We start from the raw sequence: 56530 nt of genomic DNA, 5'->3' as shown, positions 1-56530 counted from the left end.
AGATCCTCACCGGCAGCGCCGCCGACACCTTCTGGAAGCAGTTGGTCTGGACGCTCTTCTGGACCGCCGCCTGCGTCGCCCTGCACTACGGCATCGGCCTGGGCCTCGCCGTGCTGCTCAACCGCAAGATGCGCGGGCGCACCCTGTACCGGCTGGCGCTGATCCTGCCGTGGGCGGTGCCGACGTTCGTCACCGTCTTCTCCTGGCGGATGATCCTCGCCGACGGAGGCGTGCTGAACTCCGCGTTCGCCTCCGTCGGGATGCCGGAGCCGGCCTGGCTCAGCGAGCCGTTCTGGCAGCGCACCGCGGCGATCGTCGTCAACACCTGGTGCGGGGTGCCGTTCATGATGGTCTCCCTGCTCGGCGGGCTGCAGTCGATCCCGCACGAGCTGTACGAAGCCGCCGAGACGGACGGCGCGACGCCCTGGCAGCGGTTCCGGTACGTGACGCTGCCCGGGCTGCGCGCGGTGAGCAGCACGGTGATCATGCTGGGCGTGATCTGGACGTTCAACCAGTTCATCGTCATCTTCCTGCTGTTCGGCTCCACCGCGCCCGACACCGAGATCCTGGTCACCTGGGCGTACCGGCTCGGCTTCGGCCAGACGCCGCGGGACTACGCCGGCTCCGCCGCGTACGGCGTGATCATCCTGTCCATGCTCGTCGTGCTGGTGTCGGTCTACCGCCGCTGGTTGAACCGCAACGAGGAGGCGGCCGTCCGATGAGCCGCTCTGCTACCTCCCGCCCGGCTGCCTCCCGCCCGCGCCGCCCGGCTGCTTCCCGCCCGCGCCGCCGCGGCGAGCGCAGCACCGCCGCGTCCGTCGTGCTGCACGGCACGCTGCTCGTGGCGAGCTTCGTCGCGCTCTTCCCCGTCGCCTGGCTCGCGTGGGTCTCGCTCGGCCCCGACAAGACCGACTTCCTGCACGCCGGCGAGATCGCCGGGAAGATCAGCCTGTCGAACTACACCACCGTGCTGTCCGACACCGACTTCCTTGCCTGGGTCGGCAACTCGCTCATCGTCACCCTCGGTACGTGCCTGATCGGCGTCTTCGTCTCCGCCAGCGCCGCATACGCCGTCTCGCGCATGCGCTTCCCCGGCCACCGGCAGCTCATGTGGACGTTCCTGGTCACCCAGATGTTCCCGTTCGCGATCCTCATCGTGCCGCTCTACAACATCATGGCCGGGCTCGACCTGCTGGACACGTACTGGGCGCTGATCGCCGTCAACCTCACCCAGGCCGTGCCGTACTGCGCCTGGCTGCTGAAGGGCTACTTCGACACCATCCCGTACGAGATCGACGAGGCCGGCCGGGTCGACGGGCTCACGCCCTTCGGCACGTTCTGGCGGCTGGTGCTGCCGCTGGCCCGTCCCGGCATGGCGGTCGCGGCGTTCTACACCTTCATCACCGCGTGGGCGGAGTTCGCCTTCGCGTCGGTGTTCATGCTCAGCTCCGACAAGTACACGCTGCCCATCGGCCTGGCCACCTTCGTCAGCCAGCACGACCAGCAGTGGAACCTGATGGCCGCCACCGGCGTGCTCATCGGGATCCCGGCGGCGGCGTTCTTCTACCTCGTCCAGCGCCACCTGGTGACCGGCCTGACGGCCGGCGCCGCCAAGTCGTAAGCGCCCCCGCCCCTTCCGCTCCGCCCTTTCCGTCCCGCCCTCCTCCCGCAAGCCACTGGACGCGGCCCGTGGCCGCCCGCCCACCGACGACCCGGGGAAGACATGACCCAGCACCTCGCCGCCCGTACGGCCCTCGACTCCGCCGACGCCCTCGACTGGTGGCGCGACGCCGTGATCTACCAGGTCTATCCGCGCAGCTTCGCCGACGGCGACGGCGACGGCACCGGCGACCTGCCCGGCATCCGCGCCCGGCTGCCGTATCTCGCGAAGCTCGGCGTCGACGCGGTGTGGCTCAGCCCGTTCTACGCCTCCCCGCAGGCCGACGGCGGCTACGACGTCGCCGACTACCGCGCCATCGACCCCGTCTACGGCACCCTCCACGACGCCGACGCCCTCATCCGCGACGCCCACGAACTGGGTCTGCGGATCATCGTGGACGTCGTACCCAACCACTCCTCCGACCGCCACGAGTGGTTCCGCCGCGCCCTGCGCGAGGGCCCCGGATCCCCGCTGCGCGCCCGCTACCACTTCCGCCCCGGCAAGGGCGCCGACGGCGAACTGCCGCCCAACGACTGGGAGTCCATCTTCGGCGGCCCCGCCTGGACCCGCTGCCCCGACGGCGAGTGGTATCTGCACCTCTTCGCCCCCGAGCAGCCCGACTTCGACTGGGAGCACCCGGCCGTCGCCGACGAGTTCCGCTCCATCCTGCGCTTCTGGCTCGACATGGGCGTGGACGGCTTCCGCGTCGACGTCGCCCACGGCCTGGTCAAGGCCCCCGGGCTGCCCGACATCGGCGGATCCGACCAGCTCGGCCTGCTCGGCAACGCCGCCATGCCGTTCTTCGACCAGGACGGCGTGCACGACATCTACCGGAGCTGGCGGCGCGTGCTGGAGGAGTACCCGGGCCGGCGCATCGCGGTCGCCGAGGCGTGGACGCCGACCGTGGAGCGCACGGCCCACTACGTCCGCCCCGACGAGCTGCACCAGGCGTTCAACTTCCAGTACCTCGGCACGTACTGGGACGCCGCCGAGCTGCGGCCCGTCATCGACGCCTCGCTGGCGGCCATGCGGCCCGTCGGCGCGCCCGCGACCTGGGTGCTGTCCAACCACGACGTCACCCGGCACACCACCCGCTTCGCCAACCCGGCGGGTCTGGGCACCCAGTTGCGCTCCGCCGGCGACCCGGTCCTCGGCCTGCGCCGCGCCCGCGCCGCGACGCTGCTCATGCTCGCGCTGCCCGGCTCCGCGTACCTCTACCAGGGCGAGGAGCTGGGCCTGCCGGACGTCACCGACCTGCCCGACGAGGTGCGGCAGGACCCGGCGTTCGCGCGCGGGGCGGGGCAGGACGGGTTCCGCGACGGCTGCCGGGTGCCGATCCCGTGGACGGTGGCGGGGAGTTCGTATGGCTTCGGGGACGGCGGGAGCTGGCTGCCGCAGCCGGCCGGGTGGGGCGAGCTGAGCGTCGAGGCGCAGACCGGCGACCCGGGCTCGACGCTGGAGCTGTACCGCAGGGCGCTGGCGGTGCGCCGGGCACACGCCGCGCTGGGCGCGGGGGACGGGGTGGAGTGGCTGGCGGCGCCGGAGGGGGTGCTGCTGTTCCGGCGCGAACCGGCGGGCGGCGGCGCGGCGTTCGTCTGCGCGGCGAACACCACGGACGCGGCGGTGCGGATCACGGTCCCGGCGGGGCGGCTGCTGCTGGCGAGTGCGGAGGCGGCGGGCGCGGACCCGGGCGGCGAGGTGGAGCTGCCGGCGGACACCACGGTGTGGTGGTCGGCCGAGGAGGCGTGAGCGGTACGGACCGGGGGAGCACCCGGCGCGTACGGAGCGGGGCACCGCCCGTGCCGTACGGACCGGGTGCCCGCCCCGCGACGTACCGGAACCACTGCCCGGGTGGCGGGTTCCTCCCGTCCGCCGCGCCCCGGGCCGCCTGTTCCCGATAGCCTCGGTGAGCTGGACTGGGGCGAGCGCGGAGGCAGTTGATGCCGGGTCGGGAGACGGGGACGCCGGATGTCCGGGGCGGCCGGGGCAGACGCCGCGACCTGCGGGGCCGCCCGTTCCCCGGCGTGGCGCTGGAGGAGGCGGGCGGGCAGGCCGAGATCCTGCGGGAACTGCGGACCTGGGCCGAGCACGAGGCCGAGGACGCCATCGAGTGGTATCTGAACGACAAGCGCCTCAAGCGCCGCGGCTCCCGCGTCATCAGCGCGCTGACGATCCTCCTCGCCGTCGCCGGCACGCTGATCCCGCTGGCGAGCGTCATCTCCGGCGGCCCGCCGCAGGGCTGGGGATACGTGCTGCTGGCGCTGGCCGCCGGGTGCAAGGGGTTCGACCACTTCTTCGGCCTGTCGTCGGGCTGGATGCGCGACATCACCGCGGCGCAGGCGCTGCGCGCGGAGCTGAACGACTTCCGGATGGCCTGGGCGGCGGACCAGCTCCGCACGACCGCCCCCGCGTCCGGCCCTCTCGACCCGGCGGCGCTGGAGCGCCGGCTCGCGCTGCTGACGTCGCTGGTGGAGGCCGTACGCCGGCAGGTGGAGTCGGAGACGGCGGAGTGGCTGAGCGAGTTCCGCGCGACGGCGCAGCAGTTGCAGGACAACGCGGGACCGCCGACGGGCGCGGGGGCGTGAGGCGCGGGTGGCCACGGAGCGGATGCTGACGGTCGTCCTGCCGGGAGGCAGGGCGCGGGACGTGGTGCTGGAGGCGCCGGACAATACGTGGCTGCCGCTGGTGGCCAGGAGGCTTGCGGAGTGGTGCGGCCTGCCGCACGGCGCCGACCGGCTGTTCTTTGCCGACGGCACGGAACTGCCGTGCGACGCCACGCTTGCGGACGTGCCCGTACGGCCCGGCACCCGGCTCTGGCTCGGCGAACCTCCCGCCGGCCCGGACACGGGCGGTACCGCCCCCGAGAAGGTCCACCGCGCGCTTCTCCAGTCGGGTCTCGCCGTAGAGGGCGCGGGCGGCACGTTGCTCGTCTCTCGTTCGCGTGGCGGGACGGACGCCGCGGCGCCCGAGCGCGGCGGCTGGCGCCGGCTGCTGCCGGGCGGGCGGCGCGAGCCGGACGCCGGGCAGGGCTTCCTGCCGCCGTGGTACCTGGATCCCCGCCGGTTCGCGGACGCCCGGTGGGCCGCGGCGGAGCTGTGGCACCGCACCCCGGACAGCGCTGGGTTCCTCCGCCTTGAGCTGGGCTCCACCGTCGACCCCTACGGGGTGCGGCTGCCGCTCACGGTGGACCTGCCCACCGTCGGGGTCCTCGGCGCCGGGGCGCGTCAGGGCGTGGAGGGTGTCGGCGCGTGGCTCGTCGCCCAGATCCTGGCCACGCACAGCCCGGCCGACGTCGACGTACGCGTGCTGACCACCAGCCGGCACCACCCCGTCTGGGGCTTTCTCCGCTTGCTTCCCGCCACCGCCGCCGGCCTCCGGATCGCCGAGGCCGGGGCGTCGGCCCTCCATATCGACGACCTGCTCGGCCGCTCCCGCCTCCGGCCGGGGAACCTCCGTACGCCCGCGGCCGTGCTCGTCCTCGACGGAGCCCACCGGCTGAGCGCACTGCCGGGGGTCGCCGAACTGCTCCGGAACGGGCCGGGGTACGGAGTGTTCACCATCTGCCTGGAGTCCGAGGCGCAACTGCTGCCCCCGGAGTGCCGCGCGGTGGCCGAGATCGACGACGGCACCCGGCTGACGCAGGGGGGAGAGCACGTCCGCCAGGGCGGGCATCCGCACCGGCTCGACCCCGCTGCGTCCGACCGCATCGGCCGCATCCTCGCGCCCCTCCGCGACCCCGCCGCCCGCGCCGTGCCGGACAGCCCTCGTCTCCTCGACCTGCTCGGTCTTCCGCCGTTCGACACCAAGGAACTGCGGCGACGCTGGGCGCCCCCCTTCCACGGGCTCTCCGCCCCGATCGGAACGTCCCAGGGCGTTCCGATCGCCATCGACCTCGTACGCGACGGCCCGCACGCCCTCGTCGCCGGCACGACCGGCTCCGGCAAGACGGAGTTCCTGCGCACCTGGATTGCCTCCATGGCCGCCTGCCACCCGCCGGACGTGGTGTCGTTCGTGCTGGTGGACTACAAGGGCGGCAGCGCCTTCGCCGGCTGCGCCGCGCTGCCGCACACCGTGGGGGTGCTCGACGACTTCGACCGCTATCTCGTCGAGCGCACCCTCACCGGCCTGGCAGCCGAGCTGCGCAGGCGCGAGGAAGTGCTGACGGCGGCCGGAGTACCCGACATCGGCGGCTACGGCCTCTTGTTCGCGGCAGAGGACGTGCGTGTCTCCGACCCGCTGCCCCGGCTGGTGATCGTCGTGGACGAGATCGCCTCGCTCGCCCGGGAGTTCCCCGACTTCATCGACGGCCTTGTGGAGATCGCCCGGCGGGGCCGCTCCCTCGGTGTGCACCTCGTGCTCGCCACCCAGCGGCCCGGCGGCGTGGTGACTGCCGACATCCGGGCCAACACCAACCTCCGTATCGCGCTGCGCCTCGCGGACCAGAACGAGAGCACGGACGTCATCGACGCGCCGGACGCGGCCTGGCTCGGCAAATCCGAGCCGGGGGCCGCGTACGTACGTACCGGCGCCGAAACCCTGGTCCGGCTGCGTACCGCGCGCGTCGGTGTCCACCGCACACCCGAACCCGGACAGCGGTCGGACGTGCGGGTGCGCGACGCTCACGACAATCCCGAGGACAGCGGTTCGCTGCGGGTGGAACCCGAGCCCGCCGGACTGACCGACCTCGACGTGCTGGTCACCGCCGTCGAAACCGCCGCCAACCTCAGCGGCATCGCCCGGCCCTCCGCGATCCTCCCGCCCCCGCTCCCCGACGTGGTCAAGCTCGGCGCCCCGCCGGTGGAGCCGGACCTGCCCGTGCGAGGGCGCGACCTCGCGCCCGTCCCCATCGGCCTCGCGGACGTCCCGGAGGACCAATTCCAGACCGCCGCCGTGCTCGACCTCGCCGACAAGCTGCCCCTGCTCGTCTCCGGTGGCCCGCGCAGCGGGCGCTCGCAACTGCTGCGCACGGTCGCGGGCGGGGTCGCCCGTCAGCACAGCGTCGCCGACGTGCACCTCTACGGCATCGACTGCGACTCCGGCGCGCTTCGGGCGCTCACTGCACTGCCGCACTGCGGCGCGGTCGTCTCCCGCAACGAGCCCGACCGGCTGACCCGGCTGCTGGACCGGCTCACCACCACCGTGCGTGTCCGGCAGTCGGAGCTGGGCGCCGAGGCGTTCGCCGACATCGCCGCCCAGCGGCAGGCGGTGGCGGCGCCACGGCGGCTGCCGTACCTGCTGGTGCTGGTAGACGGCTGGGAAGGCTTCGTAGACGCGGTGGCGGCCGTCGACTTCGGTAAACCCGTCGACGACTTCATCCGGCTCTGCCGGGAGGGCCCGCGGGTCGGTGTCTGCCCCGTCGTCGTGGGCGGACGGACCGTGCTCCACGGTCGCATCAGAACGGCGGCCGCGGACGTGCTGGTGCTCCGGCAGGACGACGAGAACGACTACCTGGACGCGGGCATCAGACCCGTGTTCGTACCCGGACGTATGTCGCCGGGCCGCGCGCTCTACGCCGAGGGCCGAGACCGTACCGTCGTGCAGATCGCACTCCTGCCCGGCGGCACCATGACAGTCCGAGGCCAGGCCGAGGCGCTCGCTCGGATCGGCGCCGCCGCGCACGAGCGGGACTCCCATGTGCCGCTAACTCGGCGCCCGTTCCGCGTCGACGCCCTCGACCTCGCCGCCGACCGCTTCCACGTCGGCGGCGGTACGGGCCGGCCGGTGGGCCGCGACGCGGAGCTGGCGTGGCTGCGCGACCGGTACGCCACCGGCACCTCCGTCGCGCTGCTCGGCCCGCGCCGGGCGGGCAAGACGTGGGTGCTCGGCGAGCTGGAGCGCCGCCTCGTCGCGGACGGCGCGCGCCGGGTCCGTAAGCTCACCGTCCCGCACCGCGCCAGCGCCGTCGACAGCCCGGACGAGCTGGCCGCCCTCCTCGACCCCGCCGTGCGCGACGCCGCGAGCCCCGCGGAGGCGCTCCTGAACCGGGCGAACGAGCCCGCGGCGCGCGCCGACCGGGAGGCGTTCCTGCTCGACGAGGTCGGCCGGCTCGCCGAGTACCACCCCGCCGCCGTCTCCTGGCTGCGCGACCTCGGCCAGGCCGGCGCGTGGCTCGTCTACACCGGCACCGAGAAGGACTGGCAGACCGTTGTCCGCTCCGCGCTCACCGCCCCCGGCTCCAGCTTCGGCAACGACGTCGACAAGCGCATCCTCGGCCCCCTCGGCGAACCGCACGCGCTGGCGTTCCTCACCGGCACGGCCGCGAACCTCGGCGTCGACATCGAACCCGACCGCGCGGGCGCGCGGATCCTCGCGCTGGTCGGCACCTGGCCGTTCTACCTCCAGGTGATGGGCGACGCGGTGGTACGGGCCGTCCAGGCGGACGACCGCCGCCCGCTGACGAGCGGCCCGGCACTCGAAGAGCTGCGCAGGCAGGAGCTGCTGATCGGGCGCAGCGAGCAGTTCCAGTCCCGCTGGGCGGAGATCGGCCCCGCGGGCCGCGCCGCGCTGCTGCACACCCCCGGCGAACCCCCGCCGGAGCCGGCGCCGGCGCAGCGGATGGAGCTGCGGGACGTGGGGCTGCTGCGGCCGGGGGACGTGTGGCTGGCCGACCGGCCGTTCTTCGACTGGATCGCGCTGAGCCAGGTGTCGCTGCGGGACGAGTCGTTACGGGGCGGGGTCCGCGGCGACGCCCGCCCGGCCCCCGGTCCCATCCCCGCCCCCGCCGACCCGCCGGCGGACACCCCCCGGGCCGCGGGCCCTCGAACCGATGAGGAGTCATCCCCATGAGCCGCTTCCGGCCGAGCCGGGCCTACCAGCCCGAGCTGGACGTCCGGTTCCCCGGCGACCACGTGCCCGGCTGGGCGCGGCCCCTGGTCGAGGGCCAACTGCCCAACTCCGCCGCGTGGCTGGTGGAGCTGCCCCGCCGGGCGGGCAAGACGTGGCTGGCGCACGCCGTCGAACGGGCCCGGACGGAGCGGCCGTCGCTCCGGGTGGACCTGCGCTCGACGGCCGAGGCGGTACGGCGCCGGGGGCTCGGATGTCTGGCGGGCGGCAAGCAGCCGCCGCGGGTGTCGCCGGGATGCGTGGTGCTGGTCGACGAACCGGCCCTGACGCGGGGCGCGGATGGCGGCGGGGCCCGTACCCACTCCGCCACCGCCGCCGCGCCCGCCGCCCCGGCCGCACCCGGCACCCCCGCACCACCCGCCCTGGCCGGAGTCGACCCCGCGGCGCTGGCCGCCGGTCTGGAGCAGGTACGGGACGCGGGCGCCGTGCCCGTCGTCTTCGCCACCCCCGCCGAGCAGTTGCTCCTCGCCCCGCACCTCGGCGCCGACGCGCCCAAGGACGTGCTGCGCCCCCCGCCGCTCGCCGCCGACGAGTGCGCGCGCATGGCCGCCCGCGACCCCGAGTGGGCCCCGGGCGTCGTCGAACTGCTGCGGGCGGCGGAACCGGCGTGGCTGCAGACGCCGTTCCTCCTCGAACTCGCCCTGCAGACCGCCGAGGAGCACCCCGCGCTCCGCGCCGACGCGGCGCGGCTGGCGACGGCCGCGTACGAGGAGGCGTGCGGGCGGCACCAGTACGTGCCGCAGTGGTTCCACGACGGCCTCGCCCCCGAGCACCGCGCGGCGCTGCGGGCCCGGCGGTGGCACGACGCGGGCGTGGAGATCGCCGTACGGGCCGCGCACACGCCGCCCGCCGACGACCCCGTGCTCGTCCGCCACCTGCCGGAGGTGCTGCGCATCCACCACGTCACCGACCTCCACCACGGCGGCGGGCTGCGCGCCAACGTGGACGCCAAGGACACCTCGCAGGCCGGGCAGCGGCTCGCGGAGCTGGCGGGCGCGGGCTCGCCGCTGGACGCGTACGTGGACCACGTGCGCCAACTCGCCGGCCAGGGCCGGGCGCCGCATCTGATCATCGCCACCGGCGACCTCGTCAACCGCCCCGTCGACGCCGACGGCCGGACGGCGCTCGCCTGGCTGCGCGCGCTGGAGGACCAGCTCGCCGACCACCCCGACCTGCGCCCCGCCGACCCGCGGGTGCTCCTGACGGGCGGCAACCACGACGTGTCCTGGGAGCTGTGCCTGGACGAGGACCCGCAGGCGCGGCACCGCTGGTTCGCCCGGGTCTTCGCCGGCTACCCGCACCCCGACCTGCACGAGCCCGACACCGCGGTCCGCCGCGTCTACGTCACCTATCCGGACGCCGGGCTGCGGGTGGCGCTCCTCGGCACCGCCGAGTCCGGCGGCGAACCGGCGCACGACCGGGACCGCGAGCGGCTGGAGCGGTTCCGCGAGACGTACGTGGCGGCGGCGGACGCGGCGGACGAAGACGCCGTACGCCGGATCGTGCTGGAGTTCGAGCGCCACGACCCCGGCGTCATCGCCCGGGGCGTCCTCGACCGGCTCACCCGCGAACCGGGGTACGTCACCCTGGCGGCCCTGCACCACCCGCTGTCGCCGGTGCCGGCGGTGGAGATCGCCCCGTACTCCGGGGTCGTCAACGCGGGCCAGGCGAAGTGGACCCTGGCGGAGGCCGACACGTCCCTGGTCCTGCACGGCCACACCCATCTGGGCTTCACCGCCGCCGAACGCCTGCTGGGCACCGCCCGCCCCTGGACCACCCGCATCGCGGGCGCCCCGGCGCTGGGCAGCCGCGAGTCGGACGAGCGCAACGGGTACAACGAGGTCTTCGTCGCCCGCGAGGGCGGCGACCACGCGCTCGCACTCCGCACGGTCCGCTACGAGGCGGGCACCTGGGCCCCGGGCCCCACCGTCGGCTTCACCCCGGGCGCCCCGGACGAAACCCTCCTGCCCCTCCTGTGCGGCGACCCCGCCTGAGCCGTTCCGGCGGTGCGTACCGACCGGGACGTTCCGCTCAGCTCTGGGTCACTTCCTGCCCCGCCCGCTGCTCCTGGTCCGGCCCCTGCTCCTCCTGCCCGGGGCCCGGCTCCCCGCCGGCCGCCGTGCCGGCTGCGAGCTCCAGCGCGCCGGGGTGCACCGACTCCCGCACCGCCGCGTACTGCTGCCGTACCGCCTGGCCCAGGGCCAGGTCCTCGTCCGCCTCGAACGTCTCGTGCGGCCCCGTCTCCCACACCGGAGGGGCCTCCGCGCCGAGCCGGCCCTCCGCCACGCCCAGCGCCCACGCCGCCTGCCGGGCCGCGCCGAGGGCCGCGTAGTCCGCGGACGCCGGGACCACGACCTGCGCCTGGAAGACGGCCGGCGCCAGCGCCTGCACCGCCGGGAGGCCCGCCGCGGCGCCGAGGAGGAAGACGCGGCGGACGGTGACGCCCCGGGCGCGCAGCACCTCCAGGGCGTCCGCGAGGCCGCACAGCATGCCCTCGAACGCGGCGCGCGCCAGGTGCTCGGGCCGCATGCTCTCGCGGCGCAGGCCGTGCAGGGAGCCGGCGGTCTGCGGCAGGCTCGGGGTGCGTTCGCCGTCGAGGTACGGCAGGAGGACGAGCCCGTGGGCGCCGGGCGTGGAGCTCAGCGCCAGCTCGGAGAGCCGCTCCAGGTCGGTCGGCGCCAGGCCCAGCAGCTCGGCGGCGCCGCGCAGGGCGCGTACGGCGTTGAGGGTGTGGACGACCGGCAGGTGCATGCCGGTGGCGTCGGCGAGCGCCGTGATCGTGCCGCCGGCGTCGGGCAGCGCCGCGTCGTGGACGGCGTAGACCGCGCCGGAGGCGCCGAGGGTGACGACCGCGTCGCCGGCGCCGAGGCCGAGGCCGAACACGGCGGCCATCGTCTCGCCGGTGCCGGCGGAGATCAGCAGCCCCTCCGGCGTGCGCCCGGCGGCCTCGGCGGGGCCGAGCACCTCCGGCAGCCCGGCCTCGTGGCCGAGGGCCAGCTCGACGAGGTCCCGGCGCCACTCGCCGGCGTGCGCGGACCAGTAGCCGGTGGTGGAGGCGGAGCCGCGGTCGGTGGTGCGGCGGGCCGGCTTGCCGAGCAACTGCCAGACCAGCCAGTCGTGCGGGGTCATGAGCTGCGCGGTGCGCTTGGCGTGGTCGGGCTCGGTGGCGGCGAACCGGCGCAGCTTGGTGACGGGCAGCTTCGCGTCCGGCACGGCGCCGACGGCCTCCGCCCACGCCGCCCGGCCGCCCAGCTCGCCGACGAGGTCGGCGGCGGCGCCCTGGGCCCGCTTGTCGTTGCCGGTGAGCGCGTGGCGTACGGGCGTGCCCGCGGCGTCCAGCGGGATGACCGCGTGCTGCTGGGCGGCGACGCCGATGGCCTGCACGCCCTCCAGCACGCCGCCGTCCGCGGCCTGGCCGAGCGAGAGGAGCCACGTCTGCGGGTCGGCCTCGTAGGCCGCCGCCGACTCCTCGACGGACTCGGACACCGGGTGCGGCGCGTAGCCCTGCTTGAGTACCGCGCCGGTGTCGGCGTCGCAGACGACGATGTTGGTGCCTTCAGGCGAGCTGTCCAGACCGGCGACTATCCCCATGCCGCAGATGATGCCCTATCCGGAGGGCGGCTCGGGCACCGGTGGGGATTCGGCCGGCGGGACGGACGGGATCCGGCCCGCCGGGCGAAGCGGCGGCGCGAACCGCCGCCACGCCCGGCAGCCGGACCTCGGGGTCATGTGTTCGTCGTACCCCAGTCGTCGGACTCCTCACGCCGGCCGCTCTTGCCGTTCGCGTGTCCGTTCCCGAGGAAGTGCACGCGCGAGGCGACGTTCTCCGGCATGACGTCCCCGAACTTCGTGGAGAGCGTGCTCGCCGCCTTGGTCACGGCGTCCCGGCTGGTCAGCGCGGCGGCCTCGGCGGCGTTCCGCACCGCGGGGGACTCGCTGAACTGCTGCGCCGCCTTCCGCAACTGCTCGTAGCGCTCGCGTCCGGCCCGACTGCCCAGGACGTACCCGACGGCGATCCCCGCTACGAAGCTCACCCGGTACCGCATGGTCTCCACCTTCCCTCGGACTGCTTCGACTGGGCTGTTCCGCCCTTCTGTCACCGGTACGCGTACCCGGAAGAGGGGAGGGGTGAATACCGATTTCGGAGCGGACCCAGCCATGCGCTAATGTATGGCGAGCAGCACAGGAGCGCCCCCCGGGAGTCGGAAGGGCCTCCGTGCGGAGCAGTCCTCCGTAGCTCAATCGGCAGAGCAGCCGGCTGTTAACCGGCAGGTTACTGGTTCGAGTCCAGTCGGGGGAGCAGGTAAGCGAAGGCCCCGAGCGGGGCCTTCGCTGCTTTCTGCCTGTACGTCCCTGGCGGCCCACTGCCGCCCCCCCCGGAACCGGACGCGGTCCACCCGCGTCCTTCCGGGCATGCGTAGCGGCCCGGTCCGGCCCCGGGCGACGGGGTCTGCGGGCGACAGATCGTATGAGCGGCTATGCTGCGGCAGACGGCGCGCACATCTGTGCGTGACGCGCCGTACGGGGCGGTAGCTCAGCCGGTTAGAGCAACGGACTCATAATCCGTCGGCCGTGGGTTCGAGTCCCACCCGCCCCACCCAGAGACCTCCGAGAGGGATCGTTTCGACCAGGGATTTCCTGCCGACCGCCCCTCGGCGTCCGTCCCCCGGCAGCCATAGAGATCACGAGCCGGCCCGGCCGTCCCTCCATCGCCTCGGGCGACGGGCTACCGCGCATGTATGCGCCGCCGTAGTCCCCGGCCTCGCTCCGGCGAGGCTCTGCGCCTCAGGGGTGGCGCGGTGTGTACGGCGGGAACGCGACGGGGTCGGTGAGGTCCAGGTCCGCGTCCGGCCAGCGGTGGCGCAGCAGGGCCGCGGTGCGGCGGGCCCAGCCGGCGAGGTGGGGGAAGGCGCGATGGTGCCCGGCCGTACGGGCCGCGGCCTCCAGTGTCTCGATGAGTTGGGGGCGGCTGGGGTCCCCCTGGACGCGGGCGTCGAGTGCGCCGAACCGTTGCAGGCGGGCGATCGCCCAGAACAGGCAGGCCGCCGTCAGCCCGGTTCCGTACCGCCGGTCGTCCTCGGCTTCGGGCACGCCGCGGGCGAGGGCACGGCGGTGGAGGTCGGCGAGTCCGGTGGCGACCGGGTCGCCGACGGTCATCCACGCGGGACCCGGTACGTGGAGGCAGACCACGTCGAGGAGGGCGTGGGTGTAGGCGGCCGACTCGAAGTCGATGAGGCGGGCGTCGGCGGCGCCCGCCTCGTGGACGAGGACGTTGTTGGTCTCCGCGTCGCCGTTGCTGAGCGCGCCGAACGGGCCGGGGCCGCGCAACTCGGTGAGAACGGCGCCGAGTTCGGTCGCGACTCGCCCGGAGAGGGGCACACCGAGCGCCGCGGCTTGCCCGGGTGCCCGGTTCCGGAGCCGGGCGAAGTCGGCCGTGTCGGCCGCCGCCGGGTCCGCCGGCCCGAGGGACGCCCGTCGCAGGAGGTATCGGCCGGCGTGGCCGGCGGTCGCCGCGCCGAGTTCACCGCGAGCGCGGGCGAACGCGGCCAGGCGGTCGGCGTGGGCGGCGGCGCCGTCCCGGCGGAGAAGGAGGTCGAGCGCGGTGCGAGGGGCCAGGTCCTCCAACACGACGAGCCCGCCGGAAAGGTCGGCGGCGAGGACGCGCGGGGCGAGCGCCAGACCGAGGTCGTCGGAGGGATGACGGAGTGCGGCCACCTCGGTAGGCAGGCGCCAGGGCTCGGTGCGAGCCGAGCCCGGCCCGTCACGTACCCACTTGACGACGACGGTCGGCAGAGCGGCGATGCCCCGGAGCGTCACACGCGCGATCGCCCAGGGCTCCAGCCGCTCCCAGGCGACGACGCGGACGGGCGAGGAATGGAGATCCGTCAGGAGTACTTCGACGATGGCGCGTCGCGGAGTCGCGCCGGAGGCAGGCATCGAGGGAGTGTACGGGGCTCGCCGCGGACCGGACCGCACCCCGGCTCCTTCAGCGGACAACGCGACGAAGAAGCCCTGCATATCACCCTGTCGCGAGCATCTCCTCAAGGATGCACTGCAGTTCGGTGCGGTCCTGCGGGGTGATCCTCGCCAGCCTCCGGTCGTACTCCGCCGCCAGAGCCGCGAGTGCCCGGTCTCGCGCCTTTGTGCCCGCAGGGGTCAGGACCAGACGGTGACGCCGCAGGTCCGCGTCGTCGATCTGGCGCCGGATGAACCCCTGGGCGACGAGGTTGCGGACATAGACCCTCACGCTCGCCTTGGGCAGCAGCAGTTCCGCCGCGATCTCTGCCGGGTACGGTGACGCGGCCACCTCCGCCAGGACGAAGAACTCCTTCGTCTCCAGCCCGAGATCGGCCAGTTCCTCCGCACCTCACGATCCCGCGTGGACCGATCGAGCTCGCGGCCGACCTTCACCTGCCCGACAGCGCCGCACCGCCGCGCGCCGTGGTGCTCTCCACGCCCGGCAGCAGCGTGAAGGAGCAGATCGGTGCGAACTATGCGTCCCGCCTCGCCGCCCGCGGCATCGCGGCGCTCGTCTTCGATCCCGCCCACCAAGGGCAGAGCGGAGGCGAGCCCCGCGACCTCGAAGACCCCTATCGCCGCGGCGAGGACATCTCCTACGCCATCGACGCGCTCTCCACGACCCCCGGCATCGACCCTCAGCGCATCGGCGTCCTCGGCATCTGCGCCGGCGGCGGCTACGCCGTGCACACCGCCCGCACGGACCACCGCATCAAAGCGGTCGGCACGGTGGTCCCCGGCGACATGGGCACGTCGTTCCGCAGCTTCCAGCCCGACGGTCCGGCCGCCGCCGCACTCGACACCCTCGCCGACGCGCGCATCGAAGAGGCCCGCTCCGGCGAGACGGCCCGGGTGAACTGGCTGCCCGACACCCTGGAGGACGCCGCGGCATCCGGGCTGACCGACATCGACACCACTCAGGCCATCACCTACTACCGCACCCGGCGGGGCGGCAACGAGCACTCCACGAACCGCCGCCTCTCGCGCGGCGACTCCCTCCTGCTGGGCTACGACGCGTTCCATCTGGCCGACCGGCTCATGACCCAGCCCCTGCAGGTCATCCTCGCCGGACGCATCGGCAACACCGGCTCGTACGAGGCGGGGATGCAGCTTTGGCAGATGGCCCCCCATCCGGTCGACCTCATGGTGATCGAGGGCGCCGGCCACTACGAGATGTACGACGAGCCCGAATACGTCGACGCCGCCGTCGAACGGCTCACCGACTTCTACGTCAGCAACCTGTAGGCAGACTGCCGACTCGGGCCGCCGCGCCCCTGCTTCAGGAGGAATCTCCCGCTCGGTCATGAGGGCGTGCCTCGGTGATGCAGTCGTGCAGTCGTCTGCGCGCGTCCCGGAGCTCCGTCATCTGCCGGTCGAGGCGGTCGCGTTCGCCCGCGAGCAGCTCCAGAAGTTCCGGTGACACCTCACCGGAGTCAGCGAAGGGCAGCACCTCGCGAATCGTTCTGCTGGGCAACCCCATGGCGTAGAGCTGCTGGATCAGCCTGACCCGTTCGACGGCACCGCGCGGATACCGGCGCTGGCCACCCGGGTTCCGGGAGGAGTGGAGCAAGTCCTGCTGCTCGTAGTAGCGCAGCGCCCTGACGCTGACGCCCGCCTGCGCGGCGACTTCTCCGATCCGCATCCCGACCTCCTGACTCGACTCCACGTCCCGCTTGCACCTGACGTTGGCGTCAGGTTTTAGCGTAGCGGACACCGGTACGAACCAGCCCCTCCGAGTCCTGGAGCACATGGCATGACCCACCGCATGACCCGCAGCGGCACAACCGTCGTCGTCCTGGGCGCCACCGGGCAGCAGGGAGGATCGGTCGCCGCGGCGCTGCGGGCCGACGGCTGGGGGGTGCGCGCGGTCGTGAGGGATCCGTCCGGCGACCGGGCCCGGGCCCTCTCCGCCGCCGGCGTGGAAACCGTACGCGGTGACCTCCGCGATCCGGAGTCGCTCCGCGCCGCTTTCTCCGGCGCCCACGGCGTCTTCAGCGTCCAGCCGAACTCCGGCCAGGCCGGGGCCGACGTGACCGACGAGGACGAGGTCCGCTTCGGCGTGGCGGTGGCCGAGATCGCCGAGCGCTGCGGCGTCGCCCACCTCGTCTACAGTTCGGCGGTCACCGCGGGTTCGGCAACCGGCGTGGATCACCTCGACACCAAGAGCCGTATCGAAGCCCATGTCCGGAACCGGGACACCGCCGGCACCATCATTCGGCCGGCCACGTTCATGGAACTCCTGGTGACCCCCGGCATGGGCCTCGACCGGGGACACCTGTCCTTCCTGATGCGTCCGGACCAGGCCATGCAGTTCATCGCCGTACGCGACATCGGCCGCATCGCCGCCGCGGTCTTCGGCGCACCCGATCGCTACGCCGGTCGCACCATGGAGATCGCCGGTGACGCTCTCACCGGCAATGCCCTGGCCGAGGACCTGACCCGGGCCGCGGGCCGGACGATCAGCTACAGCCGCCTGCCGACGACACCGCCGGCCCAGGACGCGGTCCTGGGCAGACTGGCAGCACTTGTGGACGACGGCAGGCTGGCGGGAAACGCGAACCTCGACGCGCTGCGCGCGGAGTTCCCCTTCCTGCTGCGCTTCGACCGCTGGCTGGCAGGCCCTGGCGCGGGCCTCCTCGACAAGGCGCTGCGGCCTCCGAGCGGCTGACCGGGGCGGCCGACGACGGGGTGGAGCCGGCCGCAGCCGGTTCCACCCCGTCTCTCTCTGCCGTGCCGCCCTCACTTCCTGCGATAGGCCGCCGTCACCTCGACCTCGACCAGCCAGCCCGGCACTGCGAGAGAGGCCACTTCCATGGTCGCCCGGGCCGGGCGGGCCCTGTTGACGAGGATCGGCGGCTTCGGCGCCGAGGTGCCCATCGGCGCCGGGACCGTTTCGCCCGAGGCCAGGTCGACGTTGGCGTAGAACTGCCGGTACGCGCGGTTCCAGCCGGCGTAGTCGGCGAGTTCGGCGCGCGGCGGCTTCATCAGATAGCACTTCATCGTGATGACATCGGCCGGAGCCAGTCCGGCCACGGCGAGGTTGTCGGAGATCTTGTGCAGCACCAGCAGCGCCTGCGCCTCGGTCACCGTGACGCCCTCGGCGCCCTCGGTCATCGACGGGTCCGTCCAGTTCTCCGGCGTACCCGCGGGAGCGGCCGGGTTGAGCGCGTCGGGGCCGAGGCCACTGCTGGCGTAGAGAGCGACGGACTCACCGGTCGCCACCCCGGTGGCGATGGCCGGGTTGCTCTGCCCGGTCGGCAGCATGACCTTGACCTGGCGCGGCCCCGGCAGCCAGCCACGTGCGGCCGCGAAGGCGGTGGCGGAGGTGAGCAGTGCGCCCCCGGCGCCGGCGGCGGTCAGCATCACGGCGCGTCGCTTCGGTGCGTTCATCCCAGCATCACCCTCTCGTGCAGTTCGGTGACGACCTTGCGGGCCGAGGTGATGGCTCCGTGCTGCCAGGCGATCGCGTGGCTGAGCCAGTCGCCGGCGAAGTACACGTGGCCCGCGGGCTCGAGCAGCCGCCGGTACTCGGGGCCGGTCTGCGACTCCCAGCCGACCCATCCGCCCTCGATGAAGGGGGTGCGGTGCCAGGCGACGCTGAAGGAGGCGGCGAGTTCGGTGCGGTACTTGTCGCCGTGGATGCGCACACCCTGACTCAATGCCCGCGCCTCCCGCTCGGCGTGCGTGAGCCGGCCGTAGGCGAGGGCGTCCGCCCCGAAGTTGTAGTAGCCGATGAGCGTGCCCCGTCGGCCGTGGTAGCCGTACGAGGGGTACCAGATGGTGGCCAGGTCGGTGTCGGTCGGGGTGATGCCGCCGTAGAGGTGTTCGTCTGTCTCCCACCAGCGGCGGCGATACTCCAGGCCGATCTTGCCCACGGGGAGGGGAGAGGGAGTTCTGAGCGCGGCGGTGACCTCGGCGCCCAGGTTGTGGTCGAGCCGGGCGGCGATCATCGGCGGGATTGCGGAGACGACGAAGTCGGCGCGCTCGGTGTGGTTGCGGCCGCGGACGTCCCGCCAGGTGACCTCCGCGCCGTCGGGGCGGTCGGTGACGGCGGTGGCCTCGGCCCCGTAGACGATCCGCTGGCGGCCGATGGCCTGCGCCAGCGCGTACGGTATCCGGTCCATGCCGCCCTTGGGCTGGAACATCAGCATGGCCTGGTCGTAGCCGAACTCGAAGGTGAAGCGGTGGCCGATACGGCTGGCGAAGACGTCCGAGAGAGAGGGGACGGGGTCGAGAACGGTGCCCGCCTCCAGGCCGGCGCCGGGCTCGACGGAGTAGCCGCGGCGTTCGCTGCCGGAGTACGCCCAGCCGTCCGCGCGCCCTCCTATGCCGCCGAACTCCTCCAGGAACGCCAGCAGCCGCTCCTTGTCGTCGGCGGTCAGCTCCTTGTCCAGGGCGCCCTGGTCGGTGGCGGTGGCCAGCAACTCGGAGACGTAGCCGTAGACGTCGGCCTTGGCGGTGCGCCAGCGCACCGGCTTGCCGGCGAGCGAGCCCGCGGTCTTCTCGTGGTAGATGTAGGCGTTCGCGTTCTGGTTGGTGAAGACCTCGAGCTCCACGCCCAGTTCTCGGCAGTACTCCAGCGTGACGTGGGACTGCGGCAGCCGGGCCGGGCCGGCGTTCATGTACTGGTCCTTCGAGAACGTCGCGTGCTGGGTTCGGCCGTCGAGGTCGGTCTGGGTGGTGCCGCCGCGCACCGTCCAGTTGCGGCCGCCCGGCCGGTTCGCGGCCTCCAGGATCCGCACGTCGTAGCCCGCCTTGCCCAGCTCGTACGCGGTGACCAGCCCCGCGATGCCGGCGCCGAGCACGATGACCGAGCCCGCGGCCCGGCCGGAGAGGGTGAAGTCGCCGCGCCGCGGCGGGCGGAACTCGGTCGCGGCCGCCTCGACGACGGGGGCCAGGCCGAGCGCGCTCATCGTGGAGTACAGCACTCCGGCGCCGCCGGCGGCACCGACGGAGCGCAGGAAGTCCCGGCGGGTTGCTGAACCTGCCAAAGTCTCCTCCTTGCCCGCGGCCGCCCCGAGATACGGCGGCCACGTGTTCGTGGATCGGTCCGGCCCTGGGGGGTGGGGAACCGGCGTGCGAGAGGAGCCTCTCCCCGGCGTGTTTCCCGCATATGCCGACCGCATCAACGGCCGGTTGAAGACTTGACTGCCCCGTGCGGTGGCTCGGTGGGCGGCGTTCGCCGGGGCTGACGAGGCGTTACCGCAGGTCCCGAGGGGGGCCGCGGTGAGGATCACGGTCTTCGACTCCCGCGCGGCGAATCCTGCGGTGCTTCGGTGACCGTCGAACCGGAACGGACGGCACTCCGTGTACTCGCGGTTCTGCGGTTCAGGGCAGGAACGTTTCGTCTGACGCGCGTGCCATGCCGGGTGCCGGCTGGATTCCGTCCGCCGCCGAACGACGGCTGACGGAACTCGTCGACGACGCGGCCGACGCGGGCCCGGCCCGGCCGACGGCGCTCTACGGCCAACTGACGGGCCTCCGCTCACCGCTCTTCCAGCCACGGGGCCGACCGGGGGGCGGAGGGGCGAACCGCGGGCCGCGCTTCTGCCGTCTCTACCGCTCCCCGGCCCCATGCTGAGCGGCTTCTCCGGGGTCAGCCTCCTCTCCCCGGACGCACGAAAGACCGGCCGGATCGTGGCGGAAGAAGCCTTCGGGCGGCCCCCGGGGTCAGAGGCGGTCGTGGAGGAGGCGGGACAGCTCCACGCGGCGGGTCTTGAGGGTCGCGGTGCGGGGGAGTTCGGCGAGCGGAAGGTGGACGGGCGCGCCGAGCTGGGGGTAGTCGGCGGTCGCCGCCCGCCAGCGGGCGGGGGCCAGGGGCTTGTCGTCGCGGGTGCACAGGACGGGGACCGGTTCCGCGTCGGGGCCCTGGACGACGACGAGTTCGACGAGTTCGTCGAGACGGTCCAGGACGGCGTCCTCGATCTCCAGGCTGGAGCCGACGCCGGGGATGGTGTCGATCTCGCGGTCGAGCATGTGCAGGCAGCCGGCGCGGGTGCGGTAGCCGACGTCCCCGGTGCGCCACCAGCCGTCGTGGACGTTCTCGTCGTAGCGCTCCTGTTCGCCGTGGTACGTCTTGGCGATGCCGTCCCAGCGGACCTCGATGAACCCCGGGTTCGCGGGGGAGACCTTCCGGTCGTCGCGGGGGACGACGCGGACCCGGGCGCTGCCCGGCAGCGGGAAGCCGACGCAGCGGCCGTCCATGCGGTGCGTGTCGCGGCGGAAGTAGGGGCGGCCCACGGCGGGGCCGACCTCGGACTGGCCGTAGATCTGGAAGAACTGCGGGGCGCGGCGGCGGGAGGCGTCGAGGAGGCGGCGGACGGTGCGCGGGTGGATGGCGTCGAAGGTGGAGGAGAAGTACTTCACGGACGCCAGCGGCTCGCGCGGGTCGGCGGCCAGACCCTCCCAGGCGAGGAACGAGTTGGGCAGCGCCTCGATGAGGCCGGGCCGGTTCTTCAGGAAGAACGTCGCGACGTCCGCCGGCTCGTGGTTGTTGAGCAGGAGCGTCGGCATGCCCTTCATGAGCACCAGCGACATCGCCGCGAACAGCCGCGAGTGCACGAACGGCACGCTGACCGCGACCGTCTCGCGGCGGCGCAGCAGCGCGAGCATGACGAGCTGCGGGCGCAGCCGGGCGCGCATGGTGCGCGGGGTGTGGACGACCAGCTTCGGTACGCCCGTGGTGCCCGAGGTGTGCGTGATCATCGCCGGTGCGTCCAGCCCCTGGTACACCGGCGGTACGGGCGGGGAGCCGGCGAGCCGGGCCAGCGACGCCACGCCGCGGCCGGCGCCGGCCACGCCGATCACGGAGGTGGCCAGTTCGTCGAGGGGCAGGCCGGCCAGCTCGGCGAGCTTCGGTCCGTCGGTGAGCAGGTGGGGGCGGTGCGGGCCGTGCAGGCGCCTGAGGAGGGCGGCGACCGTGGGCGCGGGCAGGGCGGGGGAGAGCATGACGGGGACCGCGCCGAGCCGGGCGGCGGCGGTGGCGAGCAGCCAGGCGTCGAAGTTGGCCCGCTTGTAGACGACGACGTGCTCCCCGGCCCGTACGCCCGCCGCCGCCAGCCGGTTCGCCAGATCCGCGGCGAAGACCGCCACCTCGGCCACCGTCAGCCTGCGGCCGGCCTCGGGCAGGGCGTCGAGGTCGTGGTCGAGGGTGAGCAGCGTGCCGCCGTGCTTTGCCGCGGCCCGCTCCGGCACCGTACCCAGATACAGGCCGCGCTTGTGGTTCGGAATCTGGCTCATGAGGCCCTCCACCCAGACCGGCGTCACGTTCGGTTACGGCGGGGCGGCGGGGGCCGCCCGGGGTCGCGCGCCGACAGTGTGGGGCGGCGGACTTGGCCGCCAACAGGGGGCAACTTGGCGTCTACTTGTGGATTCGTCACAGGAAAGGCGACATACAAGACACGCCCGACCTCTCGGGCGCCTTGGTCGGGGTGTGAGGACGTGTTTGATTCCTGGTTCGAATCGTGGCGTCCGGCGCGTACGGGCTTCGGAGGCGGCGCCGGAGCCCGCGCGGCCCGTCACGAGGTGACCCAGCGTGACGGGCCCACGGGCCGGCCGGCCGCGTTCAGGTGGGCAGGACGCAGCCGGTGGACGCCGTCACGAACGGCTCGCCCGAGGGCGTGAGCGCGCCGGTTCCGGCGTCCACCGTGAACACGCCGATGGTGCGGCCCCGTTCGTTGGCCGAGTAGAGCAGCGCGCCGTCCGGCGACAGCGTGATGTGCCGCGGCCAGTTGCCGCCGCAGGGCACGGTGTCCACGAGGCTCAGCGCCTCGCCGTCGTCCTCCACGGCGAGGCGCGCGACGCTGTCGTGGCCCCGGTTGGAGAGGTAGACGAAGCGGCCGTCCGCCGACATCGTGATCTCCGCGGGGTAGTTGCCACCGGGGTCCACGTCGTCGGGGAGGGTCGGCAGGCTCGCGAGCCGGGTCAGCCCGCCGGTCGCCGCGTCGTGGGCGTACGCGGTGACGGTGCTGTCCAGCTCGTTGGCCACGTAGGCGTGCGTCCCCCGGGGATGGAAGACCATGTGCCGCGGGCCGGCGCCCGGCACGGACTTCACCTCCGAGACCGGCGACAGCGCGCCGCTGCCGGGGTCGAGGGCGTACGTGTGGACGGAGTCGGTGCCCAGGTCCACGGCGTAGACGAAGCCGCCGGCCGGGTCGGTGACGATCTGGTGCGCGTGCGGGCCCTCCTGGCGGTCGGGGTCGGGTCCCGAGCCGGAGTGCTGGACGAAGCCGGTGCGCTCGCCGACGCTGCCGTCCGCCTCGATGACGTGCGCGGCGACGCTGCCGCTGCTGTAGTTGGCGCTGAGCAGATGCCCGCCGCCGGGGTGCACCGACAGGTGCGTGACCCCGGCGCCGCCGGTGGACTGCACGCCCCCGAGGGCGCTGAGTGCGCCGTCCGCGCCGATGGCGTACGCCCGTACACCGCCCTCGGCGCCGCCGCCGACGGTGGAGTAGAGGACGTCGCCGGCGGGGGAGAGGGCGAGGAAGTCGGGGTTGGTGACGTCGCCGAAGCCGCCGTCGGCCGCGGCGAGGGCGCCGGTGGCGGTGTCGTAGGTGCAGGCGAGGATGCCCTGGCCGTAGGTGCCGAGGTAGAGGGGGCGCCGGGCGAGGGGGCGGGCGGGCCGCGGCGGGCCGGCGTGGGCGGTGCCGATGCCTGCGGTGCCGATGCCGGCGGCGCCGGCTGCGCCTAAGCCGGCGGCGCCGAGGAGGACGGCGCGGCGTGTGGGGCGGGACGGCATGGGAGACCTCCAGTGGGGGATGGAGTGACGTGGGGTGGCATGTCCCGGCCATGAGCATGCCGGGACCCCCGGAGCGGGTCAACGGCGCCCGGGGCCGTGCGCCGTGGTCGACGGCGCACCGGGGGACGCCCGTTCCGTACCCCCGGATCCCCAGGCCGTCACCACCCCTCGGCGCCCGCCGACTCCGCCGCGATCGTGGTCGACTCGCCGTGCCCGGTCCGTACGACCGTCTCCGGCGGCAGCGTCAGCAGCCGCGCGCGGATCGACGCCTCGATCGTCGGGCGGTCGGAGTACGAGCGGCCGGTGGCGCCCGGGCCGCCGTGGAAGAGGGTGTCGCCGGTGAAGACGGTGCCCAGGTCCGGGGCGTACAGGCAGACGGCGCCCGGCGCGTGGCCCGGCGTGTGCAGGACCGTCAGCTCCGTGCCCGCGACCGGCAGCGTCTGGCCGTCGGCGAGGGCGGCGTCCGGGGCGCGGTCGGGGTGGGTCATGTCCCACAGCACCCGGTCGTCGGGGTGGAGCAGGACGGGCGCGCCGGTCTTGGCGGCCAGCGCCGGGGCGGCGTCGATGTGGTCGTCGTGCGCGTGGGTGCAGACGATGGCGGTCACGCGGCGGTCGCCGACGGCGGCGGCGATGGCGTCGGAGTCGTGGGCGGCGTCGACGACCAGGGCCTCGGTGTCGTCGCCGACGATCCACACGTTGTTGTCGACGTCCCAGGTGCCGCCGTCGAGGGAGAACGTGCCGGAGGTGACCAGGTGGTCGATGCGGGCGCGGCTCACAGGATCACCACCGAGCGCAGCACGTCGCCGGCCTGCATCCGGGCGAAGGCGGCCTCCACGCCGTCGAGTTCGATGGTCTCGGAGACGAAGGCGTCGAGGTCGAGGCGGCCCTGCCGGTAGAGGTCGATGAGCATGGGGAAGTCGCGGGACGGCAGGCAGTCGCCGTACCAGGAGGACTTCAGCGCCCCGCCGCGGCCGAAGACGTCGAGCAGCGGCAGCTCCAGCGTCATCTCGGGCGTGGGCACGCCGACGAGGACGACGGTGCCGGCGAGGTCACGGGCGTAGAACGCCTGCTTGTACGTCTCCGGGCGGCCGACCGCCTCGATGACGACGTCGGCGCCGTTGCCGCCGGTGAGGTCCCGTACCGCCTCGACGGGATCGGTCGCGCGGGCGTCGACGGTGTGGGTGGCGCCGAGGCCGGTGGCGGTGGTCAGCTTCCGCTCGTCCACGTCGATCGCGATGATCTTCCCGGCGCCCGCCAGCCGCGCCCCCATGACGGCGGCCCCGCCGACGCCGCCGCAGCCGATGACGGCGACGGAGTCGCCGCGGCCGACGTTGCCGGTGTTCAGCGCGGCGCCCAGACCGGCCATCACCCCGCAGCCGAGCAGCCCGGCCGCGGCGGGGGACGCCTCGGGGTCGACCTTCGTGCACTGGCCGGCGGCGACGAGGGTCTTCTCCGCGAACGCGCCGATGCCCAGCGCGGGCGACAACTCGGTGCCGTCCTGGAGGGTCATCTTCTGCGTGGCGTTGTGGGTGTCGAAGCAGTACCAGGGCCGCCCGCGCTCACACGCCCGGCACCGGCCGCACACGGCACGCCAGTTCAGGATCACGAAGTCACCGGGCGCCACCTCGGTGACGCCGTCGCCGACGGCCTCCACGACACCGGCGGCCTCGTGGCCGAGGAGGAACGGGAAGTCGTCGTTGATGCCGCCCTCGCGGTAGTGCAGGTCGGTGTGGCACACCCCGCACGCCTGCACCGCCACCACCGCCTCCCCGGGCCCGGGGTCGGGCACGACGACGGTGGCGATCTCCACCGGCTCGTTCTTCGCACGCGCGACGACGGCTCGTACTTCCTGGGGCATGGGGCGCTCCATTCCTGGCGGGGGCTCATACAGTACGTCGGCCACTTCCCCCGAGGGGTGAGGCGGGCGGGAGCGGGGCGGGCGGAAGCCGCCGCCTACCGCACGAGCCCGACGAACTCCCCCTGATCCCCGGCCAGCAGCCGGCCCGCCCCCGCCAGGGGGACGAAGAAACACCGGAAGACCATGCCCTGATCCTCATCCCGGCTGACGACCGTGTGCATCCAGTCGTCCCGGGTCTCGGCGGTCTCCGCCCGGAAGTACACGGTGACCTGCGGCTGCCCGGTGTGCGGATGCGGACTCTGCTGCACGGCCAGCGCCGCCCCCGACGTCACCCCCCCCTCGCCCCGGTCTCCTCCGCTATCTCCCGCAGCGCGGCGTCGGCGAGCAACTCCCCGGCCTCCACACCCCGGCCGGCACCTGAGTCCCCGCCTCCGGATGGTCCCGGTGATCGAAGACGAGCAACTCCGGCCCGCCGGCCCGGCCGCGGATCACGTAGGCGGCAGTCCTGACACGCGCGGATGGCATCGGGGGAACCTCCGGCCGGAGCCGTGCGCGCGCCGGTCCTCGCCGCGCCCCGGATGCCGCGGCGTGAAATCGCCCCCCGGCGCGGTGGAAGAGAGCAAGCACCGGATGGTCCCTCCGCACGCGGGCTAGGCTTCGGGCGCGCCAAGTCAACGTCAACTCGTCCGATAGCGCGGGCCAAGCGCCTCGACTGAGAATTCCACGTGCGGACCAGCACTTACTCGTTACGTACAGTGGCCACATTCGAACTTTAGGTGACCTTGGCGTGCGCGGCACGCGGCCCTGGATCTGGAAGCTAAGGGGATACATGCCCGAAACAGCTGAAATCGAGGAACTCTACTCGGTCATCGAGGAGTCGGCCGGGCAGCTGGACGTGCCCTGCGACCGGGGCAAGGTCATGCCCATCCTCACCGCGTACGAGAGCGTGGTCCCCGTCTCCGCGGTCGCCTTCCGGGTCGAGACCAGCGCACGCCGCGGGAACGACCTCAGCTGCCGCCTCACGATGATCCCGCCCGGGGTCGACACCGTCGACATCGCCACGTCGAACGGCCTCATGCCGCGGACCGACCACCCGATCGGCACGCTCAGCTCCGACATCTCCGAGCGCTGTCCCATCGACAACTACGGTGTGGACTTCGGCGTGGTCGGCGGCTTCACCAAGACGTTCCAGTTCTTCCCGCCGGACGACCTCCAGGACATCCGGAAGCTGGTCGACATCCCGACCGCGCCCCGCGCCCTCGGTGAGAACATCGACTTCTTCGTCCGCCACGGCGTGGACGACCAGGTCGCTCTCACCGGCATGGACTACCAGCACAAGACCTTCAACGTCTACCTCAAGACCGCCGACGGCTACCTCGTGCCCGAGAACATCCGGGCGGTCCTCAGCGACCTCGGTCTGCCCGAGCCCAGTGAGGACCTGCTGCGCCTCGGCGGGCAGGCCGGCGGGTTCTACGTGACCTTCCGGTGGGACACGTCGGAGATCCAGCGCATCTCCTTCAGCGCGATGACCCCGGACCCGAAGTCCGTCACCAACAAGCTCGCGCCGAAGATCGATCAGCTCGCGAAGATCGCCCCTTCCGCCGACGCCGGCGCCGCCCGCATGTTCATCTGCTACGTCGCCTCCTCGCCCGACGGCGAGTACTACAAGCTCCTGTCCTTCTACCGGTCGCAGCCGGAAGTCGTGAAGCTCTGGGGCGAGTACGAAGACAACTGACGCTCGGGGCACGGCGAACGGGGAGTGCCGGCCGGTGCCGAACGCGGCCTCGCCGATCCGCCCGCCGTGCGCCCGGCTCATCGGAACCGCCGCCGAACGCGCAGACGGAAGGAAACCGCAGTGACGAATCCGGTGAACATCAGCGTCATCTACTACTCCGCGACCGGCACGGTCACCGAGATGGCCCGCACCCTCGCGGAGGAGGCGGAGAAGGCAGGCGCCGAGGTGCGGCTGCGCCGGGTCCGCGAGTTCGCCGAACTCGCCCCGGGCAACAACAAGCCCGGCTGGCAGGCCAACGTGGACGCCACCCAGGACATCGCCGAGGCCACGCCCGACGACGTGCTGTGGGCGGACGGCGTGCTGTTCGGCAGCCCCACCCGCTGGGGCAACATCTCCGCCCAGCTCAAGTACTTCATCGACACCCTCGCCGGGCCCGGGCTGCGCGGCGAGCTGCAGGACAAGGCGTTCAGCGGCTTCACCGCCAGCGCCTCGGCGCACGGCGGGCAGGAGACCACGCTCGTCTCGCTGTACAACACCGTCCACCACATCGGCGGGATCGTCGTCGCTCCCGGCTACACGGACCCGGCCAAGCACAAGGACGGCAACCCGTACGGCACGAGCCATGTCGCCTCGCCGGGCCACCCCGTCGACGACATCACGCGCGGCGCGGCCGCGGTGCAGGCCAAGCGCCTGATCTCGGTGGCCAGGGCGCTGCGCGACGGCCTGGCGGCCGACTGACCGCAAACGGCCCCCAGCCTGCGCGGAGGACCGCGTCCGAAGCACGGCGTCCGGCGCCGGTCGTCCGGCGCCGGTCGTCCGCCGCGCGTCGTGCGCCGCACGGCGTATGACGAACGAGGCAGGAAGCACGAGCGGTAAGTGGCGTGGAGCCCCGGCGCGGGGCCCACGCCACTTTCGGTCCGCCGGCCGCCGGGTGCGGGCCGCTCTCAGGTTCCGGCGTTCCCCTTGTCCGCCGACGCGTACCCGGGCTCCCTCTGCTCGTGGTGCCTCGCCTTCACGTGCTCCGGCATCACCCCGGGCATCGTGCTGACGACCTCCTCGTCCGCGGCGTCGAGGACCCGGGGGATCAGGCGCGGCGGCTTCGCGCCCGTCCCGCCGGAGTGCGCCAGGCCGTAGTTCTCCCACTGCTCCAGCGTCAACGTCGCGTCGATCTGCGGCAGTTCCCTTGGTTCTCCGCGTGCGTGAGGTGGCCGGCGAGCCGGCCGGCCATGCCCTCGGACGCTCCCGCGGCGGTCTGACCACTGGGGTCCCCTCTCGCCGCCGACGGCCGCTGCCGCCCGCGGGCGCGGAGCGGTGGCCCCGGCGCCCCCTCGACTTCCGGTACGTACCGGGGCGTTGACCCCGGGCGGCATGGGGCTTACGTTGACAGAGCACAGTCAGGAAAGCGCTTTCTTCGCGATCTCAGGAGTACCACTGTGCCCACCCCCCACCGCCGCATCCCCCGCCGGGCCGCCCTCGTCGCAGCCGCCGCCGGCTGCCTCCTCGCCGCCGCCCCCGCCCCCGCACACGCCGCCCCCGCCACCTCCACTCCGCCCACCGCCGCCGAGCGCCTCGTCCTCTTCGACGGCACCGGCACCGAAGGCTGGAGCCAGGCCGGGCCCGGCGGGTTCACGCTCGACGACGGTGCGCTCACCTCGTACGGCGGGCTCGGGCTCCTCTGGTACTCCGGCCGGGAGTTCGGCACCGGCTACCACCTGACCCTCGACTGGCGCATGGCCGGCGACGACAACTCCGGTGTCCACCTCGGCTTCCCGGCCGGCGACGACCCCGCCATCCGCAACGGCGGCTTCGAGGTCCAGATCGACGCCACCGACTCCCCCGACCGCACCACCGGCTCGGTGTACGGGTTCCAGTCGCCCGACATCGCCGCCCGCGACGCCGCGCTGAGGCCGCCCGGCCAGTGGAACACCTACGACCTGCGCGTCGACGGCGACCGGCTCACCGTGGAGCTCAACGGCGTGCGGATCAACGACTACACCGACACCGTCCCCGAACGCCGGCTCGGGCCCGGCCACATCGGGCTGCAGAACCACGGCACCGGGGACGAGGTCTCGTTCCGGAACATCGTGATCGAGGTCTATGGCAAGTGACGAGCAGGCGGGGACCGTCGTCCCGCCGTACCGCCTCCACCGTTGGGAGCCTCATGAGCCGTCCGATCAAACCCCTGTCCCTCGTCGCCGCGCTCACCGTCCTGCCCGCCTTACTGGTGGCGACGCCCTCCGCCGTGGCCGCACCCGAGCCCACCGGCGCGTCCGCCGCGAACGCGGCCGGGTTCACCCGCACCGCGCTGGTCGACTCCGACCTCGCCGACCCGTTCGAGCTGGCCGTCACGCCCGACGGCCGGGTGCTGTGGGCGCAGCGCACCGGTGAGCTGAAGATCGTCGACCAGGAGACGCGGGAGGTCACCACCGCGTACGACTTCGACTATCCGCTGGAGTTCACCACCCAGTCCGACGGGCTGATCGGGCTCGCGCTCGACCCCGCGTTCGCCCAGAACCACCGGCTGTACGTGATGCACTCCGACAAGGCCGAGAAGAAGGTCAACATCTCCCGGTTCACCCTCAAGGGCGACCGGCTCGACCCCACCTCGCAGAAGGTGCTGCTGTCCCTCCCCACCTGGCGCGGCGAGGGCCGCGCCAACGTGCACATGGGCGGCTCCCTGGCCTTCGACAGCAAGGGCAACCTGTACGCCGCCACCGGCGACAACACCGACCCCTTCGAGTCGGACGGCTTCAGCCCGATCGACGAGCGCGCCGGCCGGCACGGCTGGGACGCCCAGGCCACCGCCGCCAACACCAACGACCTGCGGGGCAAGGTGCTGCGCATCAAGCCCACCAAGGGCGGGACCTACACCGTCCCCAAGGGCAACCTCTTCCGCAAGGGTGAGAAGAAGACCCGTCCGGAGATCTACGCGATGGGCTTCCGCAACCCGTTCCGCATCTCCGTGGACCCCGCGACCGACGCGCTGATGGTCGGCGACTACGGTCCCGACGCCCGCACGGCGAACGCGAACCGCGGCCCGGCGGGCATCGTCGAGTACAACCTGATCTCCAGGGCCGGCAACATGGGCTGGCCGTACTGCGTCGGCGACAACATCCCGTTCAACGACTACGACTTCGCCGCCGGCACCTCCGGCGGGAAGTTCGACTGCGCCGCGCCGGTGAACAATTCGCCGAACAACACGGGCAAGACGCAGTTGCCGCCCGCCACCGCCGCGCAGGTCTGGTATTCGTACGCGGCCTCCGCCGAATTCCCGCAGCTCGGTTCCGGCGGCGGCGGCCCGATGGGCGGCCCGGCGTACGACTTCGACCCGGACCTCGACAGCGCGACGAAGTTCCCCGAGTCGTACGACGGCAAGTGGTTCAACTACGAGCTGACCCGCAAGTGGTTCAAGACGTTCTCGTACGCGGACGGCGAGCTGCAGTCGATCGACCCGGTATTCGAGGGCATGAGCTGGATCCAGCCCTTCGACGCCACCTTCGGCCCCGACGGCTCGCTCTACGTCATCGACTTCGGCGCCGGCAGCGGCGTCGGCCGCGGCAGCACCAACACGGACGCTGGGATCTACCGCATCGACTACGTCGCTGACGGAGCCGAATAGGCGCGACCGAACGGGTGTCGTCGCCCACAGTGGTCGACAGGGCGCCGCCGGGCGGTTCTCCCCGCCCGGCGGCGCCCCCGGCCCCGGCTACTCCAGCACCGCGATGTCCAGCTCCTCCAGCCGCCCCGGCTCGCCCACCAGGTCGATCGCTGTGATCCTGCCGTCCTCCAGGGTGAAGCCGAACGCCACGATCGTGCGCGCCTTCGCCCACCACACGGCGCCCACGGCCCCGTCGACCAGCGCGAGTCGCGCCTCCTGCGCACCGCCGGAGAAGATCTTCGCCACCATCTGCGCCCCGTGCGTCGCCTGCGGTGCGCCTATGCCCTCCGCGGTGGCGTCGGCCCGCATCGCGACGTCCGGCGCGAGCAGCTCCAGCAGCCGGTCGAACTCGCCCTTGCGGGCGGCGGTGAGGAAGGCGCTCACGACCTTGTGCTGACGCCGCAGGTCGGGCAGCGGCGACGCGCCCTGGACGCGGCGGCGGGCCCGGCTGGCGAGCTGCCGGGTGGCGGCCGGGCTGCGCTCGATGACCGCGGCGATGTCGGGGAACGGAACGGCGAACATGTCGTGCAGCACGAAGGCCAGCCGCTCGTCCGGCTCCAGCGTGTCCAGCACGACCAGCAGGGCCTCGCCCACCGAGTCGGCCAGCATCGCCGCCTCCTCCGGGTCGGCGGCCTCGTGGGCCGGGGCGGCGGGCGGGGCCTCTGAGTGCTGGTCGAGCAGTTCCTCGAACAGTTCCGCGCGGCGGGTACGGGCCCGCAGGACGTCCAGGCAGACGCGGCCGACGACGGTGGTGAGCCAGGCGTCGAGGTTCTCGACGGACTCCACGTCGGCGCGCTGCAGCCTGATCCACGCCTCCTGCACCGCGTCCTCGGCCTCCTCGGCGGAACCGAGCATGCGGTGGGCGACGGCCTGGAGCCGCGGGCGCTTCTCCTCGAACCTGCCGGCCAGCAGTTCGCTCTCGTACATGCCTACCATCATCCCCTTTGCCTCTGCGGCGGGCCGCTGTCACACCCGCCGGCCGGCAGACGTCGTAGCAGTGTGCATGCCGGAACCGGCGTCACGCAATTTCCATCAGGAGTGATAATCGTGCAAGCGCGAATTCAGAATCCCGCCATGATTCTCGATGCCATGCGGCCCGTCGGGGACATTTACAAGGCGGCCCTTTCCGGCGGGGTACCGAAAACCACGCTCGACCTGGTGCACCTGCGCGCCAGCCAGATCAACGGGTGCAGCTCGTGTGTCGCCTCCGGGGCCCGTGACTCCCGAAAGAGCGGCGAGACCGAGGAGCGGCTCGCATCCGTCGCCGCCTGGCGGGACGCGCCGTATTTCACCGACGAGGAACGCGCCGCGCTGGCGCTGACGGAGGCCACGACGCGGATGGCCGACCGCAGCGACCCGGTGCCCGACGCGGTCTGGGACGAGGCCGCCAGGCACTACGACGAGAAGGGCCTCGCGGCCCTCGTGCTGACGATCGCCGTGACCAACCTGTTCAACCGGCTCAACGCGACCACCAGGCAGGCACCGCAGGACTGGAGCTCCTGACCGGAGGCGCCCCGGGTGCCGGCCCGGTCCGCGGGGCGGCGGACCGGGCCGGCCGCCGTCCACGTCCGGGGACGGCGGGCCCCCTTCCTGCTAGGCCGCCGGCAGGACGGCGGGCGGCTGAGCGCCGATCTCGTCGTCAAAGACCCAGTTGCCGTGGAAGCCGAAGGGGACGCGCCGCGGCAGGTGTACGCGCGCGAGGGGCGCGGCCGCGACGTCGGCGGCGTCGAGCACGACGAGTTCGCTGCGGTCGGTGTTGCCGTCGTAGACGACCGACAGGATCCACCCGTCGTCCTCCGCCGCGGCCCCCGGCCGGGCCACGAACACCGGCTCCTGCGTCACCCGCCCGGCGCCGAAGTGGTGGGCCGCGGACGCACCGGTGACGGTGTCGAACTTGACCAGCGGTCCGGGCTCGAAGCTGCCGCCCCGGTCGCGGTCGACGTCGTCGGACAGCCGCAGGCTCTCCGGACCGACGCCGCCGAACCAGCCGAAGCGGTGGGCGCGCCCGGTCAGTTCCCGGTTGATCCGGGGCCATTCGATGCTGTGGTCGGACATGATCTGCTCGGAGACGGCGCCCCGGTGCGGCGGGACGGTCCAGCGGGCCAGGGCCGGCAGCCCGTCGGCGGGGCCGCGGAACCTGTCGCGGAACACCGTGTCGTAGCGGACGACGTCCATGACGATCGAGCCGTCGGGTGCGTCGTAGGCGTTGAGGACGTGGAAGACGTAGCAGCGCGGCGCGTCGAACCACCTGATCCGTGCCGCCGTACCGCCGCGCGGCAGGACGCCCACCCGGGAGGGGTGCTCGTCGTTCCAGCGCATCGGTAGCGCGTCGCCGCTCTGCGGCGTGCCCGCCGCGAGGCGGCCGGCGGCCTCGGCCGAGAGGGTCACCGGGAGGTCCAGCACGACGACGCGGGTGGCGGTCAGGGCCATGTCGTGGACCATCGGCACGCCCGGTACGGGCAGATCGGCGCTGTGCGTCGTGGTGCCGGTGGCGTCGACGACGACGTAGCGCAGGTGGTCGGAACCGGGATCCAGCAGATAGGTGACGGCGTGCATCTCACCGGTGACCGGGTCGATCTTCGGGTGGGCGGTGAAGCCGGCGCGCAGCGCGCCGTCGGAGTCCCAGGTCCGCATCCGGTTCAGGTCCGGGGCGATCGACACGGGCGCACCGCCGCCTTCGACGAGGGCGAGGAGCCGGCCGCCCTGGGCGAGGACGTTGGTGTTGGGCGAGTCCCCGGGGCTGTCGCCGCGGACGAACCGGTTGCGGTACCACTCGGCGCGCCCCTCGCGCAGCCGCACGCCGTGCACCATGCCGCGGCCGATGAACCAGTGGTGTCCCACGCCGCTTTCGTACGCCGCGGGGTTGGGGCCGATCCGCAGGAAGCGGCCGTTCAGCTCGGGCGGCAGGGTCCCGGTGACCGGGAGGCCGGCGACGCTCAACTCGTCGGCGACGGGGGCGAAGTTACCCTCCAGATAGGGATTGTCGGGGCGGGTGGCGGTTGCCATCACGGACTCCGATCGTCACATTGAAACGTGCAGCTTGTACTGTTTCGATGCTCCGGTTTCGGAGCCGGGTGTGCAACGCCGAGGTTCAGACCGTCCAGACCGGGAGATGTCATGCCGTCGCTCTCCGCCAGCGCCTACGTCGTACTCGGCCTCCTCGACCAGGCGGGCCCCGCCACCCCGTACGCGCTCGATCGCGAGATCCAGCAGAGCGTCGGGCACTTCTGGGACTTCCCGCGCTCGCAGATCTACGCGGAGGCCGCCCGGCTCGTACGCCGCGGGCTGGTGACCGAGGAGCGGGAGGAGAGCGGGCGCAGGCGGCGGACGCTGGTGCTGACGCAGGCCGGGCGGGACACGCTGGCCGCGTGGCTCACGGGCCCGGCCGAGGAGGCGACGGACATCCGCGACGAGGGCCTTCTGCGGCTGTACTTCCAGCGGGGCGGAGGGCCCGACGGGTCCGGCGCGGCCGCGGTGCGGCGGCTGGCAAAGGCGCAACTGGCGGCGCACCGGCGCAAGCTGGCGGCGTACGAGGCGATCCTGGCGGCGATACCCGAACCCTCCGTCTCCGACTGGGCCGGCGCACGGTTCGAGGCTCCGCAGGCCGCGGCCCTGGCATTCGGGCTGCGGTTCGAGGAGTTGGCGGTGGAGTTCTGGGCGGAGATCGCCAAGGAGGGCGCGGGGGTGGTGGATCCGCGTCTGCGGGAGCGCTGAGGCGGTACGCGAACGCGCCGCCCGGGCGCTTCGGCCCGGGCGGCCGTCGGGTGGACGCAACGCGGGTTCGAGGCAGCCCGGTTGGGGACGGGCGCCGCGTCGGCGGAGGGTGCCGGGGTCGGTGTGGTGCGCGGGCGTGGGGCGGTGACGGCCTGACGCTGGAGGCTGTTCGTGGGGCGGCACGGTCGCGGAGTTGGTGACGGCGGTCGGCCGTGGGGGCGGGCGGTTCTGAGGCTGAGTCCCCGGGCGCTTCGTGAGGCCGGACGCGCCGGGGCTGGGCCGCCGCGGGGCTGGGCCCCGGGGGTTCGTGGGGGTGGACGGCATGGGGGCTGAGGCCCCCGGGTGTTCGCGAGGCCGGGCCGCGCCGGGGCTGGGCCCAGGGTGTTCGCGGAGTGGGCGGCGTCGGGGCTGAGGTCCGGGGGTGTTCGTGGGGTGGGCCCGGTACGGGGCCAAGGGAGTGGAGCATTGCAGGGGGGCGGCCCAGGGCCATCCGCAGGTGAAGGCGTCGTACGGGGTCGGCGCGAGGTCCGTGCGCGGGCTGGCCCCGCTTCGGGCGAGCGGTGCCGGGGGCCCGTTGGGGCCGCCGGCACCGTGCGTACGTATGGCGGGACACAGTTCCGCCTCCGGGACCCGGTGCGACCTGGATCGCCGGGGAGTGCCGCGAGTTGAGCCCGGTTTCTCCGCCCCTGCGCCGCGGGCTGCGGTGAACCGATCCGGACGGCGGCTGGGCGCGTGGCGTTGCGTAAAAGTCGGCCTCGCTGGGTGATTTGCCCTGTTTCCCCGGAGCTGTTACCACGAGTTCGTCGCGGTTGTCTTCGCTCGGCGCGGTCCCGATGGCGGTTCGCGTGCCTGAGGCGGGTGCGTGCGCGGCGATGGGCGAAAGTTCGATCCCGTGGGCGTTTTGAGGCGGTTTTGAAGGCGGGTTACCGCGAGTATGTCGCGGTGGCGTGCGCTCTGCCGCCCTGCGGTTTCCGGATCCCGGGGCTGCGGATCGACGTGGAGGAAACTCGGCCGGCCCCTGTGGTCGCTTGGGGCGGTGGCGTCATTCCCGGAGGGCAGGCGGGTGGGTGCACGTGGGTGGGCGAAAGTCCGGCCTCGGGGGCCGAATCGGGTCGGATGGGGGGTGTTACCGCGAGTTACGGCCTGATTTCTCCGCTGGGGTGTGGTGCTCGCCCAGTTGCGCGCGTCGTGCGGTGGTCGTCCGTCCTCCGGGCACGGTTCGGGTGGAGACCGAGGGCCGTCCCGCTGGGTTGTCCCGGAGATCGCCGGTGAATTCGGAGCCCGGTTGTTGTGGGAGGCGGTTGGCCTTCGAGGGGGCCCGATGCTCCAAAACCCACGTCGGCCGGCTCACATGCGAGACCGCCCACCCCGACGCCGCCTCCCTGGAGCCCGGGGAGTTCGCCAACCGGGCCCCCCGCACCGGCTGCCGCTCCCCGTTGCCCAGCACCTGCCGCCCGCCGGGCCAGCCGACTCCGTTCGCCCCCCGGCTCGGGGTCCTCTGCCAACCGGGCACCCGCCCCCCCCGGACTCAGTCCCCGGCACCCCCAAGCTCAAGCCCCGCTACGCCGACTCCCGTATCACCAGCTCCGGTTCGAAGATCACCGACCGCGGCCTCGCCCCCGGTGACTCCAGTGCCGTCAGCAGCAGGCTGACCATCTCGCCCGCCATCTCCTCCACCGGCTGCCGCACCGTCGTCAGCTCCGGGTGCGTCGACGTCGCCGCGCTGCTGTCGTCGAAGCCGATCACCGCCACGTCCTCCGGGACCCTTCTGCCCTGTTCCCGCAGGACCTGCGCTGCCGCTCGCGCCATCAGGTCGTTCGCCGCGAAGACGCCGTCCAGGTCGGGGTGTTCGCGCAGCAGGCGGGTCATGGACTGCTCGCCGCTGGCGGCCGTGAAGTTGCCCTCCGCGCAGGGGACGTACGCGTGTCCGTGGCGGGCCATCGCCTGGTTGAAGCCGTCGAGTCGCTCCTGGCCCGCCAGTACGTCCAGGGGGCCGCATATCGTCACCGGTCGGCGGCAGCCGCGGGACAGCAGGTGTTCGGCGGCCAGGCGGGCGCCGTCGCGGTGGGCCAGGTCGACGTAGCCGGCGGGGACGGGACGGGCCGGGCGGGCGAACAGGACCGTCGGGACGCCTGCGGCGGTGAGCATGCCCGGCAGGGGGTCCTCGCCGTGGGTGGAGACCAGCAGCGCGCCGTCCGCGATGCCCTGGCGCAGGTGGGCGACGACCTGTTCGCGGGCGTCCGCCGTTTCCGCGAGCATCAGCATCGGGTGCATGCCGCGCGGGCGCAGCGCGCCCATCACGCCGTCGACGACGCGGCCGAAGAAGGGGTCGGAGAAGACGTGGCGCCGGTACGCGGACTCGTCGCCGCCCTCGCCGGCGCCGGAGATCACCAGGCCCACCGCGCCGGTGCGCCGGGTGACGAGGGAGCGGGCCGCGCTGTTGGGCGCGTAGCCCGTGGTGCGGACGGCGGCGCGGACGGTCTCCTGGATCGCGGGGTCGACGTTCCGGGTGCCGTTGATCACGCGCGAGACCGTGGCCCGGGACACTCCGGCGACCCGGGCCACGTCCTCAAGCGTCGGCGGTCGGCCCATACGCGCCTTTATAGCACGCGCCGGAAACCGCTCTCCAACGGTTGATCGATCAGCGGTACACGCCGAACTCGTAGAGCGAGTACCCGTATCCGGTGCCCCGCGCGGTGCCGTTCATCCGCACGTAGCGGCCGGTTCCGGAGACCTCCAGGTCGTCGATCCCGCCGTTGCCCGCGGCGGTCTCGTACACCGTCTGCCAGTTCTGCCCGTCGTCCGAGACCTGGATCGTGTACGACCTGGCGAAGGCGGCCTCCCACGCGAGCTGGACGTGCGTGAACGTCGTCCGCTCCCCGAGGTCGACGCGCAGCCACTGCGGGTCTGCCCACGAGCTGGCCCAGCGGGTGGCGTAGCTGCCGTCCGTGGCGTCGCCGGCCTCGCAGGGGCAGCCGCCGTAGGCGTCGGTCTGCTCGGTCGAGGCCGTGGACGGCCTGCCCTGGGCGACGTTGGTGCCGTCGACCGGCGGCGGGACGACCTTCACCGACAGCGTCTCGATGCCGACGTTGCCCCTGCCGTCCGCCGTGCGCAGGTACACCTTCCACACGCCGAGCCGGTCCGGCGCCGTCACCGCGAACGTCCCGTCGCCCGTCCGCCGGAACTGCGCCGGCCGCAGCGCCTTGTCCTGGTCTATGTAGTTGCTGTTGACGAACACCCCGTACGTCAGCGTGTCCCCGTCCGGATCGGCGATGTTCGCGGAGAGCGTGAACTCCCGGCCCGCCGGCACCGCGCCCGGGTCGGCGACGCGCAGTCCGGAGATCACCGGCGGGGTGTTGTCGCCGCTCGTGTCGCGCCCGTACGCCTCCTTGACCGCGTAGTACGACAGCCGCCGCTGCTTGTCCGGGGTGAGGTTGAACCACACGCCGCCGAAGTCGTTCTCGACGCCGTAGTGGAACAGGGTGGCGCCGAGCGCGACGCCGCGGTGGCCCGTGACGCAGTCCCACGCGCGGCCGTAGCCCTCGGCCTTGGCGACGTCGGACGGCTCCGTGGGCACGCCGTTGGCGTCGTCCTCGACCTCCCACTCGCCGGGCGGGCCGCCCTCGGTGACGATGTACGGCTTGTCGTAGCCGCCGGCCTCCCAGGCGGCGCGCACGTCGCAGACGGCGGCGTAGGAGTTGACCGCGTACAGGTCGAGGTCGGGGGCGTTGCGCTTGTAGTAGGGCCAGGCGCCGACCCAGGCGTCCGTGGAGGTCACGGGGTGGTTCGGGTCGACCTGGTGGATGCGCTTGGCGACCTCGTTCACGAAGCCGGTGTACGCGTCACGCTGGCGCTCCAGCTCGGCGCCCTGATAGCAGTTCTGCAGGCCGAGGACCGACTCGTTGCCGACGTTCCACATCAGCACCCCGGGGTGGTCGCGGTACGTCTCGACCCAGCGGGGGAACTCGGCGAGCATGTCGTTCTTGTACGCGGTGTCCGTGACGTAATCGACGCAGCCGCCGCTGCCCGGGCCGCCGCCGGGCTGGAGCCAGAAGCCGGCGATGACCTTGACGCCGTTGGCGGCGGCGGCGTCGAGGAGCGGGCGGGTGGTGGCGTCGGTGCCCCAGGTGCGTACCGTGTTGGCGCCCAGGGACGCGACGTCGGGCATGGAGGCGGCGGCCTCGGCCACGGGCGGGCCCCAGGTCAGGCCCTTGACGGTGTACGGCTGGCCGTCGACGGTGAGCTGCCACGCGCCCTGCGAGCCGGTGACCTTGACGACGCTCGCGGCTGCGGCGTCGGGGTCGGGAGCGGCGGCAGGGGCGGAGGCGGGCGCGGGCTCCGGGGCCGGCTGTGCCGCGGCCGGGAGCGCGGTCGTCGGGCCGGCCAGCAGGGCGCCGGCGGCGAGGACGGCGGGCAGGCCCCCGGCGCGCCGGGGTCTCGCCGCGCCGGGGGGTGCGGGGGGTCGGGGGTGCATGGGAAGGAATCCTCCAGCGGTGGGGGGTCAGGGAAGCTCGTAGTCCTCGTCGAGGGCGGCGCCGGCTTCGGGGTGGGTCTCGTCGTAGCCGCGCGCGTTGCACTGGAGCGCGCCGACGACGCAGTGGTCGACGAGCGCCTTGAGGGTCGCGTCGTCCCAGACGTTGATGAAGTCGTAGTGGAAGGAGTAGCCGCGGCCGCTGGAGAGCGCGACCCGCGACATGTCGCCGTTCACCGGGAACGCCATCTTGAACTCGATCATCGGCAGCGCGACCGGGTGGCTCTGCGGGCAGACGTTGTTGTTCGTACCGGCCTTGACCACGGGATACGCCATGTGGCTCTTGTGGTCGGGGGTGTCCAGATAGCGGCCGTCCCAGCAACTGGGCGCCTGCATGCGGATGTTGAGCTGGGTGTCCCGGGAGCCGGGGCAGGTGGCGGGGATGTCGACGTTGAAGTAGCTCTCGCCGCACTCCCAGCCCTCCACGAAGCCCGGGTGGTTGCGGAACTCCTCGGCGCTCTGCAGCGGGCTGCCGACGACGAAGCGCAGACCCTTGGGGAACGGGCGGACGCTGGTGTAGTCGGTGACGCCGGCCTTGTAGTAGATGACCTGCTCGCCGACCGGCAGCACGGGCTCGCCGCCGTTGAGGACGGTCGGCATCCAGTAGCCGGACTTGTCGCCGGGCGCCTTGCACTCGGTGCCGCCGGCGCCGAGCGAGGCGGTGGTGCTGTGGGCGTCGGTGGAGTCGTTGCCCATGAAGGTGTGGTCGTGGGACCTGCCGGGCTGACCGGGGTAGACGATGGGGTCGTCCGGCTTGGTGTGGGTGACCGAGCAGTTGGCCTGGAACTCGTGGAAGTAGCGGTGGGGCGGCTCCTTGTCGGACGGTACGACGCCGGTGACGGGCGGTTCCGCGGGGATGTAGCCGTCGCCGTCGGGGTCGTCGCCGGAGGCGACGGGGCGGGGCCGGGCATGGCCGGCGTGTGCGGCGTGAGCCGCGTTGCCGGTGTCGGCCGCCGCCGCTGCGCCGGTGCGGGCGCCGGCCGTCTCGCCGGTGACGGCGATGGTGCCGAGTGCGGTGACGCACAGGGCCAGGGCCAGGGCCGGCAGGAGTACGGCGTAGAGGCGCGATCTCCTCATCGAGGGCCTCCTGGGGGTGGGGGAGGAGAGCGGGAGAGCGCTCTCCCATTGGGCTGGATGGTGACGGTCCGGAGAACGGGCGTCAAGAGAGCGGGCACGGACGCGTGCACCGATAAGCGGGAACGCGCCACATGTCCGGGCGCCGTACGGCAGTTGGGCAGGCGCACCGGCCCGGCGGCGGCGTGCCGAGGGTCTCCCACGGCCCGTATGTCCCGCGCACGCCCGCACCCCGCACGCACCCATACGTGCCCGTACGCCGTCGTCCGCCTGCTCTCGCGCCCCCGCGTCCCCCGTCCGTACCATGCACCGATGCCGGACTCCGACCTCACGCCGTACTGGAACACCAACGTCGCCCGCCACCCGGGCATCCTGCGCGCCGTTCCCGAGGGCTGCCGCGACGCGCTCGACGTCGGCTGCGGCGACGGCCTCCTCGTGCGCAAACTCGCCGCGCGGGCGGAGCGCGTCACCGGCGTCGACAACTCCCCCGAGATGATCGCCAGCGCCCGCGAACAGGCCGCCGACCTGCCGGGGACCGGCTTCGTCGCGGGCGACTTCCTCACCGCGGACCTGCCCGCCGCCGGCTACGACTTCATCTGTTCGGTCTCCGCCGTGCACCAGATGGACTTCACCGCCGCCCTCGCCCGCATGCGCGAACTGCTGCGCCCCGGCGGCGTCCTCGTGGTCGTCGGCCTCGCCCGCGAGGCGAGCGTCGGCGACTGGGCCGTCATGGTCGCCGCCGCGCCCGTCGTCCGCACCGCGAAGGTGCTGCGCCGCGCCTCCTTCCCGGCAGGCATGCCGTTCATCAGCCCGCACATGAGCTACGGCGAGGTCCGCGCGGAGGCCCGCCGCGTACTCCCCGGCGTGCGCTACCGCCGCCACGTCCTGCGCCGCTACAGCCTCACCTGGCACGCCCCCTGACCGGCTCTTCGCCCCGCCCGACCTGCGGGCGAGTTCACCTGCTCGTCACCTTGCGCGGTCTACGCCCCCGGCCGCGAGGCTTTTAGGCTGATCAGCATGCCGACCCACCGCATCAGCGCGCCCTTGCCCACCTTCGATCCCGCGCAGGCGGAGGTCGTCATGCTGCCCGAGGCCCCCGAAGCCGGGTACTGGACCGGTTGCCCCGGGGTGCTGTACGAGCCCGAGCACGGACGGTGGCTGATGACGTACCGGAGGCGCCGGCCGCGGGGGCATCCCGGGGGTGAGCGCGGCTGGCGGTGCGCGGTCGCGGTGAGCGAGGACGGGATGGACTTCACCGACGTGTGGAGCGTGGAGAGCCGGGAGTTGGGGACCGACTCGATGGAGCGCTTCAGCCTGCTGCCCACCCCCGGCGGCTATCAGCTCTACCTCAGCTACGTCGACCCCGCCGACTCCCGCTGGCGCATCGACGTCGCCGACGCTGCCGCACCCGACGCCTTCGACCTCGCCGAGGCCCGCCCCGCGCTCACCGCCGCCGGCACCGGCACCGAGGGCGTCAAGGACCCGTACACCCTCCGGCACGGCCCGCTGACCTATCTCTTCGCGAGCTACGCGCGCGCCGGGATCGCCGCCGCCGACGCCGACCGTGCGCACGCCACCGCCGACATCTTCAACACCGGCGTCACCACCCACCCCACCGGCCTCGCCGTCTCCCTCGACGGCGGCGCGACCTTCGCCTGGCAGGGCGAGGCTATGCCCACCGGCAGCGGCTGGGACGCCTACCAGACCCGGCTCAACTCCGCGGTCCCGCTCGGCCCGGGCGCCGGCTGGCTCGGCTTCTACGACGGCATCGCCTCCCACGAGCAGAACTACGAGGAGCACTGCGGCCTCGCGCTCTCGTACGACCTGCGCACCTGGCACCGGCTCAGCACCGAGGGGCCGTGGGCGACCGTCCCGTACGGGACGGGCTCGCTGCGTTACGTCGACGCGGTGGTCGCCGAGGGCACGTGGCACATCTACTTCGAGGCCGCCCGCGCGGACGGCGCGCACGAACTGCGGCTGGCGCGGGTACCGGTGGGCTGAGTGAGGGCCGGTCCACGGCTGGTCCTCGGTCGGCCCTCGGCTGGTCCTCGGCCGGTCCGTGGCCGGGCCCCGGCCGGTCTCCGGCTGAGCCCTCGCCGGTCCGCGGCGCGGAACTGTGACCGTGCTGTGGCACAGGGAGTGACCCCCGTCACGGCCGCGACGCATCCGCCCTGGTCAACTGGGCGGATGCGCCCCGCCACCCGTGCCACCCGGCCGTCCCGCGTACGTCGTGCCGGACCTCTCGCCCTCGGCCTCGCCGCCGTACTGCTGCTCGCCGCCTGCGGCACCGAATCGGCGGACCGGTCCGCGGACGCCGGGGCCCCGACCGCGCCGGGCAACCCGACCCCGGTCGAGGTCGACGGCGTGACCCTCACCCGCGTCCAGACGGAGCCGGAGACCGCGGAGCCGGTGCGGGTGGAGTTCGAGATCGCCAACCGCGGGCCGGAGGCGATGACGTACACCGTCGCCTTCGAGGTCCGTACCGCCTCCGGCGAGGTGCTGGCGACCCCGGAGAAGATCGTGGAGGCGGTCCCCGCGGGCCGTACGGTGCCGGACCAGGCCGACGTCGCCGACCCGATGGCGGGCGGGCGCGCGGCGCAGGTGCAGATCGGCGAGGTGCGGAGCGTCCCGGCGGACGAGGTGCCGTCGATGGGCGGGCCGTGCCCGCCGGCGGGGGTGCGGCTGTACGCGGACGAGGGCAACGCGGCGATGGGGCTGCGGGTCGTCGGGCTGCACCTGGAGAACTGCGGCACGGAGGTCCACCGGCTGGAGGGCTACCCGCGCCTGCAACTCCTCGACGAGGACCACGGGGAGATCACCGGCGTACGCATCCACCGCGGCGGCGCCGCCATCGCCTCCGGCACCGGCGCGGACGGCCCGCCGCGGCCACTGGCGCTGCAGCCGGGGGAGCGGGCGTCGACCCAACTGGTGTGGCGCAACACGGTCGAAGCGGGCGAGCCGGTCGACGTCCCGTACGTACGGGTGTGGGCGAGGCCCGACGCCGCACCGGTGACGGTGACGCCGGAACTGGACCTCGGCACGACGGGCGAACTCGGCGTCGGCGCCTGGCAGAAGTCCGGATGACCCGGATCGGTCACTGTCAGTCCCGCACTCCCGCCCAAGGGTAGCCACGCCCTGTGACATCGTCTGAGGGCCGCAGGACCGCCGACTTCCTGCACCGGTCCCTCGCCCCTCTCGCCATCCTCGCTCTCCTCGAACACCGCTGCCCCGACCGGCGGATCCGCGCCCCGAGCGTCGCGGACCCCGCTCGATGTCAGAGGAGGCGCCTACCCTTGGGCGGGCGTGAGGGGTGCATGTGCGTGGGCTCTGTGTACGTCGGGGCTACGTTCCCGGGATCCGGGTGCGCGGGGTTCGGGGCGGTGGGCCCCGGGAGCGGTGGGCGTACGGTTCGGGCGGTCACCTGGTGAAGGTGCGGATCCGGTAGCGCAGTCCCGCCCCGCTGACCTGCCAGCCGCCGTCCTCCGCGACCCGCCATTCCGGTCCCGGAGCCGGCGCGTACGTGTCGCCGGCCACCTCCGTGTCGACCTCCGTCACCGAGAGCGTCGTGGCGTGCGTCAGCGCGGCCCGGTAGATCTCTCCGCCGCCGATCACCCAGACCGCGGCGGCGTCGGCCGCTTCGCCCCCGGCCAGCTCCAGTGCCCCGTCGACGGACCCGGCGCGTACCGCGCCGTCCGCCGTCCACCGCGGGTCGCGCGTCACCACGACGTTGCGCCTGCCGGGCAGCGGGCGGAACCGCGGCGGGAGTGAGTCCCACGTCCTGCGCCCCATCACGACCGGGTGGCCGAGGGTGGTCGCCTTGAAGTGCGCCATGTCCTCGGGCAGCCGCCAGGGGATCGCGTTCTCCGCGCCGATCACGCCGCCGCGCGCCTGCGCCCAGATCAGCCCTACGTTCACACCGCGACCGGGGCCTTGATGGCCGGGTGGTGCCGGTAGTCGAGCATCTCGACGTCCGCGTAGGCGTAGTCGAAGAGCGAGCCGGCCCGGCGCAGCCGCAGCTCGGGGAACTCGTACGGAGTGCGCGAGAGCTGCTCGGTCACCTGGTCGACGTGGTTGTCGTAGATGTGGCAGTCGCCGCCGGTCCAGATGAAGTCGCCGGGTTCGAGGCCGGTCTGCTGCGCCACCATGTGCGTGAGCAGGGCGTAGCCGGCGATGTTGAACGGGACGCCGAGGAACAGGTCCGCGCTGCGCTGGTAGAGCTGGCAGGAGAGCCTGCCCTCGGCGACGTAGAACTGGAAGAAGGCGTGGCACGGCGGCAGCGCCATGTTCTCCAGCTCGGCGACGTTCCAGGCGGAGACGATCATGCGGCGGGAGTCGGGGTTGCGGCGGAGGGTGTCGAGCACGCCGGTGATCTGGTCGACGTGCCTGCCGTCCGGGGTGGGCCAGGAGCGCCACTGCACGCCGTAGACGGGGCCCAGTTCGCCGTCGGGGCCGGCCCATTCGTCCCAGATGGTGACGCCGTGCTCCTGGAGCCAGCCGACGTTGGAGTCGCCGCGCAGGAACCACAGCAGCTCGTACACGATGGACTTCAGATGCACCTTCTTGGTGGTGATCAGCGGGAATCCCTGCGCGAGGTCGTAGCGCAGTTGGTGTCCGAAGACACTCCGGGTACCGGTGCCCGTCCGGTCGGCCTTGGCCGTCCCGGAGGTGAGCACGGTTCGCAACAGGTCTTCGTACTGGGTGTCCGCCACAGCGGCGAGTGTACTGCCGCCCACCAGGCAGACCGCGAAACGGAACCCCCGCCACCGCCAGGCGGCCGGTCCGGCCCCGGGTGCCGTACGGAACGGGCGCCCGGGGCCGTACGCGGCTACTTGCGGCCGTGCCGCAGTCCGTGCACCGCGGCGATGGCCGCCGCCCCGCCCGCCGCGACGCCGGCGATGACGAAGCACAGGACGTACGCGTCCACGGTCGGCACCTCGGTGCCGTCGATGACCTGCGCCGCCAGCACCGCCGCGGTCGCGGCGCTGGCGATGCTGCCGCCGGCGGTGCGTACGAGGGAGTTGATGCCGCTGGCGATGCCGCTCTGGTCCATGGGCACGTGCTGGACGGCGAGCGTGCCGAGGGCCGCGTAGGCGATGCCGATGCCGAGGCCCTGGACGCCGCTGAAGATCATGATGTCCAGTGCGGAGTCGTGCATGAGCGCGAGCCAGACGTACGCGACGCCCGCGATGACCGAGCCGGTGGCGAGGGTCCAGGCGGCGCCGATCCGGGCCTCGACGCGGCCGGAGAGCGCGGAGAAGACCAGCATGGTGAGGGTGCTGGGCAGCATGTACAGGCCGACGTCCAGCACCGAGCCGGTGAGCCCGTAGCCCACCTCGGCCTCGGGGGTCTGGATGAAGTTCGAGATCAGGGTGAAGGCGGCGAACATCGAGAAGCCGAGGAGCAGCGAGGCGAGGTTGGCCGAGAGCGACTTGGGGCCGACGAGGATCTGCAGCCGTACGAGCGGCTCGCGCAGCTTCAGCTCGACGGCCACCCACACCCCGCACAGCACGACCGCGGCGGCGAACAGGCCGAGGATCCGGCCGTCGGTCCAGCCCCAGGAATTGCCCTGGCTGATGCCGATCAGCAGGCTGACCAGCCAGCCGCCGAGCAGGGCGGCGCCGAGCAGGTCGGGGCGGCCGCCGGCGCGGCGGCCGGAGTCGCGGGTGCAGAACAGCACGAACAGCAGTCCCACGGCCGCCATGGCAGCGGCGATCCAGAAGACCGGGTGGTGGGAGTCGGTGTTGTCGGCGATGAGGCCGGTGACGAGCATGCCCACGGCGCCGCCGACGCCGAGGGTGGCGCTGACGACGCCGATGGCGGTCGTGACCCTCTCGCGCGGGTAGGAGTCGCGGATCATCCCGATGGCCAGCGGGATGACGGCCGCGGCGGTGCCCTGGAGTGCGCGGCCGACGATGAGGACGGCGAGTGAGTCGGCTATCGCGCAGATGACGGAGCCGGCGACGAGCAGGCCCATCGTCACCGAGATCATCTTCTTCTTGCCGTACATGTCGCCGAAGCGGGAGAGCAGCGGGGTGGCGACCGCCCCGGCGAGCAGCGTCGCGGTGAAGACCCACGAGACGGCGGCGACCGAGATGTCGAACGTCTGCATGAGCTGGGGGAGCAGGGGCAGCACCAGCGTCTGCTGCAGCGATACGACGAGCCCGGCGGAGCCCAGCGCGAGCAGCGTCAGGCCGGGTCCTGAGGGCTGTCCTGCCCGGGCGGCGCGGCCGTCCTCGGCCACCGTGGTGGCGGTGTCTGTCATCGGGGTGGACTCCTGCGGCGGGAAGTGGATTACTTGACTTACGCAAGCATGTGATACTTAGTTGAGTCAAGCAAATTAAGGGTAAAGTGATCCCCATGTCTGCCCGGCCACCAGAAGCCACCCACGTCTCCTCGGACGTGGCCGAGATCGAGCGCGCCCTCAGCCGGATCGCGTATCTGAGCAGCCGGGCGCGGCAGCACGACCGGCTGATGGCGCTGGCCGAGGTGCCGCTGGACCGGGCGGCGGTGGCGCTGCTGCGGCAGATCGAGGATTCCGAGCCGATGCGCCTCGGGGAGCTGGCGGACCGGCTGGGGGTGGAGGCGTCGCACGTGACGCGGCAGGTGCAGCAGTTGCAGAAGGCGGCCTACGTGTCCCGCGTCCCGGATCCGGACGACCGCCGGGCGCAGCGCATCCAGCTCACCGAGGCCGGGCGCGAGGCGATCGGGCGCATCCGCGCGGTGGCGTGCCGGGGGATGCAGGGGGCGCTGGCGGAGTGGTCGCCGCAGGATCTGCGGACGCTCGCGGAGCTGTTTCACCGGATGGTCGACGACTTCGTGGCGCATGTCGACGAGTGGGCGGCGGACGTGGAACGGGCCGCCGGGGGCCCTCCGGGCGGGGCTGCCGGACCGGGTGGGCGTGGGCTCGCCGGGTCGGGCAGGGCCCGTGCCGCGGGCCGCTCCGGCGGCGACGACCGCCCGTCGGAGTCGGAGTCGGAGTCGGGGTCGGAGTCGGGGGCCTGACGGGGGGCCGGAGGGATCAGCCCGCGGTGATTCGTGACTTCTTGACCTTGTTGCCGCAGGTGTTCATGGAGCACCAGCGGCGGTTAGCCGCGCGGCTGGTGTCGAGGAACAGCCCCGCGCATCCGGGGCCTTCGCAGTTCTTGATACGGCCGCGGTCGGGGCCCCCGAGGACGCGGATGGCATCAGTGGCCAGGACCCCGAGGGCGTCGCTGACGGGGGTCGTCTTCGTCAGGTGCCACCCTGCGCGTTCGTGTTCCAGCGCAGCCGTTGCCCGCCCGGCGGCAGCGACGGTGTTGAGGGTGCGGACATCTTGGGATTCCGGCCGTACACCGGCGGCGATCGCCGACCCGATCCGGTAGATCGCCTCGCGTAGTACGACGGCGTCTTTCAGGCGGGCCGGCGACACATCTATGACGTCGAGCCCCGTGGCCCCGAGCCACATCTTCAGCCGCGCGGTATCCGTCAGCCGCTCCCTCGGCGTCCGGCTTGCGCGCTCGCTGACGGTGGCGGTGAACCGGAACGCCAGGACCTCGTTGTCCATCCGGAACACCCGACGTACGTCCTCGGTCATGGCAGCCTCCCCGGTGAGTGACGACACGCAGAACTGCTTCAGACGGTTCGTTGCGATCGTAACTCCATGGCATCCTTGAACCGCTTCAGAGGGTTCAACGGGAGAGGTGCTCGGCGTGAGCGGCATTGCGGTCATCGGTCTGGGAGCGATGGGGAGTGCCATGGCGCGCAACCTCGTGCAGGCCGGCCACGACGTCGTGGTGTGGAACCGCTCCGACGGGCCCGCGGCCGAACTGGTCGCGGTGGGTGCCCGTCGGGCCGCCTCGGTGGCCGAGGCCATGCAGGCGCCGGTGGTCTTCTCGGTCCTGTCCGACGACCGGGCCGTCGCCGGGACGTTCATCGACTCCGGTGTCCTCGCTCAGACCCCTGGCGAGACGGTGCACGTCAACCTCGCCACGGTGAGTACCGGCCTGGCTCGCGCGGCCGCCGCAGCGCACGCCGAGCATGGCGTCGGGTATGTCGCGGCACCGGTCTTCGGCCGTGTTCCGGTCGCAGAAGCCGGGGAACTCAACGTCCTTGCGGCCGGTGAGCACGCGCTCCTCGACCGCGTACAGCCGTTCTTCGACGTGATCGGCTCGCGGACCTGGCGACTTGGGGACCGCCCGGAACAGGCCAACATCGTGAAGATCCTCGGGAACTACCTGATCGCCTGCGCGATCCAGTCGCTTGGCGAGGCCATCAGCCTCGCGGAGGGCGCCGGTGTCGACTCCGGGCAATTCGTCGAGTTGCTGACTTCCACGCTCTTCCCGGGAGGCGTCTACGGCGCGTACGGGTCGATGATCGCCGAACGGCGTTACCAGCCGGCCGGGTTCACCACGGTCCTGGGCCGCAAGGACCTCCACCTTGCGCTCGATGCGGCGGCCGACCAGGGCGTTCCTCTCCCGATCGGTCAACTGCTGCGTGCCGTCTTCGACGAGGCTATCGCCAACGGTCGCGGGCCGGACGACTGGGCGGTCATCGCGGAACGGCAGCCGCGGTGATCATTGGACGATGAAGCGGATACAGCGGGCCGCCGGCGTGATCGTCGGCTCAGCGGTGGGCGACGCCCTGGGCGGCCCCTTCGAGTTCGGTCCGAAGGGAGCGTTCTCCGCACGGTTTCCGGAGCCCGGTGCCGGTGGCGAGATGCGCGGTGGTGGTGGCTGGGACCCCGGTGAGGCAACTGACGACACGCAGATGGCCGTGCTGGTCGCAGAATCGCTGCTGGCACGCGCCGGACTCGATCTGCCGGACATCTTCGCCCGCTTCCAGCGCTGGGCGGCATCGGAGCCCAAGGACATCGGCCTGCAGACAGAAGACGTCCTGACCAACGGCAACTCCTGGGACCGCGCCGCTGCGGTCCACTTCCAGATCAACCAACGGGCCGCGGGAAACGGCTCGTTGATGCGGGCCTCGGCCGCCGCGGTGTACTTCGCGGCGGCCGGTCAGGAAGCCACCATGGACGCGGCCCGCCGCATCGCCGCCCTCACCCACGGTGACCGCGCGGCCTGGGAGGGCACCGCGATCTTCCACGAACTCGTCCGCGTCACGTTCGAGGGCGCCGACCCCCTTGCCGCGATCCCGGACACCTGGCTCTCGTCCACCCCGAGCACCGCGACCGCTACGCCACCGTGCTCGCGCCCGACTGGCACCCCGATCAGGCGACCGAGTTCAACGGTGCCGTCTGGCCCTGTCTGGGCTCCGCGGTCTGGGCCCTGCGAACCACCACCGGCTTCGAGGACGCGGTGCGCGCGGCGATCGACCTCGGTGGTGACACGGACACCGTCGCCGCGGTGACCGGGGGCCTCGCGGGTGCGTACTACGGACTGGAGGCGATCCCCGTCCGCTGGATCCAGCCGCTCCATGTCCCTCTGCCGGGCTTCGGCGGGCGGGTGCTGCGCGTGGCCGATCTGGTCCGCCTCGCACAGCGGCTCGGCGGCTGAAACCTGGGCTTGCTCCGCGATGGTCCGCCGGGAACGGCGGGTCTCGGTCGTGTCAGGCGACCCGGTGGGGGTGGGGGGTTGACGGGGTCGGAGGGCTGGGCTTCAATCCGTTGATAGGTCCAGACCAATAGCGCCATACCCCCTCCCTGTACGAGGCGGCCCGATCCCCGGCCGTCGTAGAAATGTCATGCTCACGCCATGCACACGCCCGTGCCGGTGCCGCCCTCGTCCGGTCCGGGTACCCACCCCACCGCACTGGGAGGACCCGTGCGTATCCGAAACCGCTTAGTCGCCTACCTGAGCGCCGTGCTGCTCGCCGGCGCCGGCGCGGTGGCCCTGCCCGCCCCGGCGCAGGCCGCCAACCTGCTGAACGACCCGGGCTTCGAGTCCGGGAGCCTGGCCAACTGGAACTGCGGCGACGGAGCCGGCTCCCTCGTGAGCAGCCCCGTGCACAGCGGCACCAAGGCGCTCGCCGGCGCCGCGAGCGCGAGCAGCAACGCCCGCTGCGCCCAGACCGTCGCCGTCCGGCCCGGCACCACGTACACCCTGTCCGGCTGGGTGCGCGGCGGCTACGTCTATCTCGGCGTGACCGGCGGCAACGCCACCTGGACGGCCTCCGCCGCCAACTACACCGAGCTGACCACGTCGTTCACCACCGGCGCCAACCAGAACAGCGCCGAGGTCTACGTCCACGGCTGGTACGGCCAGGGCACCTACCACGCCGACGACATCAGCCTCGACGGCCCCGGCGGCCAGCCCGACACCGAGGCGCCCGGCGCCCCGGGCACCCCCCGCGTCACCGCCACCAGCGCCACCTCCGTCTCGCTCGCCTGGGACGCCGCCACCGACAACGTCGGCGTCACCGCCTACGACGTCTACCGCGACGGCACCCTGGCCACCACGGTGACCGGCACCAGCGCCACCGTCACCGGCCTCACACCCGGCACCGAGTACGCCTTCACCGTCCGGGCCCGGGACAGGGCCGGCAACGCCTCGCCGCTCACCGCCGCCGTGCGCGCCACGACCGGCAAGGACGGCGGCGGCGGCCCCGGCTTCGTCCAGGCCGCGCCGTACCTCTACCTGGGCTGGGGCAACCCGCCGAGCCCGACCGAGGTGATGAGCGCAACCGGCGTCACGTGGTACACGATGGCGTTCATCCTGGCCCAGAACGGCTGCAACCCGGCGTGGGACAGCCAGCGTCCGCTCACCGGCGGCGTCGACCAGACCAGCATCAACGCCATCCGTGCGGCCGGCGGCGACGTCGTCCCGTCCATCGGCGGCTGGAGCGGCAACAAGCTGGGCCCCAACTGCTCGACGGCCGAGGCGCTGGCCGGCGCCTACCAGAAGGTGATCGACGCCTACGACCTGAAGGCGATCGACGTCGACATCGAGAACACCGACGAGTTCGAGAACCCGGCGGTGCAGGACCGTATCCTGACCGCGCTGAAGATCGTCAAGCAGAACAACCCCGGGCTGCGGACCATCCTCACCTTCCCCACCCTCAACACCGGCCCCAACTCCTGGGGCAACCGCCTGATCGAGCGGGCGCACGCCCTCCAGGCGGACGTCGACAACTTCACGATCATGCCGTTCAACTTCGGCGGCCACGCGGACATGTACGGCAACACCGTCCGGGCCACCGAAGGGCTGAAGGCCAAACTCACCTCCGTCTTCGGCTGGAGCGACGCCGAGGCGTACGCGCACATCGGCATCTCGGGCATGAACAACACCAGTGACGCGGGCGAGGTCACCACGCCGCAGATCTGGACCCAGATCCGCGACTGGGCCAACTCCCACCACATGGGCCGGATGGCCTTCTGGTCGGTCAACCGCGACCGTCCGGACTGGGAGTTCACCCGCATCACCGCCGGCTTCACCGGCTGAACCGCCCGCACGCCGCTACGGGTGCGCCGGCACCCCCGGGGTCCGCTCCGGGGGTGCCGCCGCGTCCGCCCCGCCCCCCGCATCCGCGGGGCGCGCGGCGCGACGGCGCAGGGCGAGGGCGATCAGCAGGGCGAAGGCGGCGACGGCGGTGAGCGTCCGCAGGTCGTTGTAGAGATCCCAGCGCCGGAGTATCTCCGCGTGGTCGGCGGGGGCCGAGGAGACGGCCCATTTCTTGATGTCGGCGTTGATCGGCACGTTGCCGAACCGGGTGATGAGGAACGAGGCCAGCGCCAGCAGCGTGGCGCCGGCGGCGAGCAGCCGCTCGCGGCCGCGGTGCAGCAGGGCGAGGGCGAGCGCGCTGAGCGCGGTGAGCGCCATCGCCGTCTGCATCACGGGCGAGTTCATCTTCATCAGCTCGGCGTGGAACGACAGGCGCGTCTCCAGCGGCACGGCGTCGAACGTCGGGGCGAGGTTCACCGCCCCGTAGCCGAACGCGCCGGAGAGCAGCCCGGCGGAGAGCAGGGCGACGGCGGTGAGGATGCGGATCGGCACGTGCTAACTCCGTGGTGTCGGGGGTGGTCCGGCCCGCGCCGGCCCGGCGTCGGGCGGCGCGGCGGAGGAGAGTCCGGCGGAGGGTTTGGCGTCGGGTGATGCGGTGGAGGGCGGGCCCGGCGTGTAGCCGGCTTCCTCCACGGCCGCGTGGATGTCCGCCTGCGGCACCGGGCGGTCCGCCCGTACGACCACGGTCGCGCCCGCTATGTCCACGCGCACGTCCGTGACCCCCGGGACGCGGCCGATCTCCTCGCCGACGATGGCCGCGCAGTGACTGCACACCATGCCCAGCACGGTGTGGCGGGACTCGATCACGAGCCGTCCCCCTCCTCGCTCTCCGCTTTCCCGTAGGCGCTTTTCCCGTAGGCGCTCTTCCCGTCCGTCCCCGGGTCCTTGACCGCCCTGCTGAGCTGGTACGTCCGGCGTATCCGGCCGTCCGGGGCCAGCTCGCCGAAGAGATGGACCTCCGTGGCGGTGCGCCGGCCCTTGCGGTCCGTGGCGTGAACGGTGAAGCGGGCCGCGATCCGCTCCCCGTCCCGCAGCGCCTCGTGCACCTCGAAGGCGAAGTCCGACAGGTTCTTACGGACCGGGCGGATGTGCGCCACCAGCCGCTCCCGGTCGATGCGGATCCCGTCGGCCGTCTGCACGGCATCCGGGGTGTAGTAACGGTCCACGACCGGGCCCGGGTCGCTGTCGTCGGCCATGATCTCCCGCGTGAAAGAGGTGAAGAACTCGGCCATGAACCGGTGGGCCGCCGGACCGCCGGCCGGCTCGCCGGGCTTCTCTCCGGCTTCCTCTGCGGACTTCTCGCGAAACCTCTCGCCGGACTTCGTTCCGGATTTCTCGCCGGTCATCTCACGGGCTGTCATCTTGCTCCCCCCGGTGGCGGGACGAGCCCGCGCGCACGCCGAACTAGCACCCGCAGGCGCTACCTCTTACACTCCGTAAGATATAGCGCCCGAGCCAACTCTGACAAGGTGTAAGACTTTGCCGTCCAAGGGATCCAGGGAACCCGCCCGGTCCGCGGGTGACCGCCCCGCCCCGCGCCGCCGTCGTGCCGACGCCGAGCGCAGCAGGTCCGCCATCGTCGACGCCGCGGTCCGGCTGCTCGGCGAGCGGCCGGAGGCCAGCGTCGAGGCCATCGCCGCCGCCGCGGGCGTCACCCGCCAGACCGTCTACGCCCACTACCCCTCGCGCAGCGAGGTGCTCACCGCCGTCTTCGACCGCGTCACCGCGGAGACCGACGCCGCGCTGGACGCCGCCCGACTCGACGAACTCCCCGCCGCCACGGGCCTGCTGCGGCTGCTCGACGTGAGCTGGGAGATCGCCGACCGCTACCCCGGCCTCCGGCACGCGGAGCCGCCCCCCGCGGACCGCCGGCAGGAGGCCGAGCAGCACCGGCCGATCACCGACCGGCTGGAGCGCATCGCCCGCCGCGGCCAGGAGTCGGGGGAGTTCGCCCGCGACGCCGAGCCGGGCTGGCTGGCCGCCGCCACCGTCGCCCTCGGCCACGCGGCGGGCGCGGAGGTCGCCGCCGGGCGGATGACCCCGGCCGCGGCGGCGGAAGCGCTGCGCGTGGGGGTGCTGCGCCTGTACGGGGCGGAGGCGGCGGTTTAGCGGTCCGGGCGTGCGTACGGGGGCCCGTGCGCCGCCCGCGGACCGGGGCCGGCCGTGTCCGGTGCGCACGCCATCCGCGGGCGCCCGGCTGCCCCGGCCCGGCTCCCCGGCCCGAAACTCCCGCCCGGCTGCCCGTTCCGGCTGCCCGGCCCGACGCCCGGCAGCCCGGACCCGGCCGGACCCCACTCCGGCCGAGCCCGGGAGCATCGGGGGAGTGCGACCCGCGGGCCGGGCCCGTCAGCCCGGTCCGCGGGTCCCTTTCGCGGGGCCGGGCGCCCCCGTTCCCGCCCGCTCCCGCGCGGCGCCCCTCGGCGCCGCCGTCGTGCCCGCCCCCGTCACCGCCGTCAGGCCTGCTGCCTCCCCGGGCCGTTCCGGCGGTGGTTGTACACCAGCGCCCCGCCCGCGAAGATCACCGCGCCCGCGCCCGCCAGCGCCGCCGGCAGCACCGCCGAGGAGTCGTCCGACGCGGCGGCCAGGTTCGACCCGTCCGCGTTCAGCGTCTCCACCGCCTGCGCCTCCGGTGCACTCGCGCCGTGGTCGCCGTGCGCGCCCTTGACCGGGTCGGCCTTGCTGTTCTCCTGGCCCGCGCCCAGCGCCTTGACCTCGTCCGCCGACATCGCGCCCGGCGTCAGCCCGGTGACCTCTCCGTTGCCGCCGTCGAACACGACGTCCGAGCAGGAGAAGAAGTTCTCCTGGCTGTCCGAGCGGATCCACTGGACGAACAGCATGTGCTGCCCGCTGCGCTGCGGCAGTTGCACGTTCCAGTAGTAGTGCCCGCCGTCCGAGCCCGCGCCGCCCACCTGCGGCGGGTTGGTGACCGTCTGCAGGTGCGTCAGATCGCCCCAGGCCAGCGTCTTGGACGGGGTCCAGCCGTTGTTGGTGATGTAGACCTCGAACCGGCCCGGGTGGTGCGCCCAGTTGCTGTACTGCAGTTTGATGTTCGAGCCGGAGGTGAGGTGCGTGAGCGGCCAGTCGGTGCGGGCCGCGTTGTACGGCGAGAAGTTGTACGGGCTGCGGTCCCCGGCGCTGCAGAGCTTGCCGTCGGGTACGTAGCCCTGGGCCCGCCCGCCGGCGTTGGAGTCCAGCACGGCGAACCAGTTGTACAGCGGCGTCGTGCCGGCGGACTGCACCGCCGCCTTGCACGCCGGGTTCTGCGGCATCTGCGTGGAACTGTTCGCGAGCAGGTCCTTGTAGCACAGGAACGTACGCGAGCCGGGCACCATCGCGACGCCGTGGGCCGACGCCGGCGTCGGCACCGCCAGTGCGGCGGTCGCGACGCCCGCGACCCCGGCGAGTGCGAGCGTGCGCCGGAGGCGGAGCGATCTTCCGGCGCGGACGAGTCGTTGGACAGCCATGGTCATGGTCTCCTTCGGGTTCTCCTGAGCGCTGACGCGAGAGCCCGCGACCGCGGTGCGCGTGCCGGGCCGCCGGGCCGTCCCGGAGCACGGGGCTCGGGCCCGGGGCCGGCGGCCGACCTGGCAGGGGGGTCTCACGTTCGTCGTGAACAGGTCAATGGGAGCGCTCCCATTGACGGTAGCGCGGGATTTCACGGCTGTAAACGGAATGTGCACCCCTCCGGCGACATCTCTTCCCCTCCTCCGGGCATGGCCCGGGCGGCATCGTTGTTGCCGATCACGACAGCCCCGCCGTGAACAGGAGAAACAGATGCCCGAGATCCGCGACGCCGAGGTCGTCGTCTTCGATGTGCTCGGCACGCTCGTCGACGAACCCGGCGGGCTGCGCGCGGAGATCCGCGCCGCCGCACCCGCGGCCGACGACACGGCCGCCGGTGAACTCCTCGCCCTGTGGCAGGGGCACGTCGAGACCGAGCAGGCGCGGATGGCCCGCGGCGAGCGTCCGTACGCCGACAGCGAGACCGTCGACCGCGAAGCCGCCGAGTTGGTGGCCGCACGCGCCGGCGTCACCGACGCGGCGGCCGTCGCCCGGCTGGCCACCGCCACCCGGCGGCTGCCCCCGTGGCCCGACTCCGCCGCCGGACTCGACCGCATCGCCCGGCACTTCCCCGTCGCCGGGCTCTCCAACGCCTCCGGCCCCGCGCTGCTGCGGCTCGCCGCGCACGGCGGGCTGCGCTGGCACCAGGCCCTGTCGGGCGCGGCGGTACGGGCCTACAAGCCGGCGCCGGAGGTCTACCGGCTCGCCGCCGAGGCCGCCGACTGCCCGCCCGAGCGGGTGCTGATGGTCGCCGCCCACGCCTGGGACCTGCGGGCGGCGCGGGAGAACGGCCTGCGGACGGCGTACGTCCCGCGGCCCGTCGGCGATCCGCCGGCGGCGACGGACGAGTTCGACTGGCACTTCGACGGGCTGGACGGTCTGGTGGAGGCGCTGACGCTGGAGTAGGGGGCACGGCGGGCGCGTAGCCGGACAGGCGCGGCGGGCCGGGCGGCCTCGCCGTAGCGCGTATCCGGTCGGCATCCGCCCGGCCGGACGGTGCTCGGGCGAATGCCTCGCAGCGCGCGCTGCGACGCATTCGCCGTCTCTCCTCCGGCACGCCGCAGCCGACTCCGCACAAGCCCTTCCGCCCCACCCGGCGCACCCGTTTCCCGAGGGGCGCGCGGTGGCGGTCGCGCTCCCGAGGGCGTCCGGCAAGGCCGGGTTCTGCCTGTTCGGCGGGGCCGTGATGGGCCACGATCTCCCTGGCGGTCCAAGTGCCCGCCGGGGGGCGGGTGTTCCGGGACCCCTCCCGGCTCCGGTGCCGAAAGATGGGGACGGCCGCCGGTGGCTCGCCCGAGAAAGGGATCACGATGGAAGCGTTTCCTCCGATGCCCAGCGAGCCCCCGTCCGAACCCGGGCGGCCCGCCGGCTCCGGGCAGCAGCCCACCGAACCCGACATACTCGCGTTCGGGCCCGGCCGCCCGGTGTACGGGCGGGCGCCCGTGCCCGCACGGCCCCGGGATCCGTACGCCGTCGGGCTCGCCAACGCCTCGCTGCTGGGCATCGGTTACGGGATGCTCCGCCGCCCCCGGATCGCGTTCGCCACCGCGGGTGTGTCGGTCATGCTCGTCATCCTGCTGGCGACGGCGGTCAGCGGGCAGCCGACGGCCCCGTCCTCGGGTCCTCCCACGTTCACCGCTCGACTGTAACCCGGATCCCGCGGGCCTCCCGCCGTGAGGTACGTCCCACGCATCCCCGCCCCGCGC

General features: G+C 73.2%; 46 protein-coding genes, 2 tRNA genes and 4 pseudogenes (1 of these 52 cut by a window edge). 26 read left to right on the top strand and 26 right to left on the bottom strand.

Annotated elements, in window-relative coordinates:
- The 6 genes from ABGA99_RS21705 to ABGA99_RS21680 all read left to right on the top strand — a co-directional run.
- Positions 1 to 722, top strand: partial view of a sugar ABC transporter permease gene (locus ABGA99_RS21705; RefSeq protein ID WP_347577860.1) — the 3' portion only. The gene continues 217 nt to the left of window position 1, outside the view; 722 of the gene's 939 nt are visible here — the last part of the coding sequence; the start codon falls outside the window, past its left edge; its stop codon occupies positions 720 to 722.
- Positions 719 to 1621, top strand: coding sequence for a carbohydrate ABC transporter permease (locus tag ABGA99_RS21700; RefSeq protein WP_347583241.1), 903 nt, complete (start codon positions 719 to 721; stop codon positions 1619 to 1621). Before ABGA99_RS21705 ends, ABGA99_RS21700 begins: the two co-directional genes overlap by 4 nt.
- A gap of 102 nt (positions 1622 to 1723) precedes the next feature.
- Positions 1724 to 3409, top strand: coding sequence for a glycoside hydrolase family 13 protein (locus tag ABGA99_RS21695; RefSeq protein ID WP_347583240.1), 1686 nt, complete (start codon positions 1724 to 1726; stop codon positions 3407 to 3409).
- Between the two features lie 191 nt (positions 3410 to 3600).
- Positions 3601 to 4245, top strand: a complete 645-nt coding sequence (locus ABGA99_RS21690; RefSeq protein WP_347577857.1) for an SLATT domain-containing protein — start codon at positions 3601 to 3603, stop codon at positions 4243 to 4245.
- A 7-nt stretch (positions 4246 to 4252) separates the two neighbouring features.
- Complete coding sequence (locus tag ABGA99_RS21685; protein WP_347577856.1) at positions 4253 to 8446, top strand: FtsK/SpoIIIE domain-containing protein; 4194 nt, start codon at positions 4253 to 4255, stop codon at positions 8444 to 8446.
- Positions 8443 to 10497 carry a metallophosphoesterase family protein gene (locus ABGA99_RS21680; RefSeq protein ID WP_347583239.1) on the top strand — a complete coding sequence of 685 codons (2055 nt, stop codon included), beginning with the start codon at positions 8443 to 8445 and terminating at the stop codon, positions 10495 to 10497. The genes ABGA99_RS21685 and ABGA99_RS21680 overlap by 4 nt, the downstream gene beginning before the upstream one ends.
- A 37-nt stretch (positions 10498 to 10534) precedes the next feature.
- Here the strand turns inward: ABGA99_RS21680 and ABGA99_RS21675 are convergent, their stop codons facing one another.
- Positions 10535 to 12094: an FGGY family carbohydrate kinase gene (locus ABGA99_RS21675; protein WP_347577854.1), complete on the bottom strand. Its 1560-nt coding sequence runs from the start codon at positions 12092 to 12094 to the stop codon at positions 10535 to 10537.
- Positions 12095 to 12228: 134 nt separating this feature from the next.
- The gene (locus ABGA99_RS21670) at positions 12229 to 12549 is read right to left on the bottom strand and encodes a YtxH domain-containing protein (protein WP_347577853.1); all 321 of its coding nucleotides are present in this window, start codon (positions 12547 to 12549) and stop codon (positions 12229 to 12231) included.
- Positions 12550 to 12730: 181 nt separating this feature from the next.
- Here ABGA99_RS21670 and ABGA99_RS21665 point away from each other — a divergent pair.
- Positions 12731 to 12803, top strand: a tRNA-Asn gene (locus ABGA99_RS21665).
- Positions 12804 to 13026: 223 nt separating this feature from the next.
- A tRNA-Ile gene (locus tag ABGA99_RS21660) sits at positions 13027 to 13100 on the top strand.
- Between the two features lie 188 nt (positions 13101 to 13288).
- Here the strand turns inward: ABGA99_RS21660 and ABGA99_RS21655 are convergent.
- Both ABGA99_RS21655 and ABGA99_RS21650 read right to left on the bottom strand, forming a co-directional pair.
- Positions 13289 to 14440 carry a hypothetical protein gene (locus ABGA99_RS21655; protein ID WP_347577852.1) on the bottom strand — a complete coding sequence of 384 codons (1152 nt, stop codon included), beginning with the start codon at positions 14438 to 14440 and terminating at the stop codon, positions 13289 to 13291.
- Between the two features lie 82 nt (positions 14441 to 14522).
- Positions 14523 to 14843 carry a MarR family transcriptional regulator gene (locus ABGA99_RS21650; RefSeq protein ID WP_347577993.1) on the bottom strand — a complete coding sequence of 107 codons (321 nt, stop codon included), beginning with the start codon at positions 14841 to 14843 and terminating at the stop codon, positions 14523 to 14525.
- Here ABGA99_RS21650 and ABGA99_RS21645 point away from each other — a divergent pair.
- On the top strand, positions 14798 to 15766 hold the full coding sequence (locus ABGA99_RS21645) for an alpha/beta hydrolase (RefSeq protein ID WP_347577851.1): 969 nt from the start codon (positions 14798 to 14800) through the stop codon (positions 15764 to 15766). The genes ABGA99_RS21650 and ABGA99_RS21645 overlap by 46 nt on opposite strands.
- A 34-nt stretch (positions 15767 to 15800) precedes the next feature.
- On the opposite strand, the gene ABGA99_RS21640 is transcribed toward ABGA99_RS21645, so the two are convergent.
- Positions 15801 to 16163 (bottom strand): MerR family transcriptional regulator, encoded by a 363-nt coding sequence (locus ABGA99_RS21640; RefSeq protein WP_347577850.1) that lies wholly within the window; start codon positions 16161 to 16163, stop codon positions 15801 to 15803.
- 111 nt (positions 16164 to 16274) lie between these two features.
- Between ABGA99_RS21640 and ABGA99_RS21635 the strand changes: the two genes are divergently transcribed.
- The gene (locus ABGA99_RS21635; RefSeq protein ID WP_347577849.1) at positions 16275 to 17189 is read left to right on the top strand and encodes an NmrA/HSCARG family protein; all 915 of its coding nucleotides are present in this window, start codon (positions 16275 to 16277) and stop codon (positions 17187 to 17189) included.
- 71 nt (positions 17190 to 17260) lie between these two features.
- On the opposite strand, the gene ABGA99_RS21630 is transcribed toward ABGA99_RS21635, so the two are convergent.
- From ABGA99_RS21630 to ABGA99_RS21600, 7 genes are all read right to left on the bottom strand, one after another.
- On the bottom strand, positions 17261 to 17911 hold the full coding sequence (locus ABGA99_RS21630) for a Rid family hydrolase (protein WP_347577848.1): 651 nt from the start codon (positions 17909 to 17911) through the stop codon (positions 17261 to 17263).
- Positions 17908 to 19434 carry an FAD-dependent oxidoreductase gene (locus tag ABGA99_RS21625; protein ID WP_347577992.1) on the bottom strand — a complete coding sequence of 509 codons (1527 nt, stop codon included), beginning with the start codon at positions 19432 to 19434 and terminating at the stop codon, positions 17908 to 17910. Before ABGA99_RS21625 ends, ABGA99_RS21630 begins: the two co-directional genes overlap by 4 nt.
- A 757-nt stretch (positions 19435 to 20191) precedes the next feature.
- Positions 20192 to 21760, bottom strand: a complete 1569-nt coding sequence (locus ABGA99_RS21620) for an AMP-binding protein (RefSeq protein ID WP_347577847.1) — start codon at positions 21758 to 21760, stop codon at positions 20192 to 20194.
- A 325-nt stretch (positions 21761 to 22085) separates the two neighbouring features.
- On the bottom strand, positions 22086 to 23258 hold the full coding sequence (locus tag ABGA99_RS21615) for a lactonase family protein (protein ID WP_347583238.1): 1173 nt from the start codon (positions 23256 to 23258) through the stop codon (positions 22086 to 22088).
- Between the two features lie 158 nt (positions 23259 to 23416).
- The gene (locus ABGA99_RS21610; RefSeq protein ID WP_347577845.1) at positions 23417 to 24034 is read right to left on the bottom strand and encodes an MBL fold metallo-hydrolase; all 618 of its coding nucleotides are present in this window, start codon (positions 24032 to 24034) and stop codon (positions 23417 to 23419) included.
- Positions 24031 to 25116 (bottom strand): S-(hydroxymethyl)mycothiol dehydrogenase, encoded by a 1086-nt coding sequence (locus ABGA99_RS21605; RefSeq protein WP_347577844.1) that lies wholly within the window; start codon positions 25114 to 25116, stop codon positions 24031 to 24033. Before ABGA99_RS21605 ends, ABGA99_RS21610 begins: the two co-directional genes overlap by 4 nt.
- 95 nt (positions 25117 to 25211) lie before the next feature.
- A complete protein-coding gene (locus ABGA99_RS21600) occupies positions 25212 to 25448 on the bottom strand; it encodes a hypothetical protein (RefSeq protein WP_347577843.1) in 237 nt (78 codons plus the stop codon).
- Positions 25449 to 25945: 497 nt separating this feature from the next.
- Here ABGA99_RS21600 and ABGA99_RS21595 point away from each other — a divergent pair, with 497 nt between their 5' ends.
- Positions 25946 to 26851 carry an aromatic prenyltransferase gene (locus ABGA99_RS21595; protein WP_347577842.1) on the top strand — a complete coding sequence of 302 codons (906 nt, stop codon included), beginning with the start codon at positions 25946 to 25948 and terminating at the stop codon, positions 26849 to 26851.
- A gap of 120 nt (positions 26852 to 26971) precedes the next feature.
- Positions 26972 to 27589 carry a flavodoxin family protein gene (locus tag ABGA99_RS21590; RefSeq protein ID WP_347577841.1) on the top strand — a complete coding sequence of 206 codons (618 nt, stop codon included), beginning with the start codon at positions 26972 to 26974 and terminating at the stop codon, positions 27587 to 27589.
- 206 nt (positions 27590 to 27795) lie between these two features.
- On the opposite strand, the gene ABGA99_RS21585 is transcribed toward ABGA99_RS21590, so the two are convergent.
- Positions 27796 to 28008: a hypothetical protein gene (locus tag ABGA99_RS21585; protein WP_347577840.1), complete on the bottom strand. Its 213-nt coding sequence runs from the start codon at positions 28006 to 28008 to the stop codon at positions 27796 to 27798.
- A gap of 417 nt (positions 28009 to 28425) precedes the next feature.
- Here ABGA99_RS21585 and ABGA99_RS21580 point away from each other — a divergent pair.
- Together ABGA99_RS21580 and ABGA99_RS21575 are read left to right on the top strand one after the other, a co-directional pair.
- A pseudogene (locus tag ABGA99_RS21580) lies at positions 28426 to 28959 on the top strand (DUF1080 domain-containing protein); the annotation flags it as partial.
- A 182-nt stretch (positions 28960 to 29141) separates the two neighbouring features.
- A pseudogene (locus ABGA99_RS21575) lies at positions 29142 to 30461 on the top strand (PQQ-dependent sugar dehydrogenase); the annotation flags it as partial.
- A gap of 96 nt (positions 30462 to 30557) precedes the next feature.
- Here ABGA99_RS21575 and ABGA99_RS21570 read toward each other — a convergent pair.
- Entirely contained in the window at positions 30558 to 31445 is an 888-nt protein-coding gene (locus ABGA99_RS21570) for a sigma-70 family RNA polymerase sigma factor (RefSeq protein WP_347577991.1), read from the bottom strand.
- A 138-nt stretch (positions 31446 to 31583) separates the two neighbouring features.
- On the opposite strand from ABGA99_RS21570, the gene ABGA99_RS21565 reads away from it, so the two are divergent.
- Positions 31584 to 32012 carry a carboxymuconolactone decarboxylase family protein gene (locus ABGA99_RS21565; protein ID WP_347577839.1) on the top strand — a complete coding sequence of 143 codons (429 nt, stop codon included), beginning with the start codon at positions 31584 to 31586 and terminating at the stop codon, positions 32010 to 32012.
- A gap of 90 nt (positions 32013 to 32102) precedes the next feature.
- Here ABGA99_RS21565 and ABGA99_RS21560 read toward each other — a convergent pair whose 3' ends face one another.
- Positions 32103 to 33515, bottom strand: coding sequence for a carotenoid oxygenase family protein (locus ABGA99_RS21560; RefSeq protein ID WP_347577838.1), 1413 nt, complete (start codon positions 33513 to 33515; stop codon positions 32103 to 32105).
- A gap of 111 nt (positions 33516 to 33626) precedes the next feature.
- On the opposite strand from ABGA99_RS21560, the gene ABGA99_RS21555 reads away from it, so the two are divergent.
- Complete coding sequence (locus ABGA99_RS21555) at positions 33627 to 34223, top strand: PadR family transcriptional regulator (protein WP_347577837.1); 597 nt, start codon at positions 33627 to 33629, stop codon at positions 34221 to 34223.
- Between the two features lie 1560 nt (positions 34224 to 35783).
- Here the strand turns inward: ABGA99_RS21555 and ABGA99_RS21550 are convergent.
- Genes ABGA99_RS21550 through ABGA99_RS21540 form a run of 3 tightly spaced genes read right to left on the bottom strand, consistent with a single transcriptional unit; the run spans position 35784 to position 39831 of the window.
- On the bottom strand, positions 35784 to 36815 hold the full coding sequence (locus ABGA99_RS21550; protein WP_347583237.1) for a LacI family DNA-binding transcriptional regulator: 1032 nt from the start codon (positions 36813 to 36815) through the stop codon (positions 35784 to 35786).
- A gap of 49 nt (positions 36816 to 36864) precedes the next feature.
- The gene (locus tag ABGA99_RS21545; RefSeq protein WP_347577835.1) at positions 36865 to 38697 is read right to left on the bottom strand and encodes a discoidin domain-containing protein; all 1833 of its coding nucleotides are present in this window, start codon (positions 38695 to 38697) and stop codon (positions 36865 to 36867) included.
- 27 nt (positions 38698 to 38724) lie between these two features.
- Entirely contained in the window at positions 38725 to 39831 is a 1107-nt protein-coding gene (locus ABGA99_RS21540; RefSeq protein WP_347583236.1) for a DUF1996 domain-containing protein, read from the bottom strand.
- A gap of 309 nt (positions 39832 to 40140) precedes the next feature.
- Between ABGA99_RS21540 and ABGA99_RS21535 the strand changes: the two genes are divergently transcribed.
- The 3 genes from ABGA99_RS21535 to ABGA99_RS21525 all read left to right on the top strand — a co-directional run bounded on the left by ABGA99_RS21535 (position 40141) and on the right by ABGA99_RS21525 (position 42912).
- Positions 40141 to 40749 carry a class I SAM-dependent methyltransferase gene (locus tag ABGA99_RS21535; RefSeq protein WP_347583235.1) on the top strand — a complete coding sequence of 203 codons (609 nt, stop codon included), beginning with the start codon at positions 40141 to 40143 and terminating at the stop codon, positions 40747 to 40749.
- A gap of 96 nt (positions 40750 to 40845) precedes the next feature.
- Positions 40846 to 41829, top strand: coding sequence for a hypothetical protein (locus ABGA99_RS21530; RefSeq protein ID WP_347583234.1), 984 nt, complete (start codon positions 40846 to 40848; stop codon positions 41827 to 41829).
- Positions 41830 to 42015: 186 nt separating this feature from the next.
- On the top strand, positions 42016 to 42912 hold the full coding sequence (locus tag ABGA99_RS21525) for a DUF4232 domain-containing protein (protein WP_347583233.1): 897 nt from the start codon (positions 42016 to 42018) through the stop codon (positions 42910 to 42912).
- Between the two features lie 333 nt (positions 42913 to 43245).
- Here the strand turns inward: ABGA99_RS21525 and ABGA99_RS21520 are convergent, their stop codons facing one another.
- The 3 genes from ABGA99_RS21520 to ABGA99_RS21510 all read right to left on the bottom strand — a co-directional run bounded on the left by ABGA99_RS21520 (position 43246) and on the right by ABGA99_RS21510 (position 46090).
- On the bottom strand, positions 43246 to 43743 hold the full coding sequence (locus tag ABGA99_RS21520) for a dihydrofolate reductase (protein ID WP_347583232.1): 498 nt from the start codon (positions 43741 to 43743) through the stop codon (positions 43246 to 43248).
- A complete protein-coding gene (locus ABGA99_RS21515; protein ID WP_347583231.1) occupies positions 43740 to 44537 on the bottom strand; it encodes a thymidylate synthase in 798 nt (265 codons plus the stop codon). Before ABGA99_RS21515 ends, ABGA99_RS21520 begins: the two co-directional genes overlap by 4 nt.
- 116 nt (positions 44538 to 44653) lie before the next feature.
- A complete protein-coding gene (locus ABGA99_RS21510) occupies positions 44654 to 46090 on the bottom strand; it encodes an MFS transporter (protein WP_347577828.1) in 1437 nt (478 codons plus the stop codon).
- 95 nt (positions 46091 to 46185) lie between these two features.
- Between ABGA99_RS21510 and ABGA99_RS21505 the strand changes: the two are divergent.
- Positions 46186 to 46653: pseudogene (locus ABGA99_RS21505) on the top strand (MarR family transcriptional regulator); the annotation flags it as partial.
- 193 nt (positions 46654 to 46846) lie between these two features.
- Here the strand turns inward: ABGA99_RS21505 and ABGA99_RS21500 are convergent.
- Entirely contained in the window at positions 46847 to 47401 is a 555-nt protein-coding gene (locus tag ABGA99_RS21500; protein ID WP_347583230.1) for an ABATE domain-containing protein, read from the bottom strand.
- Positions 47402 to 47516: 115 nt separating this feature from the next.
- On the opposite strand from ABGA99_RS21500, the gene ABGA99_RS21495 reads away from it, so the two are divergent.
- The 3 genes and pseudogenes from ABGA99_RS21495 to ABGA99_RS21485 all read left to right on the top strand — a co-directional run bounded on the left by ABGA99_RS21495 (position 47517) and on the right by ABGA99_RS21485 (position 51203).
- Positions 47517 to 48380: an NAD(P)-dependent oxidoreductase gene (locus ABGA99_RS21495; protein ID WP_347577826.1), complete on the top strand. Its 864-nt coding sequence runs from the start codon at positions 47517 to 47519 to the stop codon at positions 48378 to 48380.
- A 10-nt stretch (positions 48381 to 48390) separates the two neighbouring features.
- Positions 48391 to 49319, top strand: a pseudogene (locus tag ABGA99_RS21490) (ADP-ribosylglycohydrolase family protein).
- A gap of 267 nt (positions 49320 to 49586) precedes the next feature.
- The gene (locus ABGA99_RS21485; RefSeq protein WP_347577825.1) at positions 49587 to 51203 is read left to right on the top strand and encodes a carbohydrate binding domain-containing protein; all 1617 of its coding nucleotides are present in this window, start codon (positions 49587 to 49589) and stop codon (positions 51201 to 51203) included.
- Positions 51204 to 51218: 15 nt separating this feature from the next.
- Here ABGA99_RS21485 and ABGA99_RS21480 read toward each other — a convergent pair whose 3' ends face one another.
- The 3 genes from ABGA99_RS21480 to ABGA99_RS21470 are packed head-to-tail and all read right to left on the bottom strand — an operon-like array spanning position 51219 to position 52624.
- A complete protein-coding gene (locus ABGA99_RS21480) occupies positions 51219 to 51755 on the bottom strand; it encodes an anthrone oxygenase family protein (RefSeq protein WP_347577824.1) in 537 nt (178 codons plus the stop codon).
- Between the two features lie 3 nt (positions 51756 to 51758).
- Entirely contained in the window at positions 51759 to 52070 is a 312-nt protein-coding gene (locus ABGA99_RS21475; protein ID WP_347577823.1) for a heavy-metal-associated domain-containing protein, read from the bottom strand.
- Positions 52067 to 52624, bottom strand: coding sequence for a nuclear transport factor 2 family protein (locus tag ABGA99_RS21470; RefSeq protein WP_347577822.1), 558 nt, complete (start codon positions 52622 to 52624; stop codon positions 52067 to 52069). Before ABGA99_RS21470 ends, ABGA99_RS21475 begins: the two co-directional genes overlap by 4 nt.
- A 118-nt stretch (positions 52625 to 52742) precedes the next feature.
- Here ABGA99_RS21470 and ABGA99_RS21465 point away from each other — a divergent pair, with 118 nt between their 5' ends.
- On the top strand, positions 52743 to 53372 hold the full coding sequence (locus ABGA99_RS21465; protein ID WP_347577821.1) for a TetR/AcrR family transcriptional regulator: 630 nt from the start codon (positions 52743 to 52745) through the stop codon (positions 53370 to 53372).
- A gap of 344 nt (positions 53373 to 53716) precedes the next feature.
- Here ABGA99_RS21465 and ABGA99_RS21460 read toward each other — a convergent pair whose 3' ends face one another.
- Positions 53717 to 54733, bottom strand: a complete 1017-nt coding sequence (locus ABGA99_RS21460) for a lytic polysaccharide monooxygenase (RefSeq protein ID WP_347577820.1) — start codon at positions 54731 to 54733, stop codon at positions 53717 to 53719.
- 304 nt (positions 54734 to 55037) lie between these two features.
- Between ABGA99_RS21460 and ABGA99_RS21455 the strand changes: the two genes are divergently transcribed.
- Positions 55038 to 55730: a haloacid dehalogenase type II gene (locus ABGA99_RS21455; protein ID WP_347577819.1), complete on the top strand. Its 693-nt coding sequence runs from the start codon at positions 55038 to 55040 to the stop codon at positions 55728 to 55730.
- 422 nt (positions 55731 to 56152) lie between these two features.
- Entirely contained in the window at positions 56153 to 56473 is a 321-nt protein-coding gene (locus tag ABGA99_RS21450; RefSeq protein WP_347583229.1) for a hypothetical protein, read from the top strand.
- The last annotated feature ends 57 nt before the right edge of the window (positions 56474 to 56530 follow it).

The organism is Streptomyces sp. B5E4 (genome assembly GCF_039871555.1).
Classification (GTDB): Bacteria; Actinomycetota; Actinomycetes; order Streptomycetales; family Streptomycetaceae; genus Streptomyces.
Note: the sequence above shows the minus strand (reverse complement) of the source record. Positions and strands in the feature narration are given on the sequence as shown.

Excerpts from the sequence above, each read along its gene's own strand:
- ABGA99_RS21450 (WP_347583229.1), top strand. The coding sequence starts at position 56,153 with ATGCCCAGCGAGCCCCCGTCCGAACCCGGGCGGCCCGCCGGCTCCGGG.
- ABGA99_RS21680 (WP_347583239.1), top strand. The coding sequence starts at position 8,443 with ATGAGCCGCTTCCGGCCGAGCCGGGCCTACCAGCCCGAGCTGGACGTC.
- ABGA99_RS21635 (WP_347577849.1), top strand. The coding sequence starts at position 16,275 with ATGACCCACCGCATGACCCGCAGCGGCACAACCGTCGTCGTCCTGGGC.
- ABGA99_RS21615 (WP_347583238.1), bottom strand. The coding sequence starts at position 23,258 with ATGCCGTCCCGCCCCACACGCCGCGCCGTCCTCCTCGGCGCCGCCGGC.
- ABGA99_RS21460 (WP_347577820.1), bottom strand. The coding sequence starts at position 54,733 with ATGACCATGGCTGTCCAACGACTCGTCCGCGCCGGAAGATCGCTCCGC.
- ABGA99_RS21695 (WP_347583240.1), top strand. The coding sequence starts at position 1,724 with ATGACCCAGCACCTCGCCGCCCGTACGGCCCTCGACTCCGCCGACGCC.
- ABGA99_RS21560 (WP_347577838.1), bottom strand. The coding sequence starts at position 33,515 with ATGGCAACCGCCACCCGCCCCGACAATCCCTATCTGGAGGGTAACTTC.
- ABGA99_RS21525 (WP_347583233.1), top strand. The coding sequence starts at position 42,016 with ATGCGCCCCGCCACCCGTGCCACCCGGCCGTCCCGCGTACGTCGTGCC.
- ABGA99_RS21700 (WP_347583241.1), top strand. The coding sequence starts at position 719 with ATGAGCCGCTCTGCTACCTCCCGCCCGGCTGCCTCCCGCCCGCGCCGC.
- ABGA99_RS21655 (WP_347577852.1), bottom strand. The coding sequence starts at position 14,440 with ATGCCTGCCTCCGGCGCGACTCCGCGACGCGCCATCGTCGAAGTACTC.
- ABGA99_RS21535 (WP_347583235.1), top strand. The coding sequence starts at position 40,141 with ATGCCGGACTCCGACCTCACGCCGTACTGGAACACCAACGTCGCCCGC.
- ABGA99_RS21640 (WP_347577850.1), bottom strand. The coding sequence starts at position 16,163 with ATGCGGATCGGAGAAGTCGCCGCGCAGGCGGGCGTCAGCGTCAGGGCG.
- ABGA99_RS21455 (WP_347577819.1), top strand. The coding sequence starts at position 55,038 with ATGCCCGAGATCCGCGACGCCGAGGTCGTCGTCTTCGATGTGCTCGGC.
- ABGA99_RS21500 (WP_347583230.1), bottom strand. The coding sequence starts at position 47,401 with ATGACCGAGGACGTACGTCGGGTGTTCCGGATGGACAACGAGGTCCTG.
- ABGA99_RS21565 (WP_347577839.1), top strand. The coding sequence starts at position 31,584 with ATGATTCTCGATGCCATGCGGCCCGTCGGGGACATTTACAAGGCGGCC.
- ABGA99_RS21605 (WP_347577844.1), bottom strand. The coding sequence starts at position 25,116 with ATGCCCCAGGAAGTACGAGCCGTCGTCGCGCGTGCGAAGAACGAGCCG.
- ABGA99_RS21555 (WP_347577837.1), top strand. The coding sequence starts at position 33,627 with ATGCCGTCGCTCTCCGCCAGCGCCTACGTCGTACTCGGCCTCCTCGAC.
- ABGA99_RS21470 (WP_347577822.1), bottom strand. The coding sequence starts at position 52,624 with ATGACAGCCCGTGAGATGACCGGCGAGAAATCCGGAACGAAGTCCGGC.
- ABGA99_RS21620 (WP_347577847.1), bottom strand. The coding sequence starts at position 21,760 with ATGAGCCAGATTCCGAACCACAAGCGCGGCCTGTATCTGGGTACGGTG.
- ABGA99_RS21670 (WP_347577853.1), bottom strand. The coding sequence starts at position 12,549 with ATGCGGTACCGGGTGAGCTTCGTAGCGGGGATCGCCGTCGGGTACGTC.
- ABGA99_RS21690 (WP_347577857.1), top strand. The coding sequence starts at position 3,601 with ATGCCGGGTCGGGAGACGGGGACGCCGGATGTCCGGGGCGGCCGGGGC.
- ABGA99_RS21540 (WP_347583236.1), bottom strand. The coding sequence starts at position 39,831 with ATGAGGAGATCGCGCCTCTACGCCGTACTCCTGCCGGCCCTGGCCCTG.
- ABGA99_RS21630 (WP_347577848.1), bottom strand. The coding sequence starts at position 17,911 with ATGAACGCACCGAAGCGACGCGCCGTGATGCTGACCGCCGCCGGCGCC.
- ABGA99_RS21510 (WP_347577828.1), bottom strand. The coding sequence starts at position 46,090 with ATGACAGACACCGCCACCACGGTGGCCGAGGACGGCCGCGCCGCCCGG.
- ABGA99_RS21625 (WP_347577992.1), bottom strand. The coding sequence starts at position 19,434 with ATGAGCGCGCTCGGCCTGGCCCCCGTCGTCGAGGCGGCCGCGACCGAG.
- ABGA99_RS21530 (WP_347583234.1), top strand. The coding sequence starts at position 40,846 with ATGCCGACCCACCGCATCAGCGCGCCCTTGCCCACCTTCGATCCCGCG.
- ABGA99_RS21595 (WP_347577842.1), top strand. The coding sequence starts at position 25,946 with ATGCCCGAAACAGCTGAAATCGAGGAACTCTACTCGGTCATCGAGGAG.
- ABGA99_RS21570 (WP_347577991.1), bottom strand. The coding sequence starts at position 31,445 with ATGGTAGGCATGTACGAGAGCGAACTGCTGGCCGGCAGGTTCGAGGAG.
- ABGA99_RS21545 (WP_347577835.1), bottom strand. The coding sequence starts at position 38,697 with ATGCACCCCCGACCCCCCGCACCCCCCGGCGCGGCGAGACCCCGGCGC.
- ABGA99_RS21550 (WP_347583237.1), bottom strand. The coding sequence starts at position 36,815 with ATGGGCCGACCGCCGACGCTTGAGGACGTGGCCCGGGTCGCCGGAGTG.
- ABGA99_RS21675 (WP_347577854.1), bottom strand. The coding sequence starts at position 12,094 with ATGGGGATAGTCGCCGGTCTGGACAGCTCGCCTGAAGGCACCAACATC.